This window comes from Bradyrhizobium sp. USDA 336 (genome assembly GCF_044908355.1).
GTDB classification, from domain to species: domain Bacteria; phylum Pseudomonadota; class Alphaproteobacteria; order Rhizobiales; family Xanthobacteraceae; genus Bradyrhizobium; species Bradyrhizobium yuanmingense.
This window is the reverse complement of sequence record NZ_JBIYDC010000002.1, coordinates 2,928,741-2,985,416: the sequence shown is the minus strand read 5'-3', so window position 1 is coordinate 2,985,416 and position 56,676 is coordinate 2,928,741. Positions and strand designations below refer to the sequence as shown.

The following is a 56,676-nucleotide window of genomic DNA, read 5'->3' as shown; positions in this document are numbered from 1 at the left end:
TCGCTCCCTGCTGCTCGCTGGCGAAGGCGCGGCTGGCCACGAAGAGCCCGGCGGCCTTCAGCAGATGTCTGCGGATCGGGTCCATCTCAGCAAATCCAGCCGGTCAGTTCGTGTCAGCAAAAAGCCCCCGGCTCGCGAGAGCCGGGGGCATGTTCCACATTGCGTGCGAAAGGCCGTCAGCCCTTCGTCATCGTGATGTTGACGCCGCGGATCTCGCCCTTGGACGAGATCTGCACCGTCTGCTTGGTGCCGTTGGTGCGCAGCGACAGGTTGGCGGCAAAGCCGTTGGCCTCGACGAAGACCTCGATCTGGCCGCCGCCGGCGGTGCCCTGGAGATTGCCGAAGATGTTGCGGCTGGACTCGCTCCAGTTGCCGGAGATGCGGTCGCCCTGGCTCGTCACGTCGCTGGTGAGGTTGAACTTGTAGCTGTCGGAGGCGCAGCTCAGCGCCTGCTTCAGGTTGAGGCCGCTGCCGGCGACCTTATAGTCCGCCTTGCAGCGAATGCGCTCGGTGGAGCCGTCGGACAGCGACACCGTGCCGGTTCCGGTCCACGCGCCGTCGAAACCGGCAAACGGTCCGGACGACTGAGCGTGGCTTGCCGATGCCGAGAAGAGCAGCGCCGCCCCGATGCCGGCCGCCTTGATTGCCAGTCCAGATCGCCCAAAGAATGTCATCTCGAATATCCCCGTTTTGGAACGACGTTCGCTTCGATCGAGAACGTCTCGCCACATCGAAAGTTTAGTGCTCCGAGCAAGTCGCAGGTTCAAAGCCCGGCGACCAGAGACGGCGGTTCACGCGACCCCGCCGTGCTTCCAGGGCCGCGATTTGCCGCGTTTCGTCATGTTTCCGGCAGCCGACGACGGGCGAAGAGATGCAGCGCGGCAACAGGTCTGCATTAAAACGCGATGCTCCAGAATTATGACGTAGTATCAAGCCCTTACATCTGCCAATGAAGGCGCGGGGAAGACCTGATTCGGCGAGGGCGGCGCCAATTTGGCCGCATTTGCCAGTGCTTGTGCCTTCTCTGAGGCCGCTACAAGCGGCGACTTGCCATCAGAACCAATCCGTTCCGGCCATCCGCCCTGCGCAGTCCGGGATCGGTGCGATTCTGCCGTCAGAATGAAGGAATACAATGCGCAATCTTCTCGTCGCTCTCACCCTGCTGTCGGCCTCCCTTTCGACGGCGGCGTTCGCCCAACAAGGGCGTGGCACGGACGCCGAGCAGAAGGCCTGCACCCGCGATGTGCAGAAGTTCTGCCGCCCGGTCATCGACCAGGGCGATTTCACCATCCTGGCCTGCCTCAAGGAGAACCGGGCCAAGATCTCGCAGGCCTGCGACCAGGTGCTGAAGAACCACAATCAATAAACTCGGCCATTGGCCTAGAAAGGCGGCCCTTGGCCGCTTTTCCGGGCCCAATCTGAAGGGGCAGCCATCGACGGACAGGATTGGTTTTGCGGGCGTATTCCCCTATATGGGGGCCGCGGCGGCGTCGCCGGCGTGAGCCCGCCCGAGCGAAAAAGTCCTTCCTCTCCAAACGATTGTAAACCAGCCCTCGATGACCTCTGCGAGCGAATTGCGATCCGGCAAAGGTGACCGCGACGAGAATTTTCCCGTCGCGTCCTGGATCATTCATCCGCGTCATCGCGCCCTGATCCTGGCCTATTACAATTTCGTCCGCACCGCCGACGACATCGCCGATCACGCCACGCTCCCCCCCGACCAGAAGCTCGCTTATCTCGATCTGCTCGAGGCGGAACTGCTCGGCAAGGGTGACACCCAGCCCGAGGCCGTCAGCTTGCGCCGCGCGCTGGCCGAGCGCGGCATGGCGCCGCGTCATGCGCTCGACGTGCTGATCGCCTTCCGCATGGACGTGACCAAGCTGCGCTATGAGACCTGGGACGAGGTCATCCATTATTGCCGCTACTCGGCGATGCCGGTCGGCCGCTTCATGCTCGACGTTCACGGCGAGAGCACCTCGACATGGGCCGCCTCGGACGCGCTCTGCGCGGGCCTTCAGATCAACAATCACCTGCAGGATTGCGGCAAGGATTATCGCGAGCTCAATCGCGTCTATCTGCCACGCGATGCGCTGGCAGCACACGGCGCCTCCGTCGAGCAGCTCGGTCTCGCGCAGTCGCCGCCGGCGATGCTGGCCTGCCTGCAGTCGCTCGCCGCACGCAACGAGGAGCTGCTCGGGGAGGGCAGGTCGCTCGCAGCCGAGATCCGGGATTTCCGTCTCGGCGTCGACGTCTCCGTCATCCAGGCCTATGCCGACCGCATCGTGCGCCTGCTCAAGGTACGCGATCCCTTGCGGGAGCGCGTGCATCTGAACAAATTCGAGCTGCTCGCCTTCAGCCTCGCCGGAATCATCGGCGAAGTGGGCCGCCGTGCGATCCGTCGCAAGGCCATTTCCAGACCGGGGACTGCCCATGACGCTTGAGGCGACCACGCCCGGCGCCAATTACGGCTCGACCGCATCCGGCAGCTCGTTCTATGCCGCGATGCGCATCCTGCCGCGTGATCAGCGCGAAGCCATGTTTCAGATCTACAGCTTCTGCCGCCAGGTCGACGACATCGCCGATTCCGACGGCCCGCGCGACGAGCGACTCGCCGCACTTCAGGAATGGCGCAACGATATCGACGCGCTCTATCAGGGCCATCCGCCGCCGCGGCTGAAGGACTATGTCGCCTCGGTGAAGACCTTCGGGCTCAAGCGGGAGGATTTCCTCGCCATCGTCGACGGCATGGAGATGGACGTGCCGCAGGACATCCGTGCGCCCGACATGGCGACGCTGGATCTGTATTGCGACCGTGTCGCCAGCGCCGTGGGGCGGCTGTCGGTGCGCGTGTTCGGCATGCCCGAGGAAGACGGCATCCTGCTCGCGCACCACCTTGGCCGCGCGCTGCAGCTCACCAACATCCTGCGCGACATCGACGAGGACGCCGGCCTTGGCCGGCTCTATCTGCCGCGCGAGGCGCTGCTGCATGCCGGCATCACCTCTGATGATCCGAACCGCGTGATCGCCGAGCGCGCGCTGCCGAAGGTCTGCATGCCGCTGGCGCAGCGCGCCAAGGTGCATTTCGAGAAGTCGGACGAGATCATGAACCGCAACAGGCGCCGCGCCGTGCGCGCGCCGCGGATCATGTCGAAATATTACCATTCCATTCTGGACCTCCTGATCGCGCGCGGCTTCACCGCGCCGCGCGAGCCGGTGCGTGTGTCGAAGATCACGCGCATCCTGATCCTGCTCCGTTACGCTTTCATCTGATGCAAAACACAGCTCACATCATCGGCGCTGGAATTTCCGGCCTCTCCGCCGCCGTGCGGCTCGCCAATTCCGGCTTCAAGGTCGCCGTGCACGAGGCGACGCACCAGGCCGGCGGCCGCTGCCGGTCCTATTTCGACGGCGCCACCAATCTCACCATCGACAACGGCAATCATCTGCTGCTGTCGGGCAACAGCCATGCGCGCGCCTATGCGCGCGCGATCGGCACCGAGGCGGGCCTGGTCGGCCCCGAGCGGGCGCAATTTCCGTTCGTCGATATCAAGACCGGGCAGCGCTGGCAGATCGATCTCGGCGATGGCCGGTGGCCGACCTGGGTGCTCGACGAAAGCCGCCGCGTGCCCGACACCGGCCTTTCCGATTATCTCAAGCTGGCGCCGCTGATCTGGGCGTCGGAGGAGACGCTGGTCGGCAAGTCGATTCCGACCGAGGGCATCCTCTATCAGCGCCTGGTGCAGCCGCTGCTGCTGGCAGCTCTCAACGTCGATCCGCCCGAGGGCTCGGCCGGGCTCGCCGGCGCGATCGTGCGCGAGACGCTGCTTGCGGGCGGGCAGGCCTGCCGTCCGCTGATTGCGCGCGACGGTCTCAGCGCGGTTCTGATTGAGCCCGCCGTGAAGTTTCTGCAGGAGCGTGGTCACACCGTTCAGCTCGGCCATGAGCTGCGCTCGTTCGTCAGCACGGACGGCAAGGTGACCGCGCTGAATTTCGGCGGCGAGGATTTGATCCAGCTCGGCGCGGGCGATGTCGTCGTGATGGCGGTGCCGCCGCGCGCGGCAGCCAACCTGCTGCCGGGGCTGAAGACGCCGACCGAATTCCGCGCCATTGTGAACGCGCATTTCCGCTTTGAGCCGCCGCCTGGCTCGGCGCCCATCCTCGGCGTGATCGGCGGCGTGGTGGAATGGCTGTTCGCGTTCCCGAACCGTCTGTCGGTGACCATCAGCAATGGCGACCGCCTGGTCGACATGCCGCGCGAGGAACTGGCGCAGACGATCTGGAACGAGGTCTGCCAGGCGGGAGGTGTCTCCGGCGAGCTGCCTCCTTGGCAGATCGTGCGCGAGCGCCGCGCCACATTTGCGGCGACGCCGGCCCAGAATGCCCTGCGTCCCGGGCCGGTCACTGCGCTGAAAAACCTGTTCCTCGCCGGCGACTGGACTGCTACGGGATTGCCAGCAACCATCGAGGGATCGGTCCGGTCGGGTGACCGCGCCGCCGATCTGGTTCTGGCCGCCAAAGAATCCTGAAAGGCGGCCCGACGGGCAATTGTCCCGGTCAACTTTCAATCGAGTATCGGAGCAATCGAGCGACATGGATTCCGTGACCGCGACCAGCCGCGAAGCTTTGGAATCGAGCATTGCGTCGGCCACCCAGGGCATCCTCGGCTTCCAGCAATCCGACGGCCATTGGGTGTTCGAGCTCGAGGCCGACTGCACGATTCCGGCCGAGTACATCCTGCTGCGCCATTACCTCGCCGAGCCGGTCGACACCGTGCTCGAGGCCAAGATCGGCAACTATCTGCGCCGCATCCAGGGCCCCCATGGCGGCTGGCCGCTGGTGCATGACGGCGAGTTCGACATGAGCGCCAGCGTGAAGGCGTACTTCGCGCTGAAGATGATCGGCGACTCCGTCGACGCGCCGCACATGGTGCGCGCGCGCGAGGCGATCCACGCTCGCGGCGGCGCGATCAACAGCAACGTCTTCACCCGCTTCCTGCTCGCGACCTTCGGTGTCGTGACCTGGCGCGCGGTGCCGGTGCTGCCGATCGAGATCGTGCTGTTGCCGTTCTGGTCGCCGTTCCACCTCAACAAGATCTCCTATTGGGCGCGCACCACTATGGTGCCGCTGATGGTGATCGCCGCGCTGAAGCCGCGCGCAAGGAATCCGAAAGGCGTCGGCATCGACGAATTGTTCCTGCAGGACCCGCGCTCGATCGGCATGACCGCCAAGGCGCCGCACCAGAGCATGGCCTGGTTTCTGTTGTTTCGTTCGCTCGATGCGATCCTGCGCGTGATCGAGCCGCTGTTTCCGAAGAGTCTGCGCAAGCGCGCGATCGACGCCGCGCTCGCCTTCACCGAGGAACGGCTCAACGGCGAGGACGGCATGGGCGCGATCTACCCGCCCATGGCCAACATCGTCATGATGTACGACGCCCTCGGCAAGGACGAGAACTTCCCGCCACGCGCGATCACGCGCCGGGGCATCGACAAGTTGCTCGTCATCAAGGACGACGAAGCCTATTGCCAGCCCTGCGTCTCTCCGGTGTGGGACACGACGCTCACCGCGCATGCGCTGCTGGAGGCCGGCGGTGACAAGGCGGTGCCGGCCGCCAAGCAGGGCCTCGACTGGCTGATCCCGAGGCAGGAGCTCGAGGTGAAGGGCGACTGGGCAGTGAAGCGGCCCGACGTGCGCCCGGGCGGCTGGGCCTTCCAATACAACAATGCCCATTATCCCGATCTCGACGACACCGCCGTCGTGGTGATGTCGATGGACCGCATGCGCCGGGAGCACGGTGCGGCCGGCTATGACGACGCGATCGCCCGCGGCCGGGAGTGGATCGAGGGCATGCAGAGCGACGACGGTGGCTGGGCCGCCTTCGACGTCAACAACCTCGAATATTACCTCAACAACATCCCGTTCTCGGACCATGGCGCGCTGCTCGATCCGCCGACCGAGGACGTCACGGCGCGATGCATCTCGATGCTGGCCCAGCTCGGTGAGACCGCCAAGACCAGCAAGCAGGTGGCCGCCGGGGTCGCCTATTTGCGGAAGACCCAGCACCCGGAAGGGTCCTGGTACGGCCGCTGGGGTATGAACTTCATCTATGGAACCTGGTCGGTGCTGTGCGCCCTCAACATGGCCGGCGTCGACCACAAGGACCCCATGATCCGCAAGGCGGCGGCCTGGCTGACCTCTATCCAGAACGACGACGGCGGCTGGGGCGAGGACGCCGTCAGCTACCGGCTCGACTACAAGGGTTGGGAGGCCGCCCCCTCGACCGCCTCGCAAACGGCATGGGCCTTGCTTGCCCTGATGGCGGCAGGCGAGGTTGATCACCCGGCCGTCGCCCGCGGGGTGGAGTACCTGATTGCAACACAAGACAAAAAAGGACTGTGGGACGAGCAGCGGTACACCGCCACAGGCTTCCCCCGCGTGTTCTATCTACGTTATCATGGTTACCCAAAGTTCTTTCCGCTGTGGGCGTTGGCGCGGTATCGGAACTTGCGGAACACCAACAGCAGGGTGGTAGGGGTCGGAATGTGACTTTGGGGACGGGGGACTATTTTACCGTGGGTCAGGCCATCGACCCGCGGCCGATACTGATCGTGACCGGATTGGTGCAGGAGGCCCGCATCGCGGCCGGGCCCGGAATGGCGGTCATCTGTTCATCCAGCAGCCCGACCCAGTTGCGGGCGCTTCTGACGGTGGTGGATCCTGAGACGATTCGCGGCGTGATCTCATTCGGCGTGGCCGGCGGGCTCGACCCGAGCTTGCGCTCCGGCGACGTCGTGCTGGCGACTGAAGTGCTCTCCGGCGACACCCGCTGGGCCGCCGGCCTGTCGCTCGGCGACGAGCTGATCGAGCGCCTGACCTCCGGCCGCCGCCGCGTCGTGCGCGGCAGCCTCGCCGGTGCCGAGGAAGTGGTCACGAAGCGCTCCTGCAAGGCGGCCCTGCACTCCGAGACGGGGGCCGCCGCGGTCGACATGGAAAGCCACATCGCCGCGGCCTACGCCGCCGAGGCCGGGCTGCCCTTCGCCGCGGTCCGCGTCATCAGCGACCCCGCCCACCGCGCGCTGCCGGCGCTGGCCCGCGCCGCGATCAAGCCGAACGGCCAGATCGACCTCGGAGCCGTGCTGCGCGGCATCGTGCGCAATCCGGCAACGTTGCATGCCCTGGTCTCGACCGGCATCGACTTCAACCGCGCCCTGCGGTCGTTGCGCGGCTGCCGCGATTATCTGATCGGGACGGAGTTCGTCGAGAGCGAGGCCTTGGTGTCGAAGGCGGCGTGAGCGGGGTCTTCGATCTGAGAATAAAGAAAAGGCCCGGTCGCGCGACCGGGCCTTTTTCGTTCGGTGTCTGTAGCCCGGATGGAGCGAAGCGTAATCCGGGGCCTTGCTACATGGAGAGACCATCCCGGATTTCGCTTGCGCTCCATCCGGGCTACGGGCTCTGCGTTTTACGCTGCCGTCGACGCCTTCTGCGCTGCTTTCGCCTGCGCAGCCGCAGCTTCGTCCTTGCGGATCTCCGAGAGCTTCTTCTGGACCTGCTCGGAGAAGATGTACTGCGCCGGGCGCTGCTTGGAGAGGTCGATTTCCGGCGCCATCGGGCCGCTCGTCCGCACGCCGCGCAGCGCCACCCACATCGCCTTCAGCGGGTTGTTGAGCGCTGCGGTCGCAGCCGTGGGCTCGTAGCCGCAATGGGCCATGCAGTCGGCACACTTCTCGTACTTGCCGGTGCCGTAGGAATCCCAGTCGGTGGTCTCCATCAGCTCCTTGAAGGTCTTCGCGTAGCCTTCACCGAGCAGGTAGCAGGGCTTCTGCCAGCCAAAGATGTTGCGCGCGGGCATGCCCCACGGGGTGCATTCGTATTCCTGGTTGCCGGCGAGGAAGTCCAGGAACAGTCCGGAATGCATGAAATTCCACTTCTTGCCCTTGCCCATCGCAAAGACGTCGCGGAACAGCTTTTTGGTCTTGGTGCGGTTGAGGAAGTGCTCCTGGTCCGGCGCGCGCTCATAGGCGTAGCCCGGGGACATCGAGACGCCGACGCCGAGCTCGGTGGTGAGGTCGAGGAATTTGGCGATCTCCTCGGCCGGGTGGCCGTCGAAGATGGTGGCGTTGACGTTGACGGTGAAGCCGCGCGCCTTGGCCGCCTTGATCGCCGACACCGCGCGGTCGAACACGCCCTTCTGCGACACGGCCTTGTCGTGGTGGTCGCGCAGGCCGTCGAGATGCACCGAGAAGAACAGATAGGGCGAGGGCTCGAACAGATCGAGCTTCTTCTCCAGCAGCAGCGCGTTGGTGCAGAGCGAGACGAACTTCTTGCGCTCAACGAGGCCGCGCACGATCTCGCCGATCTCCTTGTGAATCAGCGGCTCGCCGCCGGGAATGGCGACCATCGGCGCGCCGCACTCGTCGGCGGCGTCCCAGCACTCCTGCGCCGTCATGCGGCGGTTGAGGATCGCATCGGGATAATCGATCTTGCCGCAGCCGACGCAGGCGAGGTTGCAGCGGAACAGCGGCTCCAGCATCAGCACGAGCGGATAGCGCTTGCGGCCAAGCAGTTTCTGCTTGAGCAAATAGCCGCCGATACGCATTTCCTTGAAGAACGGGATGGCCATTACAGGTTTCTTTCTGGGCTTTTTAATTCGGGTGGGTCAGCTCGCGGCCAGTTGGGCCGGAAGCCGGAATTCGATGTTTTCCTCGCGGCCCGGCAACACCGAGACCTTTACCGGTCCGATCCGCCGCATCGCTTCGATCACGTCATCCACGAGTACCTCGGGCGCCGAAGCGCCGGCCGTGACGCCGACGGTCCTGGCATCCTTCAACCACTCCGGATTGAGCTCGCTGCCGTCGGCAATCAAATAACTCGCGACGCCGGCCTCAGTGCCGATTTCGCGGAGCCGGTTCGAGTTCGAGCTGTTGGCAGCGCCCACCACCAAGATCACGTCGACCAGCTTGCTCAAATCCCTTACCGCAGATTGGCGGTTCTGTGTCGCATAGCAGATATCCCGGATATCCGGACCTTGAATGTCTGTAAAGCGGGCCTGAAGGGCCGCGATGATGTCCTTGGTGTCGTCGACCGACAGGGTGGTCTGGGTGATGTAGGCCACTGGCGTATCCGCCGGCAGGGTCAGCGCCTTAACCTCTTCAACGCTCTGGACAAGCTGCACCGGCCCCGGGACCTGGCCCATCGTGCCCTCGACCTCGGGATGGCCGGCATGGCCGATCAGGATCAGGGTGCGGCCCTTGCCGATGTAGCGCTTCCCCTGATTGTGAACTTTCGTGACCAGCGGGCAGGTGGCATTGAGCACCGGAAGGTCGCGCGCGGCGGCCTCTTCCTCGACGCTACGGGCGACGCCATGGGCGCTGAACACCGTCACCGCCTTCGGCGGTACCTCGGAGAGTTCCTCGACGAAGATGGCGCCTTTGGCCTTCAGGCTCTCGACGACGTATTTGTTGTGCACGATCTCATGGCGCACGTAGACGGGCGGGCCGTACTTCTCCAGCGCCCGCTCCACGATTTCGATTGCTCGCACCACCCCCGCGCAGAAGCCGCGCGGTTGCGCCAGATAAACTTCCATTGGACGCCCCTCACGCAAGTTGCACCAATCCGCTCTTTGCAGTCCCCAAGCGGCACTCCGATACTGACCAATGAGTTGCAATATCCGCACCATTGGTTCGCGCCTGCGGTAGCCACCCACCCCTGTGGACGGCTCCGGCGCATGGAGGCGCAATACTTTGTGTCAAAAAATCGGCGGTAGGGGAAGGTGGAACCGCTGAGGGGGGCGTCAGAGGTATTTTAGTAGGGATTGCGGTATGCCTACGTGCGCGACATTCCTGCATAGTCCTTCGTCACGTTCCCGCCTCAACTCCCTGGCTATACCGGCCGCCCCGCATGATTTTGCCACGGTCTCCCGCCGTTTACCTCGAACCTTCTGGCGGCGAGAACCACCCAAAACAGCAATAGGTTTCGGCCGGGAACTCCGATAAACAGCGGGCGTTTCCGGCAAGCTGTTAACCGCAGAAAGAAAAGAAGTGCTGCAAAGCGTCGTCGTTGCCATCGTCAGGGCCTGCACCCGGTTTGCCTCCCTCGTAGTCGTTCTCGGGCTCCTGCTGTCGGTGGGGGCGGGCTATTACGCTGCGCGCCACTTCGCCATCAACACCGATATCAACTCGCTGATTGCCCAGAATCTGGACTGGCGGCAGCGTGACCAGCAATTCGACAAGGCGTTCGATCAGAACGAAATGATCCTCGCTGTGGTCGAGGCCAGGACGCCGGAAATGGCGAGCGCCGCGGCAGACGCGCTCTATGCCAGGCTGAAGGACGACAGGACCAACTTCCACTCGATGCAGCAGCTCGGCAGCGGCGCGTTCTTCGAGCGGAACGGCCTGTTGTTCCTGCCGACCGAGGAGGTCGGCAAGATCACCGGCCAGTTCGAAGCCGCCGCGCCGCTGATCGAGATCATGGCCGGCGATCCCTCGATCCGCGGCCTGACCGGGGCGCTGGAGACCGGCCTTGCCGGCGTCAAGCGGGGCCAGGTCAAGCTCGACAGCACCGAGCGGCCCTTCAACCTGATCGCGCAGACAGTCGAGACCGTGCTCAACAAGGGCAACGCCAGCTTCTCCTGGCGCGAACTCGTCAGCGACGAGCCGCTCAAGGACTCCGACAAGCGCACCTTCATCGAGTTCAAGCCGATTCTCGACTACAACGCGCTGGAGCCCGGCAAGGATGCGACCGACGCGATCCGGAAAGCGGCGGCGGATCTGGATTTTGCTGGCAAATACCAAGCGCGGGTGCGGCTGACCGGCCCGGTGCCGATCGCCAACGAGGAATACGCGACCGTTCAGGAGGGCGCTGTCGTCAACGCCGTCGGCACGATTCTCGTCGTGCTGGTCATCCTATGGCTCGCGCTGCATTCGTCGAAGATCATCTTCGCGGTGTTCGTCAATCTGTTCGTCGGCCTGGCGATCACGACAGCAGCCGGCCTGATGATGGTCGGATCGTTCAACTTGCTGTCGATTGCGTTCGCGGTGCTGTTCGTCGGCCTTGGAGTCGATTTCGGCATCCAGTACAGCGTCCGCTACCGCTCGGAGCGCTACAAGCACGACGATCTCGCCGGCGCGCTGGTGCTGGCAGCCAAGCGCTCGGCGGTGCCGCTGTCGCTGGCGGCGATGGCGACGGCCGCGGGCTTCCTCTGCTTCATGCCGACCGACTACAAGGGCATCGCAGAGCTCGGCCAGATCGCCGGCGTCGGCATGCTAGTGGCGTTCATCTCGTCGATCACCGTGCTGCCGGCGCTGCTCAAGCTTTTGAACCCGCCCGGCGAGCCGGAGCCGGTCGGGTACGCCTTCCTGGCGCCGCTCGACCACTTCCTCGAAAAGCACCGCGTGCTGATCGTCGGCGGCACGCTGCTGCTCGCGCTCGGCGGCCTGCCGCTGCTCTACTTCATGAAGTTCGACTTCAACCCGATGAACCTGCGCAATCCGCACGCCGAGTCGATCGCGACCTTCCTCGATCTGCGCAAGGATCCGAACACCGGGGCCAATGCCGTCAACGTGATGACGACGTCGGAAGAGCAGGCGAAGCAGGTCGAGGCGAAGCTGGAAAAGGTGCCTGAGGTGCTCAGGGTGATGTCGCTCGACAGCTTCGTGCCGCAGGACCAGCCGCCGAAGCTGAAGCTCATCGCGCAGGGCGCCAAGGTGCTGAATCCCGCCCTCAACCCCGATCAGATCGATGCGGCGCCGACGGACCAGGAGAATGTCGAATCGCTGAAATCTTCGGTCGACAATCTGCGCCGGACGGCGGGCGACGCGAAGGGCCCTGGCGCTGTCGCCTCACGCCGTCTCGCCGGCGCGCTCGAAAAGCTCGCCAGTGCCGACGAGGCCACACGCAACAAGGCGCAGGACGTGTTCGTCACGCCATTGAAGATCGTGTTCGATCAGCTCCGCAACGCGATGCAGGCCGGGCCCGTCACACTGAACTCATTGCCGCCCGAGCTCGTCAGCGCCTGGAAGAGCAAGGACGGCATCATCCGTGTCGAGGCGCTGCCCAAGGGCGATCCCAACGACAACGATACGCTGCGCAGATTTGCGGCAGCGGTGCTCCAGGCCGAGCCGACTGCGATCGGCGGGCCGGTCTCGATCCTGAAATCCGGCGATACCGTCGTGAAGGCGTTCATCCACGCCGGTATCTATGCGCTGCTGGTGATCGGGCTCCTGTTGTGGATCACGCTCCGTCGCTTCGTCGACGTGCTGATGACGCTGGTGCCGCTTCTGGTTGCCGGCGTGGTGACGCTCGAGATCTGCGTGTTGATCGGACTGCCGCTGAACTTCGCCAACATCGTCGCGCTCCCGCTGCTGCTCGGTGTTGGCGTGGCGTTCAAGATCTACTATGTCGTGGCCTGGCGCTCGGGCAGGACGAACCTGCTCCAGACCAGCCTGACGCGCGCGATCTTCTTCAGCGCGCTGACCACGGCGACCGCGTTCGGCAGCCTGTGGCTGTCGAGCCATCCCGGCACGTCCAGCATGGGCAAGCTGCTGGCGCTCTCGCTGGTGACGACGCTCGCCGCCGTGCTGCTGTTCCAGCCGGCCCTAATGGGCAAACCCCGCAATCTCAGGGAGTAGGCAGATGTCGCCGACCGGGTCGGCGGCGCCCTTCTGACCGGGCTTGGCTGCGCCGGCGGCCTTGGGAGCAGCAGGTGCAGGCGTGGTGGTGCCGCTCCCGGCTTGGGCTGCTTGGGCCCCTTGCCCCGCTTGCCCCCCTTGGGGCTTCGGCGCAGTGCCGCTGGATTTCGCTGCGCCCTTGGCCATGGCGTTGGCAGGGCTCGAAGGGATCGGCGGGCCGACCCGGGTCCAGGTTTCGCCGCCGCAGAGGAAGCCCATGACGCAGCCCTTGATCTCGAGCTGGTCGGGACCGGCCGGCGTGATGGTCGCGCTGTAGAGCTGGCCGTCGTTGGCGTTGTAGACCTGTCCTTCCCACTGATCGACGCCGGGCTTCTTCTTCATGTCGATCAGGGTTGCCATGCCGAGCGTCGGCCTGTTCTTTTTCGAGGCGTCCGGATTGTTCTGGTCGCGTCCGCCGGGCTGTTTTTCCCAGGAAACCGCGCCCCACATGCTGCCATAGCATTGGGCGACGCGAATGTTGGCAACGCCGTCGGCGACCCGCCAGTCGCCGGTCGGATCCGCGGCGAGCGCGGGCGTCAGGCCGGCGTAACCGCCAGCCAGTATTAGTCCGGTGTAAAGGGCCAAACGCATGTGTGTTCCTTGGCAGTGCAACATGGTCTAAAGCTGTGCTTGCGAAGATGGTCCGAAAAAGGGCAAAAGGCCGCACAGACCGTTTTCAGCAACGGTCCGTTTTCAGTTGACGAGACGGCCCTCAACCGAAGTATGTAGCGGATGCACAGCCCAAATCCAGACATGTCTCAGCTATTCGCGGACCGTCAGGCCCAGCGCAGCACCCTGCATAACCGGTATCTGAACGAGCAGTTCGTCCGGGTTCTCAAGACCATCGGCTACGATGTCGGCTTTCAGAAGGGGCATGGGCAGTATCTCTACGACCGCGAGGGCGCGCGCTACCTCGACCTGTTGTCCGGCTTCGGCGTGTTTGCGATCGGGCGCAATCATCCGGTCATGCGCGAGGCGCTCAAGAGCGTGCTCGATGCCGACCTGCCCAACCTCGTCCAATTCGACGTCTCGACGCTCGCAGGTGTGCTGGCCGAGCGCCTCCTGAAATACGTTCCCTATCTCGACAAGGCGTTCTTCGCCAATTCCGGCGCCGAATGCGTCGAGGCCGCGATCAAGTTCGCGCGCGGCGCGACGGGGCGTCCCGGCATCGTCTATTGCGCCCACGGCTACCACGGGCTGACCTACGGCGCGCTGTCGCTGACCGGCGATTCGAATTTCCGTACCGGCTTCGAGCCGCTGCTGCCGGGCTGCACCGCGATCCCGTTCAACGACCTGGCCGCGCTGGAAAAGGCGCTGGCCTCGCGCGAGGTCGCCGCCTTCGTCGTCGAGCCGATCCAGGGCAAGGGCGTCAACATGCCCAGCGACGAGTTCCTGCCCGGCGCGGCCGCACTCTGCAAGAAATACGGCACGCTGTTCGTCGCCGACGAGATCCAGACCGGCATGGGCCGCACTGGCCGCTTCCTGGCGGTCGAGCATTGGAACGTCGAGCCCGACATGGTGCTGCTGTCGAAGTCGCTGTCGGGCGGCCACGTGCCGGTCGGCGCCGTGCTGACGCGCAAGAGCATCTTCGACAAGATCTTCAACCAGATGGACCGCGCGGTGGTGCACGGCTCCACCTTCTCCAAGAACGACCTCGCGATGGCCGCGGGCATCGCCACGCTCGACGTCATGGAATCGGAGAAGCTGATCGATGCAGCCGCCAAGCGCGGTGCCGAGCTGCGCCTCGCGCTGACGCGCATGGTGCCGGGCTACGAGCTGCTCAAGGAAGTCCGCGGCAAGGGCCTGATGATCGGCATCGAATTCGGCCCGCCGAAATCGTTGCGCCTGCGGGCCTCCTGGAACGTGCTGGAGACCGCCAACAAGGGCCTGTTCTGCCAGCTCATCACCGTGCCGCTGTTCAAGGATCACAAGATCCTGACGCAAGTCGCCGGCCACGGCAGCCACACCATCAAGCTGCTGCCGCCGCTCACCATCACCGAGGAAGATTGCAGCTGGATCGAGAAGGCGTTCGACGACGTGATCGCCGGCAGCCATAAGGTCCCCGGTGCGATCTGGTCGCTCGGCAAGACGCTGGTGGACAACGCGGTGCGGCGATCGGCCTAGAGACGATCGCTCAAGCCGCCTCGGTCCGCGGCCGAAACTTATTTGCCAAACTCGAGCACGGCTTCCACCACGTGCTCCGGCATTTCCTGCGCGACGCAGTGGCCGGCATTCTCGAAAACCCACGTGGTCACGCCCGGAATCAGCGACACAGCGCGTCGCGCCATCTCCTTGTAGATTGGACCCGACTTCGCCGCTGTAGTGACGCGCACCGGACAGTCTAGCTTGGTGAGCGAGGCAAACGGATTGCCGCGGGCATCGCCAATGTAAACCTGCTCCATCGCCTCGTAGATGGGAAGCAAGATCGCTGCTTCGATTTTGGGCGTGCAGCAGAGCCGGATACGGCCGTCATCCAGGGGCGCGAAGCCGTGGCGCACATACGCCCGTAGCGAGGTTTCGGTCCAATCGGCAAACGCCGGTGCTGCGCGGTAACGTTCGAACACTACGTCGGGACTGTCGAACTCGGCGCGTCGGCGCAGCGTGCCCTGCACGCGGGCGAGCGATTCTTCGCTCAATCCTCCGGAGCGCGACGCGCGCGGGTCCATGATGGTCGGCTCCATCACGAACAGGCGTGCGAAACGACCAGGCAGGAGTTTCGCAGCGAGAAGGAGATCGGTCGCACCCGCGCTGTGACCGATTCCATAGATGTCGCGGAGATCGAGCGTATCGACCACTCGGCAGATGTCGTCAGCGTAATCAAGGAAGTGATAGGCGCCGGGTTTGTGGCTTGCGCCATGACCGCGTCGGTCGAGTGCATAGACGGTATAGGTCGAGGCAAGCTCGCGCGCGACCTCATCCCAGACGGCGGCGACGAAGCCGGTGCCGTGTGCGAGCAGGGCAGGCGGCTTGCCGCTCTCGCCCCATTGCAGGATGGCGATGTTGGCCTCAGCCGGGCCGATCGAGAAGCGGTGCGGGTCGATCATGGTGGCAAGATGCTACTTCGCATCCTCCAGGATCATGGTCGCACCCTTCTCCGCGATCATCGCGGTCGGCGTGTTGGTGTTGCCCGAGGTGATCGTCGGCATGATCGAGGCATCGACGATGCGCAGGCCGTCGAGGCCGTAGAATCGCAACCGCTCGTCCACCACTGCCATTGGATCGTTCGCCGTGCCCATCTTCGCGGTGCCGACGGGATGGAAGATGGTGGTGCCGATGTCGCCGGCGGCTTTCGCGAGGGAGGCATCGTCGTCGCCGACGGAAGGGCCGGGCAGATATTCGCTGGGGCGATATTTGGCCAGCGCTTTCTGCTGCATCAGGCGTCGCGTGGTGCGGATGGCGTCGGCGGCGACCTGGCGGTCGTCGTCGGTCGACAGGTAATTTGGCGCGATGATCGGCTTCTCGTCCGGGCTCGCCGAACGAAGGCGCACGTTGCCGCGCGAGGTCGGCTGCAGATTGCACGCGCTCACCGTGATCGCAGGGAAACGGTGCAGGGGATCGCCGAACTTGTCGAGCGAGAGCGGCTGCACGTGGAATTGGATGTTGGCGCGGGCGCGCGTCGCATCCGAGCGGGTGAAGATGCCGAGTTGCGACGGTGCCATGGTCAGCGGGCCGCGGCGGCGGAAAGCGTAGTCGAGCCCCATCAGGCCGCGGCGCAACAGATTGTAATAGGTCTCGTTCAGCGTGCGCACGCCCTCGACCTTGTAGATCGCGCGCTGCTGCAGGTGATCCTGCAGATTGCGCCCGACGCCGGGCTTGTCCATGACGATGTCGATGCCGAGCGGCGACAGCCAGTCGGCCGGTCCAATGCCGGAGCGATGCAGCACCTGCACCGAGCCGATGGAGCCTGCCGAGAGCACCACCTCGCGCTTTGCGCGCGCCTCGATGATCTCGCCGTTCTGGATGAAGCGCACGCCGACGGCGCGGCCCTGCTCGATGATGAGGCGGTCGACCAGCACGTGCTTCTCGAGCCGCAGATTGGGGCGCCTCAAGGCCGGCTTGAGGAAGCCGCGCGCCGAGGACCAGCGCCGGCCGCGCTTCTGGTTGACGTGGAAATAGCTGGTGCCTTCGTTGTCGCCGGTGTTGAAATCCGGGATGCGCTTGATGCCCATCTCCTCGGCGGCGTCACCGACCGCGTCGAGAATGGCCCATGACAGCCGCGGTGCCTCGATGCGCCAGCCGCCCCCGGCGCCGTGATGCTCGCTGGCGCCGAGGAAGTGATCCTCGAGGCGTTTGAACAGCGGCAGCACGTCGTCGTAGCCCCAGCCGGTCAGCCCAAGCTGGCGCCAATGATCGTAGTCGGCAGCCTGTCCGCGCATCGAGATCATGGCGTTGATCGCCGAGCAGCCGCCGATCACCTTGCCGCGCGGATAGGCCAGCGAGCGGCCGTTCAGGCCGGGCTCGGCCTCGGTCTTGAACATCCAGTCCGAACGTGGATTGCCGATGGCGAAGAGATAGCCGACCGGAATGTGGAACCAGATCCAGTTGTCATCGCCACCAGCTTCAAGGATGAGAACGCGGTTGCCTGGGACAGCCGACAGCCGATTGGCGACGATGCAGCCCGCGGTGCCGGCTCCGACGACGATGTAGTCAAACTCACCTTCAAGCCGCCTCGGCATTCTGCGTCCACCCGGATTCTCTTTGCTTTCCGTTTAATAGGCAGACGCAGCCGACCGGGACAAGCCCGGCCATGCCAAGTGAACAGGGCTAGACCCCGATTGCCGGCGGTTGGGTGGACCGACGCTTGCATGGTAGACAATCCTGTATTTCCAACAGCTCGAGACCTTCCATGCCCATCGTGAACCGCGTCGCCGACCTTCAACCCGATATCCAGGCCTGGCGGCGGGACATCCATCAGCACCCCGAGCTGCTGTACGATGTCCACCGCACCGCAGCATTCGTTGCTGACCGGTTGCGGGAGTTCGGCTGCGACGAAGTCGTGACCGGTCTCGGCCAGACCGGCGTCGTCGGCGTGATCAAGGGCAACAAGCCCACCGGCGAGGGGCTCAAGGTGATCGGCATGCGTGCCGACATGGACGCGCTGCCGGTCGAGGAGCAGACCAATCTGCCTTACGCCTCCAAGATCCCCGGCAAGATGCACGCCTGCGGCCATGACGGCCACACCGCGATGCTGCTCGGGGCGGCCCGCTATCTCGCCGAGACGCGCAATTTCGCCGGCGATGCCGTGGTGATCTTCCAGCCCGCCGAGGAGGGTGGCGCCGGCGGCGCGGCCATGGTCAAGGATGGCCTGATGGAGCGGTTCGGCATCGAGCAGGTCTATGGCATGCACAACGGCCCGGGCATCCCGGTCGGCTCGTTCGCGATCAGGCCAGGCCCCATCATGGCGGCGACCGACGAGGTCGACATCGTGATCGAGGGCGTTGGCGGCCATGCCGCGCGTCCGCACAAATGCGTCGATTCCGTGCTGGTCGGCGCGCAGGTGATCACCGCACTGCAGTCGATCGTCTCGCGCAGCGTCGATCCCCTGGAATCGGCGGTCGTATCGATTTGCGAATTCCACGCCGGCAATGCCCGCAACGTCATTCCGCAGACCGCGACCCTGAGAGGCACCATCCGCACACTGTCGCCTGAGGTGCGCAAGCTGGTCGAGAAGCGCGTGCATGAAGTCGTGGCGGGCATGGCGCAGATCACCGGCGCCAAGATCGACCTGCACTACAAGCGCAATTATCCGGTCGTGAACAATCATGCGGCGGAAACCGAAGTGGCACGGCGCATCGCCACGCAGGTCGCGGGCGAGGCCCATGTCCACGAGATGGCGCCGCTGATGGGCGGCGAGGATTTCGCCTACATGCTGGAAGCGCGGCCCGGGGCCTTCATCTTCTGCGGCAACGGCGACAGCGCCGGCCTGCATCACCCCGCCTACAATTTCAACGACGAGGCGATCGTCTACGGCACGTCCTATTGGGTGAAGCTGGTCGAGGAGCAGCTCGCGGCGTCGTAGGACCGGGTCCGAAGCACAGATGAAAGGGCCCGTGCATTCCACGGGCCCTTGTCTATTTGAGAGATCGGATCGTCAACAACGGCGTGAAGCCATTTCCCGCTGTATTCACGCAGCCCGTGCGGCCTTCTTCTGCAGGCCGGCGGCGATCTTCAGATCTTCGACGAAGCGCCGATATTCCAGAACCTTGGCTTCGGGATCAGGCAGTCGCAGCAGATAGGACGGGTGCACGGTCACCAGCGCCTTGCGGCCTTCGGGAAGCTCGATCAACCGGCCGCGGTTCTTCCCGATAGGGGTGATCTTGCCGAACACGCTTTGCGCGGCGGTGGCGCCCATCGCCACGATGAGATCCGGTTGGATTGTCGAAACTTCCCGCTCATACCATTGCCGGCACGCCCGGATCTCGGGTGTGTTCGGCTTCTGGTGCAGGCGAATCTTTCCGCGCGGCACGAATTTGAAGTGTTTCACCGCGTTGGTGACATAGACCTTCTTGCGGTCGACGCCGGCCTCCTCCAGCGCGCGATCGAGCATTTGCCCGGCCGGGCCGACGAAGGGATGGCCGGCGAGGTCTTCCTTGTCGCCGGGCTGCTCGCCGACCAGCATGATGTTGGCATTCTTCGGCCCTTCGCCGAACACGGTCTGTGTCGCGTCCTTGTAGAGATGGCAGGCGCGGCAATGCGCGGCCTCCTCGCGGAGCGTTTCGAGATCGTCGGCAGCTGGCTTGCGTCTCATCGGAGCCTCCGGCCGCTTCTGAGGCTTGTGCGGATCGGTTGCGGCATTGGCGATCATGGCGCCGGTCATGCGCTCGGCGTCTTCGATCAAGGGCTTAATGATCGAGGCCTCGGGCAGGTTCCTCCAATATTTCTTCGGCATCTCGGCCTGCATCGCCTTCACCTTGAGCCGGGCCGGATTGAAGATGCTGGCATAGTAGCGCCGCCAGGTTTCCTCCAGCCGGTCTTCGCCCGGCGCCTCGCTCTTGCTGACGCCCGGCGTGAAGGAGAGCGCATGGCCGTCCCAATGCGCGCAGAGGTCCGGCGTCAGGATCGACCAGGGCATGTCGGCAAAGCGCTTGGCGAAGAACGGCGCGGCGAGCTCGACGACGTGATGCTCCGGCTCGAACCAGGCGACGTAGTGCGCCTGGCGTTCCCTGCCGATCTCGCGGAAGCGCACGAAGGCATGCATCTTGTGCTCGTCGCGATAGACCGCTTTCGCCATGGCCGTGACAAGCGCGACATCGGGGTCGGTCGCGACCTCGATGAGATCGTGATTGTCCTTCAGCCGGAACAGCAGGCGATACAGGATCGCAAAGCGCTCGTTGTCGCGATGCAGGATCGCCGCCTTGGCAAGCTCGACGAATTTTGCCGAGACGGTGAACGTGCCGTCGTTCACCTCGAGGATCGGAGACGGCGCTTGCGGCGCGAACAGCTCGGCTTCACGGCCCTGCACGGTCCAGGTGGCCTCGCCGGGCGGCACGTGATGGAGCACGAGGCTACGCGCGGCTTTGCGCCAGCCGTCGAAATCGGTTTCGGTGTCGAGCATGATGTACTGCATCAGAAGCCAAATCCCAGTTGCGTTGCTTTCGGCTTGAACCGTTCGATCAGCCCGGCAGCATCGAGACGATGCGGTGCGGGACGGTGATCGCTGAGGACGATGAACGGCAGTGCCTTGTTGCGGGGCACATGCAGCCGCGCGAGGTCGGCGAGGCGGATCGTGGTGGTGCGCCGCGTCGCGAGGATGCGTTCGACCGTCCTGGTGCCGAAGCCCGGCACCCGCAGCAGCTCCTCGCGGCTGGCGCGGTTGACGTCGAGCGGGAAGCGGTCGCGGTGGCGCAGCGCCCAGGCGAGCTTGGGATCGATGTCGAGCGGCAGCATCGCGCTGTCGTCGACGATCTCACCGACGTCGAAGCCGTAGAACCGCATCAGCCAGTCGGCCTGGTAGAGCCGGTGCTCGCGCAGCAGCGGCGGCTGTATCAGAGGCAAAGCATGGCTCGCGTCGGGGATCGGGCTGAAGGCGGAGTAATAGACGCGCCGCAGCCGGTAGGCGCCGTAGAGATTGGCGCTGGTGTGGAGAATGGTGTGATCGGAGGCGCTATCTGCGCCGACGATCATCTGCGTACTTTGTCCGGCGGGCGCGAAGCGCTGCGGTTTGGCCTTTGTCTTCGCGCTGCGGCTGTCCTCGGCCTCGTCCAGCTTCAGCCGCAGCCGGCCCATGGTGCGGCGGATCGCGCGCACGTCCTTCTCCGGCGCGAATTGCTGCAGGCTCGTCTCTTCAGGCATCTCGATGTTGATCGAAAGGCGGTCGGCATACTTGCCGGCCTCGGCGATCAGCGCGTCGTCGGCCTCGGGAATGGTCTTCAGGTGGATGTAGCCGCGGAAGTGATGCTCCTCGCGCAGTTTTCGCGCGACGTTCACCACTTGCTCCATCGTGTAATCAGGGCTGCGGATGATGCCGGAGGAGAGGAATAGGCCCTCGATGTAATTGCGCCGGTAGAAGTCGAGCGTGAGCCTGACCAATTCGTCGATGGTGAAGCGGGCGCGTGGGACGTTCGAGGACGCGCGGTTGACGCAATAGAGGCAATCGTAATTGCAGGCGTTGGTCAGCAGCACCTTGAGCAGGGAGATGCAGCGTCCGTCCGGCGCGTAGGAATGGCAGATGCCCATGCTTGGGGCGGTCGAGCCCATGCCCTTGCCGTCGCTGGAATCCCGCTTCTCGGTGCCGCTGGAGGCGCAGGATGCGTCGTATTTGGCGGCGTCCGCCAGAATCTCCAGCTTGCGTTGTACGTCCATGTTTGAATCTCTTTGATTCCGCTCATGAATCTTTGGATGCGCCAATTCGATTGACTCTGCCGGCGCCGTTAGCTTTATATTAGAACATATCATGAACAAATGAGCCAGCCGCTGGTTCTCTTTTTGAGAGCCATCGGCAATCACCTCTGAGGAGCGGCGAGCATGAGCGGCGCACGTATGAGCGCGCTTGCAATCCTGCGCGGCCAGATCGAGCGCATCGAGACGGCCGAGGTCGTGCATTCGCGCGATCGCGTCGCGCTCGGCCATGGCGCGGCCGACGCCGCGCTGAAGGGCGGGCTCGCGCGCGCGGCGATCCATGAGGTGTTTTGCGAGGGGCGTCAGGGCGCGGCCGCGACGGGGTTTGTCATGGGCCTTGCGGGACGCGTGAGCGCACGCCGGCCGCTATTGTGGGTGCGGCAGGATTTTTCGGAAGTGGAAACCGGCGCGCTGTCGATGAGAGGGCTCGCCGAGCTCGGCCTCGATCCGCGCCGTGTGGTGGTGGTGCGCGCCGCCGATGTCGAGAGCGCGCTGCGCACCTCGGCCGACGCGCTCGCCTGCGATGCGCTGGGCGCCGTCGTACTCGAGCTCTGGGGTGAGACCAGGCAGTTCGATCTGGTGGCGAGCCGCAAGCTGACGCTGGCGGCGCAATCGTCCGGCGTCACCGGCCTCTTGCTGCGGATGGCCGCGCAGCCGCTGCCTTCGACCGCGGAGACACGGTGGATGCTGCGTGCGGCGCATTCGCCTCCGGGCTCGGTGTGGAGTGCCTGGGGCGCGCCGGTGTTCGATGCCGAGCTCTTGCGCAATCGTCATGGCCCGTGCGGCCGGTGGATCATGGAATGGAATTGTGATGAGTGCCAGTTCAGTGAACCGTCGACGTATTCTCAGCCTGTGGCTGCCGCGCCTGCCGATCGACAGGATCCAGCGGTTCGTTGGCAGCGCCGGGCTGGGTAAAACCAATCATGCGCCTGATATCGTCGTCATCAAGGACAGCAATGCGCTGGTGATCCATGCGCTGGACGAGGCCGCCGAGCGCCTCGGCCTGTATATCGGCCAGCCGCTCGCCAATGCGCGGGCGATGTGCCCGGACTTGCGTGTGTTCGACGCCGATACCGTGGCCGATGCGAAGACGCTCAGCGATATCGCCGATTGGTGCGACCGCTTCACGCCGCTGGTGGCGCTCGATCCGCCGCACGGGCTGTTCCTGGACATCACCGGCTGCGCGCATCTGTTCGGCGGCGAGGCCGCGCTGCTCAAGACGCTGGTCCGTGCGCTCGGCCGGCAAGGCTTTGCCGTCAGCGCGGCGATCGCGGGCACCTCGGTCTGCGCACGCACGCTGACGCGGCAGGTATCCGGCACTATCGTTGTCGATGGCGGCGAGGCGGAGGCGATCAGGTCATTTCCGGTCTCCGCGCTCGGTGCGGGCGAGGCCATCACCACAGGCCTGCGCCGTGCCGGGCTGAAGACCATCGGCGACGTCGCCTCGCGCAGCGCCTCCGAGATCACGGCGCGGTTCGGCGCCCGGTTCTCCACGCTGCTCGCCCATGCGCTGGGGCAGGGCGATGCGCCGATCAGCCCGCGCAAACCGCTGCCCGACTACATCGTGGAAAAACGCTTTGCCGAGCCGATCGCAACCGACACCATGATCGCGATGACGCTGTCGCGGCTCGCCGACACGTTGATCGCGTCCATGGAGAAGCAGGGCAAAGGCGCGCGGCGGCTTGAAGCGGCGTTCTTCCGCACCGACGGCGTGGTGCGTACGATCACGGTCGAGACCGGACGTCCGGTGACGCGAAGCGCCGTGATCGACCGCTTGTTCCGCGAGCGGCTCGATGCACTCGCCGATCCCCTCGATCCCGGCTTCGGCTTCGACATGGTGCGGTTGTCGGCGAGCCGCACCGAAATCGTGGTGCAGGAGCAGCGCGATCTCGATGCCCATGTCCACGACAATGACGAGCTCGCCGCGCTGATCGACCGCATCGCTGCGCGCATCGGCGGCAAGCGTGTCGTCGTGCACCTGCCGCAGGATACCCATATCCCAGAAAGCGCGGTGCTGGCCGCATCGGCGCAGCATCATCTCACCGCCGCCATGCAGGCCGAATGGCCGGCGCGCGTCGCGAGCGAGCCGCCGCTGCGTCCCTTGCGGCTGTTCGACAAGCCGGAGCCGATCAAGGTGCCGTTCGCGACCGTGCCCGATGGCCCGCCGCATCAATTCACCTGGCGGCGCGCCCTGCATGCGGTGGTGCGGGTCGAGGGGCCCGAGCGCATCGCGATGGAATGGTGGCGGCAGGACGGTAAGCAGCTGACACGGGATTATTTCCGCATCGAAGATGCCGAGGGCCTGCGCTTCTGGATCTTTCGCGACGGTCTCTATGAAGGCGAGGTGTTCGATGGTGACGGCAAGCCGGCGTCTCCCGGCTGGTATGTGCACGGTCTCTTCGCATGAATACGCTTAGCTATGCCGAGATCGGCATCACCACAAACTTCTCCTTCCTGCGCGGCGGCTCGGATCCGCGCGCCTATGTGCATCAGGCGAGCGCTTTAGGAATTCCGGTGATCGGCATTGCCGATCACAACACGCTCGCGGGTGTGGTGCGGGCCTACAAGGAGCTCGACAATGACAAGGTGCTGCACAAGCCGAAACTGTTGATCGGCGCTCGCATCGTCTTCATCGACGGCACGCCCGACATCCTGGTCTATCCACGCGATCGCGCGGCCTATGGCCGGCTGTGCCAGCTCCTGACCCGGGGCAAGCGCGGCGACGACATCACGCGGATCGAAAAGGGCGAGTGTCATCTCAGGCTTGACGATCTCCTGGAATTCTCGGAAGGCCAGCTCCTGGTGTTGACGCTGCCGCATCGTTTCGAGCCGGCGCGGGCGCTGGATGTCCTCGCAAAGCTGAAGGCGAGCCGTGCCGAGGGCGTGTGGCTGGCGGCGAGCCTGCTCTATCGCGGCGACGACAAGCGTCGCCTCTTGCGGCTCGATGATCTCGCCGCAAAGGCAAAGGTGCCGCTGCTCGCGACCAATGAGGTGCTGTATCACGATCCCGGCCGCCGTCCGCTTCAGGACGTGCTGACCTGCATCCGGGAAAAGACCACGATCGAGGCGATTGGGCGGAAGTTAGAGGTCAATGCCGAGCGCTTCCTGAAGACGCCGCGCGAAATGGTGCGGTTGTTCCGCGATGTCCCCGAGGCGATCGCGGAAACCATGCGCTTTGCAAACGCAATCGACTTCTCGCTCGACCAGCTCAAATACCAGTATCCGGACGAGCCGGTACCGCCGGGCAAGACCGCGCAGGGGCATCTGGAGGACCTGACCTGGGCGGGCGTCGACAAATATTTCGGCGGCAAGATCGACGACAAGCTGCGCGCGACCTTGAACAAGGAGCTCGCGCTGATCGCCGAGCTGAAATACGCGCATTATTTCCTCACCGTGCACGACATCGTCCACTACGCGCGCAGCCAGAACATTCTGTGCCAGGGCCGCGGCTCGGCGGCGAACTCGGCCGTGTGCTACGTGCTCGGCATCACCTCGGTCGATCCGACCAAGGTGGACCTCTTGTTCGAGCGCTTCATCTCCAAGGAGCGGCTGGAGCCGCCCGATATCGACGTCGATTTCGAGCATTCGCGGCGGGAGGAGGTGATGCAATATGTCTATCGCCGCTACGGCCGCCACCGCGCCGCGATCATCGCCACCGTCATCCATTACCGCCCGCGCAGCGCCATCCGCGACGTCGGCAAGGCGCTGGGCCTCACCGAGGACGTCACCGCCGCGCTCGCCGACACCGTCTGGGGTAGCTGGGGCAAGGGTCTCAACGACATGCAGGTCCGGCAGGCCGGGCTCGATCCCGGCAATCCCATGATCAACCTCGCGGTCGAGCTTGCGACCGAGCTGATCGAATTCCCGCGCCATCTGTCCCAGCATGTCGGCGGCTATGTGCTGACGCAGGACCGGCTCGACACCTATGTGCCGATCGGCAACGCCGCGATGGACGACCGCACCTTCATCGAATGGGACAAGGACGACGTCGATGCGCTTAGCATGATGAAAGTCGACGTGCTGGCGCTCGGCATGCTGACCTGCATCCGCAAGTGCTTTGACTTGATCGACCAGCACAAGGGCGAGCGTTTTGTGCTGGCGAGCGTCCCGCAGGACGATCCCAACGTCTACGACATGCTGTGCCGCGGGGAATCGCTCGGCGTGTTCCAGGTCGAGAGCCGCGCCCAGATGAACATGCTGCCGCGGCTGAAGCCGCGCACCTTCTACGATCTCGTCATCGAAGTCGCGATCGTGCGCCCCGGGCCGATCCAGGGCGACATGGTGCATCCCTACTTGCGGCGGCGGAACGGACTCGAGAAGGTGAGCTATCCCTCGCCGTCACCGGAGCATGGCGACAAGGACGAACTCTACAAGGTGCTGCACAAGACGCTCGGTGTCCCGCTGTTTCAGGAGCAGGCGATGCGCATTGCGATCGAGGCCGCGCATTTCACTTCCGAGGAAGCCAACGGCCTGCGTCGCTCGATGGCGACCTTCCGCAATGTCGGCACCATCGGCCAATATGAGGAGAAGCTGATCGGCAACATGGTGGCGCGCGGCTACGATCCCAACTTCGCCAAAAGCTGCTTTGACCAGATCAAGGGATTTGGCTCCTACGGCTTTCCGGAGAGCCATGCCGCGAGCTTTGCACAGCTGGTCTACATTTCGTCGTGGCTGAAGCACTATCATCCCGACGCCTTCTGCTGCGGTCTGTTGAATTCGCAGCCGATGGGCTTTTATGCGCCGGCGCAGATCGTCAGCGACGCCCGCAAGAACGGCGTCGAGGTGCGCGACATCGACGTGTCCTACAGCTTTGCGCAGAACACGCTGGAGGAGGGGAGCGGTCAGTATTGCGCCGTGCGCCTCGGCTTTCGCCAGATCGATGGATTCCACTGGCTGGACGAGGATGAGGAGCGCCTGAAGCGCTCTCAGTCGTCATTCCGGGGCGCGCGTAGCGCGAACCCGGAATCCATCGCGCCGCATACGCCTGGCGGAGGAATGGATTCCGGGCTCGACGCTGACGCGTCGCCCCGGAATGACGGTGTCGAGAAAGCTCAGGATTGGGCCGACCGCATCGTCGCCGCGCGCAACCGTCGTCCCTTCACGTCGCTGGAGGATTTCGCCCGCGACACCGGCCTGCCCAAGCGCGCGCTGATCCTCTTGGCGGATGCCGATGCGTTCCGCTCGCTCGGGCTCGACCGCCGCGAAGCGCTGTGGCAGGTGCGGCGGCTGCCCGACGACGTGCCGCTGCCGCTGTTCGAGGCGGCGACCGCGCGCGAGCAGCCGGACGAAGGCGCAAAACCGCTGCCGGTGATGCCGCGCGCCGAGCAGGTGGTCGCGGACTACCAGACCATCCGCCTGTCGCTGAAGGGCCATCCGATGGAATTCCTGCGCGAGATGTTTACGCGCGAGCGTATCGTCGCCTGCAAGGAGATCAATCATGAGAACGAGCGGCGCCGCGTCCGCTGCGCCGGCGTGGTCCTCGTCCGGCAACGGCCGGGCAGCGCCAGCGGCGTCGTGTTCATGACGCTGGAGGACGAAACCGGCATCGCCAATGTCGTGGTCTGGCCCAAGATCATGGAGCAGTACCGAAAAGAGGTGATGGGCGCGCGCCTCATCCTGGTCGAAGGCTACATCCAGAGCAGCCCGGAGAAGGTGACGCATCTCATCGCCCAGCGCATGGTCGATCGCTCGCACGATCTGGTCGGATTGGCCAACGATGCGCTCGGCCGCAAGCATCCGCTGCCCGCAGGCGCCACCGTGGTCGAACCGCTCAACGAAGACCCTCGCGCGCTTACGGACATGCCAGCGCAAAAAATCCGCCACCCCCGCAACGTCCGCATCCTGCCGCCGTCGCGGGATTTTCATTGAGCGAGCGCGGGCTACTGCCGACGTTTATTGCGATGATTGCGCCTCATTCTCAGTCGTCATGCCCGGGCTTGACCCGGGCATCCACGTCTTTCGAAGTGTGCAGCAGTGCGTGGATGGCCGGGTCAAGCCCGGCCATGACGGAGGAGAGAGAGCTCGGCAAGCTTCCCTCAAAAATTCACCCGGTTCGAGATCGCGCCGTCCACGACCAGATTCGAACCCGTCGTGAATCCCGACACCGGGCTCGCCAGAAACACCGCCGCGCTCGCGATGTCCTGCGGTGTCGCCATACGGCCGGTCGGGTTGCGCTTCATCGCGTCGTTGTAACGCTCCGGCATGTTCTTCTCGATCATCTCCCAGACGCCGCCCTTGAAATAGACGGTGCCGGGCGACACGACATTCACGCGGATCTTCTTCTTCGCGTATTGCCGCGCCAGTCCCTTGGCCATGTGGATCAGCGCGGCCTTGATCGGGCCGTAGGAGCTCGCCGTGTCCGCCTGCGCCGCGGAGATCGACGAGATGATCACGAAGGCCGCATCGCCGCTGTTAGCGCCGCTTGTCTCGAGGAACGGCCGGGCGGCGTCGAAGGCGTGCACGGCGCCGAGCACGTCGAGCCGGAAATTCTGTTCCCAGGATGCAGGATCGTGCCCTTGCGCCATTGCGCCGGCATTGGAGAACAGCAAATCGATGCCGCCAAGCTCTTTTGCAGCAGCCTCGATCCAGCCTTTCAACGCCGCGCCGTCGGTGACGTCGACCGGGCCGCCGGTGGCATCGATGCCGCTCGCCTTCAGCTCAGTGACGGTTGCCGCAACCTGATCGGCATTGCGCGCGCACACCGCGACATTGGCGCCTTCGCCCGCCAGCGTCGCCGCAATCGCCCGCCCGATGCCGCGCGTGCCGCCGAGCACCACAGCGTTCTTGCCTTTGAGACCGAGATCCATTGTTGGCTCCTTTTTGTTGGTGCTGCGAGTGTAGCTGTTTCGCGAGGCGCCCAGAAGCCTCCACGTCGTCATTGCGAGCCACCGGGTCCGCGCAAAGCGCGGCCCGATGACAGGCTCCGCGAAGCAATCCAGAAATGCATCCGCGGAAGGATCCTGGATTGCTTCGTCGCATCAGCGCAAAATTGCTGCGCAATTTTGTCGCGAGCTCCTCGCAATGACGCGGAGAGACTTCACTCCGGCGCCGCTCCCACCGGCGGGCCGCCGGGCGGGCGGTGCAGGAAGGTCAACGAGGCATAGGCGCCGGCCCAGGAGCCGATTGCGGCAAAGGCAACGTAGAAGACGTTCTCGGTGTAGCTGATCACGGCGTAAGAGGAGAGCAGGTACCAGACCGCGCTCCAGTTCGCCGCCGGGATGCGCTTGCGCGCGATCACGGCCGAAGTGAACATGACATAGACGGCGTCGGTGGCCGCAGTCGCGATGAAAACGGCACCTGCGATGAGGGGATCGATGGCGGCCATTGCAATCCTTTCTGCGATCATGACACGGTCGCGAAAAGTACAGCAAATGAGCAGAGAGAGAAGCAGCCATGCAGGGCCCCGCCGACATTCTGGCTGTGGAATCTCAGCCGGCTCGAGGGCGATTGAATACCCCAGATGTTACGGGAGAGGCCGTACATGCTGCGTTCATAGAACGCATGCAATCCGGCTTCGGCACGTTGAAGGCGGTGCAGCATTCCGTTCGGCTGTCGAAGACGCCGGCGCAATGGAGCCGTCCGGCGATGCCGCTCGGCAGTCATCCGGCACAATGGCCGGGCCGAAGCTGACATGAAGCTGACATGTCGCAAAATTTTAACGCAGACGGAAAGGGCCGACGCGTTTTTTAGGTTGTTTGAAATCCCAATTCGGCACTATTAGCGCGAGCGATGAGGCAATCATTTGCCGAGATCGTCGCAGACACGACCGGGCCCCATGGCAGTTGAGATTACCAAGCGATTGCACGTGATTGCAAAACAACGGGTGATCGCATCCGTAGTTTTACTAGCCCTCGCCGGCGCCGGTGTCGGAGCGTACGGCTTGTTCTCTTCGGGCCCGAAGGCAAAGAAGCACTCCGAGATCTCCAGCCAGTCGCGCAGGAACGCGCAGACCTTCACGCCGACACCGTCCGAATGGGCGACGCTGACGATTGAACCGGTCGCCGCCAGGAGCTTCCGGGCCGAGTATGTCACCGAGGGCAAGGTCGCGGTCGACGAGGATCGTTCGACGCCGGTGTTCTCGCCCTATGCAGGCCGTGTCACCAAGCTGCTCGCCAAGCCCGGCGAGACGCTGAAGCAAGGTCAACCGCTGTTTACGATCGAGGCCGCCGACACCGTGCAGGCCCAGAACGATTTCATCGCGGCGATGACCTCGCAGAACAAGGCGAAGTCGGCGCTCGAGCTTTCCGACATCCAGTTCAAGCGCGCCAAGGACCTCTACGAGGGCCATGCCATTCCGCTCAAGGATTACCAGCAGGCGGAAGCGGCCCAGGTGCAGGCGCGCAATGACCTGCGCTCCTCTGTGGCGGCGCTGGAAGCCGCGCGCAACAAGCTGCGCATCCTCGGCTTCACCGACGAAGCCATCAAGACGTTCCAGGAAAAGGGCGTCATCGATCGGGAGATCACGATCTACTCGCCGATCTCCGGCACGGTCGTGCAACGCAAGATCGGCCCGGGCCAATACGTCAATTCCGGCGCCAGCGATCCGGTCTTCGTGGTCGGCGACCTCTCCACGGTCTGGCTCACCGCCTTCGTGCGCGAGAGCGATGCGGCCGCGGTGTGCATCGGGCAGGACATCACCGTCAATGTGATGGCGCTGCCGGGCCGTCCGTTCAGCGCCAAGATCAACTACGTTGCCGCCGCGATCGACCCCGCCACGCGCCGCCTGCTGGTCCGCGCCACGATCGACAACAGGGACGGGCTGCTCAAGCCGGAAATGTTCGCGAACGTCACGATCTATTCGGCCGGCGACCGCGCCGCGCCGGCGGTGCCGAAGCAGGCGCTGATCTACGAGGCCGACAAGGTCCGCCTCTGGGTCGCGCGCGAGGACAAGTCGGTCGAGCTGCGCCAGATCAAGATCGGTCTCATCAACGGCAACCTCGTCGAGGTCACCAGCAATCTGAAACCCGGCGAGCAGATCGTCACCAAAGGCAGTCTGTTCATCGACCGCGCGGCGTCCGGCAGCTGATCGACGACCCAAGAAAATTGAAGACCTGAATGGATCGTCTCGTTGCCCTTGCCGTCAACCGGCGTTTCCTGATGGTCGGCATGTTCGTCGCCGTGCTGATCGGCGGCCTGATCGCGTTCAACCGACTCAACATCGAGGCCTATCCCGACCCGACCCCGCCGATGGTCGATATCGTGACGCAGAGCCCGGGCCTGTCGGCGGAGGAGATCGAGCGCTACATCACGATCCCGATCGAAACCCAGGTCGCCGGCCTGAAGAACATCACGACCATCCGCACCATCTCGCTGTACGGTCTGTCCGACGTCAAAATCCAGTTTTCCTTCGCCTACACCTATGACGAGGCGCTGCAGCAGGTGCTGAATCGCCTGGCGCAGCTCGCGCCGTTGCCGGGCAACGTCCAGCCGCAGATCTCCCCGCTCAGCCCGATCGGCGAGATCTTCCGCTATCGTCTCGTCGGCCCGCCGAACTACAGCGTGCTCGACCTCAAGACCATCCAGGACTGGATACTGCAGCGCCGCTTCCGCGCAGTGCCCGGTGTAATCGACGTCACCGGCTGGGGCGGCAGGAGCAAGACCTACGAGATCCAGGTCGACTTCAACAAGCTGGTCGCCAACGGCCTGACGCTGCCGCAACTGCTCCAGGCGGTCGGTAATTCGAACGTCAATGTCGGCGGCAACACCGTCGATATCGGCCAGCAATCCGCCGTGGTCCGCGGCGTTGGCCTGATCCGCTCGATCGACGATCTCGCCAACACCATGGTGGCGCAGACGGGTGGCAATCCGGTGCTGGTGAAGGACGTCGCCACCGTCACCGTCGGTCAGAAGCCACGTCTCGGCATTGCCGGCCTCGACGATTCCGACGACATCGTGCAGGGCATCGTGCTGATGCGGCGCGGTGAGCAGAGCTCGCCGACCATCAAGCGCGTCCACGAGCTCGTTCAATCCATCAACAATTCCAGCATTCTGCCGCCTGGCGTGCGCATCGAGCGCATCTACGACCGCGGCGACCTGATCGAGCTCACCACCCACACCGTGCTGCACAACATGGTGGTGGGCATCCTGCTGATCGTGCTGTTGCAGTGGATCTTCCTTGGCGATCTCCGCAGCGCGCTGATCGTCGGCGCCACCATCCCGTTCGCGCTGTTCTTCGCCGTCATCATCCTGGTGCTGCGCGGGGAATCGGCCAACCTCCTGTCGGTCGGCGCGATCGATTTCGGCCTCATTGTCGATGCCACCGTGATCATGGTGGAGGCGATCTTCCGCCGCCTCACGCAAACGACGCCGATGTCGGGATCCGAGCATATGTCGCCCGAGACGCTGTTCGGCATGAAGAGCCATGCCATCCTGAGCGCGGCCGCCGACGTCTCTCGATCCATCTTCTTCGCCGCGGCGATCATTATCGCGGCGTTCCTGCCGCTGTTCACGCTCTCTGGCGTCGAGGGCAACATCTTCGGGCCGATGGCGCGGACCTATGCCTATGCGCTGGCCGGCGGCCTGCTTGCCACCTTCACCGTGACTCCCGCGCTGTCCGCCATCATCCTGCCCGCGCATGTCGAGGAGACCGAGACGAAGGTGATGCTGATCCTGCACCGGCTCTACATGCCTGTGCTGAACTGGGCGGTCGCCAACCGCAACATCGTCCTCGGCGCCGCGGTCGGCCTGGTGTTGATGACGGTGGCGCTCGCCCGGCTGCTCGGTCTTGAATTCCTGCCGAAGCTGGAGGAGGGCAACCTCTGGATCCGTGCCACGCTGCCGCCGACCATCTCGCTGCAGGAAGGCAACAGCTACGTCAATGAGATGCGCAAGGTGATCCGCGCCCGGCCCGAGGTCGAATCCGTCGTGTCGCAACACGGCCGTCCCGACGACGGTACCGACGCCGCCGGCTTCTTCAACGCCGAGTTCTTCGCGCCGCTCAAGCCCGTGAGCCAGTGGCCCGGTACCCGCGACAAGGAAGAGCTGACCGCCCAGCTGCTCAAGCAGCTCGACGATCGCTTTCCCGGCGTCGAGTTCAACTTCTCGCAATATCTCCAGGACAACGTCTCCGAAGCCGTCTCCGGCGTGAAGGGCGAGAACTCGATCAAGCTGTTCGGCAGCGACCTTCAGGCGCTGACCGACACCGCCAACAAGATCAAGTCCGTGCTCGCCACCGTGCAGGGCGTCACCGACCTTGCGGTGTTCACCTCGCTGGGCCAGCCGACCGTTCAGATCGACATCGACCGCGCCAAGGCGGCGCGCTACGGCCTCGCGCCGGGCGACATCAACGCCACCATCAAGGTCGCGATCGGCGGCGACACCGCCGGCGACCTCTATGAGCCCGGGAGCGACCGCCACTTCCCGATCATCGTCCGCCTCGCGCCGGAATACCGCCGCAGCGCCGAGGCGATCCAGAATTTGCGGATCGGCGCGCCCGGGCCGAACGGCACCGTCACGCAGATCCCGCTGAGCGAGGTCGCCACCATCAGCCTCGTCTCCGGTGCCGCCTATATCTATCGCGAGCAGCAGGAGCGTTATCTGCCGATCAAGTTCTCGGTGCGCGAACGCGATCTCGGCAGCGCGATCAGCGAGGCGCAGCAGAAGATCGCCGCGCAGGTGCAGCTGCCGCCGGGCTCGCACATGGAATGGGTCGGCGAGTTCGGGAATCTTCAGGACGCGATCCGGCGGCTCTCGATCGTGGTGCCGATCTCGCTGGCGCTGATCGGCGTGCTGCTCTGGTTCAATTTCGGCTCGATGACCGACACGCTGCTCGCGATGAGCGTGATTCCGATGGCGATCTTCGGCGGCGTGCTCGGCCTCTTGATCTCGGGCACCGCGTTCAGCGTCTCCGCGGCGATCGGCTTCATCGCGCTGTTCGGCATCGCGGTGATGGACGGCATCATCATCCTGTCGCAGTTCAACCAGCTGATCGAGGAGGGCATGGACCGCATGAGCGCGGTGGTACGCACCGGCGAGCTGCAGCTCCGGCCGGTGCTGATGACCTGCGTCGTCGCAGGCGTCGGCCTCCTGCCGGCAGCGTTGTCTGAAGGCATCGGCTCGCAGGTGCAGAAGCCGCTCGCGGTCGTCGTCGTCACCGGCATGATGCTGGCGCCGGTCGTGATCCTGGTGACCTTGCCGGTGCTGATCTCCTTCTTCTCCCGCCGCGCGCGCTGACCGTCAGAACCCGTAGAGCCGCGCCGGATTGTCGACCAGGATCTTCTTGCGCACCTCGGCATCCGGCGCCCACACCGGAAGCTGGTTGAGCAGGCGGCCGTCGTCGATCTGATAGAGCGGCGCGATGTCGGTCGGCTTGCGGCCCTCGACGCGGCTCGAATCCGGATGCGGCCAGTCGGTGCCCCAGACGATGCGGTCAGCATTGGCCGCGATCAGCGCGCGGGCATAGGGCACCATGTCCTGATAGTCGGGCGCCAGCTTCGACGAGCGATAGGCGCCCGAGATCTTCACATAGGCCTTGCCGGACTTCACCAGCGCGACGAGGTCGGAGAAGCCCGGCTGCTCCAGGCCGAGCGAAGCGTGAAGGCCGCCGAAATGGTCGAACGCGACCGGCACCGGCGCCGTCTCGACGAGGTCCTTGATCGCTGAGATCATGGCCAGCGTGGTGTAGAGCTGCACGTGCCAGCCGCGCGCCTTCATGCGCTCGACGGCGGCGGTGAAGCGCGGCCGGCCGACATTGGGGTCGTTGACGCCGCCGGTCGCCAGATTGAGGCGGATGCCGCGGAAGCCGTCCTGGTGCATCGTATCGAGCGCGCTCTCCGGCGTCTTGTCGTCGATCACGGCAACGCCGCGCGCGGTCGCGCCGCGCGCCTTCATGCCGAACAGCGTGGAGGAATTGTCGGTGCCGTAGACGCTCGGCGTCACGATCACCACGCGCTCGATATGCAGCGCCTTGTGCAGCGCCGCCATTTCTTCCGGCGAAGCCGGCTCCGGCGTATAGACGCGCCCGGCGAAGAACGGAAACTTTTCGACATCGCCATGAATGTGGGTGTGGCAGTCGCAGGCATGCGCCGGCACGTCGAAACTGATCGGCGTCGAAGGCTGCGCCGCGCGGGCATGGGCTTTGCTGGTCATGGCTACTCCGGCCGCAAGGGAGGCAAGCAGGACGCTGCGTCGGCTGAGCACGGTTTCTCTCCCGGTTTGTTTTTTTATCGTGAGTGGGAGGAGAATATCACATCAGCCGGGTAACCGCTCCGCTTCGCTGCATAGCTGCTCGACAAGCTCCGCAAGCGGACGTGAGCCGTCCACGCGTACGACCGGGCAGGGCAGGCCGGCGAGCCAGGCTTCGTGCTTGGCGAGACTGCGGCCTTCGCGATCGCCGGCTTCGTAATGGGAAGCCCATTCGACGAAGTCTTCGGTTTCGCCATGGCGCCAGCCGCCCGGCGCGACGGCATCAGCGCCGAAATGGGCGGCCTCGCGGGCGCGCAATCGTTGCGTCCGGATCTCGCGCGGCGCGGTCACGAAGACGACCAGGTCGAAGTACGAAACGAGCTCTTCGCCCCAGCCGGTGACGGACCCGCTCAGCACCCAGTCGAGACGCGGCAAGAACATCTCGCGCATCAGGCGCAGGCGGTCGGCGGCCGGGCGGGTCGTCTGATAGGGCGGCACGGTGGGCAGCCAGAAATAGTCGTCGCTGTCGTGATGCGGCAGCGCAAGCTGCCCCGCGAGCGCGCGACCGATCGTGGTCACGCCGGAGCCCGAGGCTCCCGTCAGATGGATGCGGCGGCTTTTCATGTGCATCCACCAGAGAGATTTGAGGCTACTGCCCCGACGGCGTGCGCAGGCCGTGCCAGGCGTCGCGGACCTGGTGGTAGTGCACCTCGGGCAGATAATCCGGCGTGTTCAGGTTCAGCGTCTTGACGTCGAGATGGCCGATGGCGCTGAGCAGCGTGTAGGAGGCGATCACGCGATCGCGTTGCGCGCCGATCAGGCGGGCCTTGGCCTGGATCAGGTCGGCCTGCGAGTTCAAGACGTCCACCGTCGTGCGCTGGCCTCCGGCGGCCTCGCGCTGCACGCCCTGCAGCGCGACGGTGGCCGCCTTCACCTCGGATTCCGAGGCCGAGACCGTGATCTTGGCGCCTTCGTTGGCAACCCAGGCGCTGACCGCCGCCGTACGCGCTTGATTGCGCACCTGGTCGAGCACGAGGCGGCTCTGCGCCGTGATCTCCTTGGCCTGCCGGGTCTGCGCCGCGGCCTGGCCGCCGTCGTAGATCGGCGCGGTGACATTGGCGACGATCGAAGCCTGGTCCTCGGCGAGGGTGCTGAGCGCCGGGTCGTTGTTGCGGCTTTTGCTGGCGCTGCCCTGGATCGTCGCGCTCGGCAGCAGCGTGCCTTCGGCGATGCGGATGTTGGTGGAGGCGACATCGACGTCGAAGCTGGCGGCCATCACCGCCGGATGCTGGCGGATCGCCATCGTCATGGCTTCCTCGCGGCTCTTCGGCAGATAGCGGTCGACGGCCTCGGCAGGCCTGAGCTGCGAGGGCGCATTGCCGATCACCTGCGCATAGGTGGCCTGGCTGACCGCAAGCGCGACCTCGGCCGCGTTGAGATCGGCAAGGCCACGATTGAGGCGGGCCTCGGCCTGCGCGGTGTCGGTCGGCGTGACGTCGCCGGCATTGAGCCGGCGCTGGGTGACGGAGAGCGTCTCGCGCAGGAACGCGACGTTGGAGCGCTGCGCCTCGACCAGCGACTGGTTGGCGAGAACATTGGTGTAGGCGGTGACCGCATCGAGCAGCACGCCCTGGCCGACATTGCGGAGTGCTTCGCGGCCCGACTGCACCTGGAGCTCGGCGGCCCGCACGCCGTTGGCGGTGCGGAAGCCGTTGAACAGGCTCTGCGTCACGGTGACGCCGATGATCCAGGGCTTCAGATTGCCGGTCTGGATGGTGTTATCCGGCAACAGATTGCGCACCGATTGCAGGCCGGCGCTGAGGCTCGCCACGATCTGCGGCCGGTAGCCGGCCAGCGCCTGCGGCACGTTCTCGTCGGTGGCGCGCTGGCGCGCACGCTCGGCATTGAGCTGCGGATTGGTCTGATAGGCTTTTGCCAAGGCGTCCGGCAGGGCTTCGGCCGATGCCACGGAGGGAAGGGCGCAAGAGAGCGCCAGCGTGGTCCATGTCGCAAGCACATGACCCGCGCCCGATCGACGTCGCGTCACCCCGCGACCAGCTCTGGCGGTACGCCCAATCATGTAATCCCGCTTAACCCCGGCTGTCCGCCCCCGCCGACGATGGCCTCTTAACTGTTTAGCCAGCCGAGGTCCCGCAGGCAAACTGCCGCGGGCAAAACTCCCATGTATTCCGTGCTTGTTGCAGGCGCGTCACAGGCTGTGCGCGGGAAAGCGCCAGAGCCTTACACTGGCCTGACCGGCTCGTGCGCTACCGGTTCTTGTTCACAGGCTTGCGCTTCTCGATGAACGCCGCCATGCCCTCCGAACGGTCCTCGAGCGCGAAGGTCGAATGGAACAGGTTGCGTTCGACGCTCATGCCTTCGGAAAGCGTGGTCTCGAAGGCGCGGTTCACCGCTTCCTTGGCCATCGCGGCCGCAGGGCGCGACATCGCGGCGATCTTCTCGGCGGCCGCCATGACCTCGTCCATCAGCTTGTCGGCGGGTACGATACGGCTGACCAGGCCGGAGCGCTCGGCTTCGGCGGCGTCCATCATCCGGCCGGTGAGGCAGAGGTCCATGGCCTTGGACTTGCCGATCGCGCGCGTCAGCCGCTGGGTACCGCCGATGCCGGGAATGGTGCCGAGCGTGATCTCGGGCTGGCCGAACTTCGCGGTGTCGGCGGCAATGATGAAATCGCACATCATGGCAAGCTCGCAGCCGCCGCCGAGCGCGTAGCCGGCGACCGCGGCGATGGTCGGCTTGCGGCAGCGCGCGATGCGGTCGCCGCCGATCGCGGCGAAATCCTCGGAGAACATGTCGATGAAGCCCTTGGGCTGCATCTCCTTGATGTCGGCGCCGGCGGCAAAGGCCTTCTCGTTACCGGTCACGACGATGCAGCCGATGGCGTCATCGGCCTCGAGATCGTCGACCGCAGCTGCGATCTCGCGGAAGACGCCGAACGAGAGCGCGTTGAGCATCTTCGGCCGGTTCAGCTTGACGATGCCGACCGCGCCGACGCTCTCGACGATGATGTGTTCGAACGTGCTCATGCTCCACCCACGCTTTCGATTGAGCGGGCAATGTGCCCGCTGGCGCGGATGCCTTCAAGAGGCCGGACGCGGGACGCGCGCGGGTCGCGCCCCGGCGGAACCGGCCATCAGGCCATGAACATGCGCGCGGCGGAGGCCAGGGTCAGCAATGTGCCGACGCCGATGAAGATCTTGCCGATCAGGGAGCTCTGGTCCCAGGCCGAGCTCTGCTGGCTGCTGGCCATCACCGGCGCCGGCCGCGGCTGCGCCTCGGTTGCGGCGATCACCGTCTTCTGCGGCGGCGGGGTCTCCTGCACGGCGCGATCGATGTCGTTGAGCTGATCTGGCGCGACGACCTGGCTTTCGGGGTTCTCGGCGCTGGCATTAGCGGCGGCTGCCTGGACGTTGTCGTTGGCGCGGTTCGTCATCGCGGCCGCGGCGCTCGACGTATCGGCGAGCTGCGCATTGGCGTTGGCGATCTCCGGGGCCATCTGGCTCGAGGCCGGGACCTGACTGTCGGTCTTGTCGTTCTTGGCCTCGTCGGGCTTGGCCACTGTCTCCTTCTTGCCGGCCTTGTCCTCGGATTTCTGCACCGCCTTCTTGCTGTCGGTGCGGCGCGAGTCATGGCGCCGTTGCTTGTCCGTATCGGCCCCTTTGTCGGCACTCTCCGATTTGTTACCTGCAGCCGCGTTCGGCGCCGCCTGTGCGAGGCCCCCGGACAGCAAGACAAGCCCGGCCAAAACGATCAGGGCCGCGCGCGCGCTGGTTTTCATCATGTCGACGATCTCCCCAATTCCGCCCGTCCCGGCAGCAAACAGAGACCCCGGGGCGTGACGACAGCGGGGCAGAAAATGGGAATCTTCGGGCCACACCCGGCAAAAACGCGGCAGACGGCCTCCCCAAGCCGCCCGCCCGATGCAGGACGCACCGATCGGTGTTAAGAGCCGTCGCAGATGTTTGCGGCCGCATCGGTCGCGCGGCCCGGACCTTGATCACGAATTCGTGATAATTTTGGCGCCCGCGTAACAAATTGAAAGAGCGGCCGAATTGCATGGTGAGGGGCGCGCGTGCGCGGACGTGAGGACGAATGGACCGGCCTGATGCGGTCGGCCATGGCTGGCGATGATGCGGCGTATCATCGTCTGTTGAAGGCAGTCACGCCGGTGCTGCGGGCCGCCGCGAGGCGTGGCTTGGCGCGGGCGGGTCAGCCGCCCGACCAGGCCGAGGATATCGTGCAGGAGATTCTGTTGGCGGTACATCTGAAGCGGCATACCTGGGACAGCGAAGCCCCCTTCGCGCCCTGGCTGTTTGCGATCGGCCGCAACAAGCTGATCGATGCGCTCCGGCGGCGCGGCAGGCGCGTGTTCGTCAACATCGACGATTTCGCCGAGACGCTGCCGGGCGAGGCGCCGCAGGACACCGCTTCGGCCGGCGAGGTCGCCGCCCAGCTCGGAACCCTGCCGCAGCGTCAGCGCGACGTGCTGCAATCGATCGCGGTCGAGGCTGCCTCGATCAAGGATACGGCGGCAAGGTTGTCGATGAGTGAGGGTGCGGTCCGGGTCGCGCTGCATCGCGGACTTGCGGCGCTGACCGCCAAATTGCGGGACCATTGATCATGGACACCGATCAACTCATTCGCTCGCTCGCCGCCGACAATCCGCATCGCGCGCCCCGCGTCGGCGCGGTGCTGAGCATGGCGCTGCTGGTCGCTGCGCCGCTGTCGATCCTGATCTTTGTGACGTTCTTCGGCGTGCGCGCCGACGTCATGAGCGCCATGCGCAACCCGTTCTTCGACATGAAGTTCGCGGTGACGTTGTCGCTCGCAATCCCCGCCATCATCGTCAGCCTTCATTTGTCGCGTCCCGAAGCCCTGCTGCGCGGCTGGGGCTGGCTGCTGCTGCTTCCCGTCGGGTTGCTCGCCGTGGCGATTGGCAGCGAGGCGATGATGGCGCCGGCGATGCCGATGACGATGCGCCTGGTGGGTAAGAACTCCAGGGTCTGCATGGTCGCGATCCCCGCAATGGCGCTGCCGCTGCTTGCGGGGGCGCTGTTCGGCCTGCGCCACGGCGCGCCGTCTCGTCCCGCGCTCGCCGGAGCGCTCGCAGGGCTGGTGTCGGCCGGATTTGCGGCGACCCTCTATGCCTCGCACTGCACCGACGATTCCCCGCTGTTCGTCGCGACCTGGTACACGCTCGCGACCGCGCTGGTGACGGCGATCGGCGCGGCGGTCGGATCGAGGGTGTTGCGGTATTAGAGCATGATCAGGAAAAGTGTGTAGCGGTTTTCCGAAAAGATCATGCTCAAGCAACAACCTGAAGCGCGATGACGATTCATTCTAATCGCATCGCGCTTTAGGCCGGCTTCACGCCGCCGGCGTCGCGTGCAACTGCATGCGGTGGAAGCGCAGCACCTGTAGCGCGGTCGATGAGCGCAGCGCCTCATAGGTGTCGCGCAGCTTCAGCATGTCGGTCTGCGACCCGCCGGAGAGCTTCTCGCGCAAGGCGATGATGGCGCGCACGCTCGACCATTGCATGCCCGCGGCCTTGGCGAGGATCATCACGCCTTCGGTGCGGCTCTCGATCATCATGGTCTCGGCGGTCTCGACCGCGATCCCCGCGAGTGCGGCCAGCGCCGCGTTGGTCTCGTCGAACTTGCCCTGCTCGGCGAAGGTGGCGACCTGGAGCTCGTTGAGGCGGCCGTCCTCGTGCAGCGACTTCACCAGCGCGCGAGCCATCTCCGTCTGTTTCGTCCTGGCGACGGCGCGAACCCGTTGGGCCGCTTCCTCGACGGCCCTCGACACCTCGTCCGCGAGCTCGGGATGCGCAGCCGCGAGCTTCCTGCGCACGCTCGAGGATGCCTTGGCGACCAGCCTCAGATAGTGATGCCGCGGCAGGTCGGGTCGCAGGCCGATGCAGCCGGCGAGGTCGTCGTCGCGCTCGGCGCGGACGACGAGGTCGGCGAGACTCTCCTCCGAGAACCGCGCGCCCGGATTGCCGACCGTCGATTGCACCACGTCCTCATTGCCCCGCGCCACCAGCACGTCGGTCAGCGCTTCCGACAGCGTCCGCCGCAGCGAGATCGCCTTGAGATGCGCCTGGCCCCTGGTGCGCGCAATCTCGACCAATGTTGCCTCATCCAGCCGCTCCGACTTCGACAGCACGGGGCCGGAGACTTCGATCACCTCGTCGAGCGCGAGCGTGCGGATGATCTGCGGCGGCGCAGCCGCGATCGGCGCGAGCCGCTCGGCGAGCAGCGCCTTGGCCGACGTCTCGATCTGCTCGATCAGGCACTGGAACACGTCGTCGAATACGCGGATATGGTCGTCGGAATAGTCGACCGCGTTGCCCACGAAGAGATCGGTGACGCGGCGGAGCGTCTCCACCCGGCGCGCGACGGTGCCGTGCGAGAGGGCAGCCTGCAATTCCTCGAGCAGGCTTTCGGATAGTCTTGCGGAATTGGATCTCATTGCTCTGTCCTGGAGCGGTCGGTCCGGCAGCGGCTTCTGTCGCGCCGGAGCAAAAAGGATCGGTCAGCTCGCTGCAATGCAGTTGCGCCCTTGCGCCTTGGCGGAATAGAGCGCGCTGTCGGCGCGCGCGAGAAACGTGTCGGCAGTATCGACGTCGCGCAGCGTCGCGACGCCCGCGGAAATGGTCACCCGCATGCTGGGGGAGAACGCGCCCCAGTCGAGATCGGCGACGATGCCGCGCAGGCGCTCGAGCGTGCGGAGCGCGACTTCGCCCGACGTATCCGGCAGCAGCAGCAGGAATTCCTCGCCGCCATAGCGGCCGAAACTGTCGGCCGGGCGGATGTTGGCGAAAATGGTGATCGCGAAGGTGCGCAGCACCTCGTCGCCAATGGGATGGCCGTAAGCGTCGTTGATGCGCTTGAACCAGTCGAGATCGATCAGCGCGATCGCGAAGGGCGTGGATGCCCGCCGCGACTTTTCGATCTCGGTGTCGAGAAGCCGCATGATGCAGCGGCGGTTGTAGGAGCCGGTGAGCTCGTCGAGCTCGGCCAGTTCCTCGATGCGTCGATAGGCGGCCTTCAATTCGATGCTGCGCTTGTACAGGATCTTGCGTAACGTGGCGCCGAACAGGCCGAGGAAGGCGCACTGCCCGATCACCAGCACGAAGCAGAGCATCGAGGCGGTCCGCTGCAGCCGGGTCGCGACCGGCAGTCCGATCGGCAGGTCCGATCCCAGGAAAACCACGGTGAGCCCGCAGGTGGCGAGGCCCCAGGTGAGCATGGCCTGGCTCGACGTCATCCGCAGCGTGCCGAACGCGAAGATCAGAAACAACACGGCAAGGAACGCGACCCCGATGGTCGGCACCGCGAGCAGGAACACCAATTGCAGCGCCATATGCGCCGAGATCTGATAGACGGTGAGGTAGTGATCGTCGAAACGGTCGCCGAAACCGGCCTCCGACAGCACCGTGAAAGTCCCGATGATCAGAAGGCCGCCGAGCCAGAACAGCGTCGGTACGGCCATGGAGACCGCGCCGTCATAGGCGTAGAGCAGCAGGACCGCGCCGCCCAGCGAGTAGCTCGCGACCTGGCCGATATACATCTGGCGGCGCTGCCAGACGCGGCGCGCCCTGACCTCGGGAGCCGTCGTCTCGGGCGCGAGGACGAGATCCGCGACCTCTGCGGCATTCCTCTCCGGAAAGGACGTCGCGGCCGTACCCATGGTCCCGCCAATGGTGGATGTCAGCGTAAAAACCTACGTGGCAAGCCTTTAGGTTTGGTATCCTTTGAAATCGAATCCGAACCCTGCAGCAGGGAACAAGGCGATCATCTAGCGTGAGAATTTTACCGATGATCACGCATCGTGTGCGCTGCGGTCGAGCCGAAGCAAGGCTTGGCGCGACAAAGGTGGTACGGGGCTGCTATGGAACCGGATGAGGCCGGGCTGCCTATGTCCGGGCAGGCATTCCGCAGGGAATATCGCAGTATTATGGTACCGATTCGGATTAGCGACGCTGACCATCACGGGTGGGACAAGAAAAATGCCCGTATGTGGGGTAGCTCACACAAGCCCCCGTATGACTGCGGTAGGTTGAACAATTTTGCCCCCCACATCGAACCGTCCACCGCATCGACCCGACCAACCTTGCGAGACGGCCATTGAGCGCGACACAGGCGGCTTCAGACGAGATCCTGATCGCCAGGATCGCTCAAGGTGACCGGCTCGCCATGCAGGTGCTGTACGGGCGGCACCATGTCAGGGTTTACAGGTTCGGGCTGAGGCTCGTGCGGGACGAGCAGGCGGCGGAAGACCTCATCAGCGAGGTGTTTCTCGACGTCTGGCGTCAAGCCGGCAAATTCGAGGGCCGATCTGCCGTTTCCACCTGGCTGCTGGCAATCACCCGATTCAAGGCCCTGTCTGCGCTCCGGCGCAGGAAGGATTTCGAGCTGGACGAAGACGCCGCCAACGCGATCGAGGATACGTCCGACGATCCGGAAACGGTGGTGCAGAAGAAGGATACCAGTGAGGCGTTGCGGGAGTGTCTGACGGGCCTCTCGCCGGATCATCGGGAAATCGTCGATCTCGTCTACTACCACGAGAAGTCCGTGGAAGAGGTGGCCGAAATCGTCGGGATACCGGAGAACACTGTGAAGACGCGCTTGTTCTATGCGCGCAAGAAACTGGCCGAACTGCTGAAGGCAGCCGGCGTCGAGCGAGGCTGGCCATGATGGCTTTGAGCAAGAAGATGCTGGAGCAAGAGCCCAGTGAAATTGAACTGCTGCTGCCCTGGCACGCTGCCGGCACGCTGAACGCGCGCGATGCGCGCCGTGTCGAGGAAGCGCTGGCGCGCGATCCGGACCTGGCGAAGCAATATGCGGCGATCCGGGGCGAGTACGAAGAGACCATTCATCTGAACGAGAGCCTTGGCGCTCCGTCGGCGCGCGCGATGCAGAAGCTGTTCGCCGCGATCGATGCCGAGCCGGCGAGGGCCAGCGGCTCGCTGCCGCTGTCGGCGCGTATCTCGACCTTCTTCGCGAGCTTGTCGCCGCGCACGCTGGCGTGGTCGGCGAGCCTCGGTGCCGTCGCGCTCGTGCTGCAGGCCGGCATCATCGGCGCCGTGCTGATGAAGAACCAGCCGGCGACCTTCCAGACCGCTTCGCTCTCGACCAGCGCACCGATCACGCGCGAGCTTGGTAGCGCCGCCGCGCCGGCGCGCGCGCTGGTGCGCTTCACCCCTGAGGCGCGCGTCGCCGACATCACCGCGCTGCTCGACAGCTACCAGGCTTCGATCATCGGCGATGCCAAGGGCGGCATGTTCCGCCTCCAGTTCGACAAGGCGATGAACCAGGACGAGCTCGCTTCGCTGCTCGGCAGGATGCAGCGCGAGAAGTTCGTCAACCTCGCCGTCGCGGCGCCCTAGGCGCGCCGCCGAGCCGATGACGGGCAAATCCGAGAGCAGGGTGCGCACTGGGGCCCGCGCTTCATCCGTCGGCGTTGCGCTTCTGGTCGCCTTCTGTTTTGGCGTGGAAGTTGCGCAGGCGCAGGCGATCATGCGCACGCCGACGATCAGCGTTCCCTCGCGCACGCCGACCGTCTCTCCAAACATCACCCCGCGGGTCAGCCCGAACATCGCTGCGCGCGCGGTGAGCGTTGGCCGCGGCCCGCGGACGATGGCGACTATTCCCACGACGTCGCGCATCCGGCCGACGACGCCGGTGCTGCCCTATGCACGTTACTCGCCGAACCTCTATCCGGCCTGCACCGCGCCCTATCGCAGCGGCGACGGCGAATGTCTGGCGCAGCCGAACGCGGGCGGCGAGGGCACTGGAAAATTCGGCAAGAAGAGCGCCGGCAAAGGGCGCGGGAACAACACGCCGGTGGCGCTGATCGCGCGCAGCTTCGCAGGCGAATTCGTCGCCGAGATCGACGGCGCGCTGTCGACGGCCGAGGCCGACGAGCTGGCGCGTCGCCACGGCCTGACCCGCCTCGCTTCCGAGAATTTCCCGCTGATCGGAGCCACGTTCGGCCTGTTCCGCATCGCCGACGGCCGGCCTTATGAGACCGTGCGGCGCGAATTCGCGGCCGACGGCAGCGTGCGCTCGCTGCAGCCGAACTTCCGCTACGTGCTCCAGGACCAGAAATCGTCGGCCGCCACCGAGGGCGATCCTGCGCAATACGCGCTGGCAAAGCTGCGCCTGCCGCAGGCGCATACGTTGGCGCACGGGGCCAACGTCACGATCGCCGTGATCGATTCCGGCATCGACGCCCGGCATCCCGAGCTCGCCAATTCCGTCGCCGACAATTTCGACGCGCTCGGCAGTGCCGAAGGGCCGCACGTCCATGGCACCGGCATCGCCGGGGCGATCGCGGCCCATGCCCGTCTGATGGGCAGCGCGCCCGAGGCCCGCATCATCGCCATCCGCGCCTTCGGCGGTGCCAATGGCGGTGCGGAGAGCTCGTCCTATATCATCCTGCGTTCCCTGAATTACGCCGCCGAGCACGGCGCGCAGATCGTCAACATGAGCTTTGCCGGTCCGAAGGACGCGGTGATCGAGCGCGCGATCGCGGCGACGGCCGCGCGTGGTCTCATCCTGATCGCCGCCGCCGGCAATGCCGGGGCGAAATCGCCGCCGCTCTATCCGGCGGCCAACCCCAACGTGATTGCGGTCAGCGCGACGGATCGGCAGGACAGGCTGTTCTCCGCCTCCAACCGCGGCAACTACATCGCCGTCGCGGCCCCCGGCGTCGACATCTTCCTGCCGGCACCGGACGGCAAATACCAGGTGACGTCGGGAACCTCGTTCTCGGCCGCCTATGTCTCAGGCGTCGCGGCGCTGCTGCTCGAGCGCAACCACGCACTCAAGCCGGAAGCGCTGCGCCTGACGCTGGCGAAGACCGCACGCGACCTCGGCTCGCCCGGGCGTGACGACCTCTTCGGCGACGGCCAGGCCGACGCGTTTGCCGCCGTCATGGCTGTTCCCGCCGATAGCACGACGCCGGTCGCTGCTGCCCCCGGTACAACAAAACGTGAAGATGCTCCGAAGCGTCGCGAGGAGCCCGGCGCACGCGCGATCGAGCAAACCTCGCTGTCGAGCGCGGAGGATAAACCCGCGGTTTCTCAGGCAGATAGGCCGCCGGCGCGATAGTCGCTGCGACAACTTTACGCTCACGCCAAAGGTTAAAAAATCAAACCGCGCATTTGAACGTTCAGTCCGCTGCCACGACCAACTGATGTGGGAGCGGTCATCCCTCCCCATCAGTCATATCAGGCGCGAGCGCCCATCCACCCCAAGCGCCCATATGGCTCGACCCGTCCGGTTGTCCCCCCGGACGGGTCTCTTCTTTTCAGAGCGTTTTCGAGCGAAGTGGGTGCCGGTTCGCGTGAAGAAAACGCGTCAAGACAAGAATCTGGCGTCCGATTTTTCGAAGCTTCACATCCGTTCATCTTGCAGTTGAAGATCGCCGTGGCTTCGGTCGCCGCCACGAGGGCGTCCCGCCGCAACTCCGTCATGCTTGTGCGAAGCTTGACTCGAAAACACGGAAAATCACCGCACGACTACGGTATTTGACGACGAGCGTTGCGTCGTTGCTGGACAAGTCAAAACTTTTCCACAAAATATTCTTGTCGCGTCTAAATTGATTCGTGTGCGTTGCGTCCCCCGCGTCCGTGTTTTCTCCTGACGGGCTGGTTCATGACACATCGCCAAGAGTCAATTCATGCCGTGGCCGTCGGCCGCGACATCGCAGCGCGCTGGTGCGCTCTCGCCGAGCAGCGCCTGCAACATCTCTCCGAGATGTTCGAGACCGGCCGCTGGCGCCGGTATCATTCCGAGATCGCCTTCCTTGAAAACATCCAGGAAGCCAAGCGCGCCGTCCAGACCTGGCGCGCGCTTGCGACGGGCGGCGATGTCGCCGAGGCGGCTGCGAGCGTGACGCCGGCATTCGGTTGGTCGCCGGCGACGATGCCTCGCATGGCGCCGCGCGAGCAGCAGGCGCAAACGATGCAGCCCAAGACCTTGCAGCCAAAGGCCGTTCACATCGCCCCCGAGACCACCACGCCGGTCAGGCTCGATCCGAAGCCCGACGTGCTCGCGGAGATCACCGATGCCCCGATCGCGCCGCTTGCTATGCCCGTAGCTTGGCCGTCGTTCACCGCGCCTGCCGAGATGCCGCCGCTCAGGGCACCCGCTGCGAAGGCACCGTTCACTGCGCCTGCCGTGAGATCGCCGCTCGCGGAGCCGGCCGCAACACGGCCATTCGCCGCGCCGGAAGTGAGGCCGCCCGTGCCCGCCGCGAAGCCGCCGAAGACCGCGCCCGCAGCGATGGCGGCGCTCCTGCCGCAGTTCGCCCCGCCCGCCGAGGAAATCGTCGCCGCCCCCGAGCGCGTCGTCGAATTCACTTTCAGCCTCGACGGCCTGGAAGCGAAGTACCCGCTGCTGCGGAACGCGTTCTAGCGCCGCACCGCATTGCCGCCGACCACCAGCTGCGCGAAGCGTTGCGCGCCGTCGGCCGACAGATCCGACGTCACCGCGCGGGCGTGATCGAGGCCGACCACGGCGCCGCGCGGCGTCTCGGAGATCATGTTGTTGTTGACCAGCGCGGTGCCGGCGCCCGGCACGACGGAGACGCCGACGCCGGCCAGCGCCTTGCGGATCACGTTGCCCGTGATCGCGACGTCGCGCAGATATCTGCCCCAGCCGGCGACGATGCCGTAGGACGGCGCGTTCTCGATCACGTTGCCGGTCACCGAAGAATCCGCCTCGATGTAGATGCCGACGCCGGCATCGTCGTCGGGCGCGGTCCCGATCGGCCGCTTCGGGATTAGGTTGCGGATGATGTTGCCCTGGACCACTGCGATGCGGCCGCCCTCGTTGAAATTGCAGACCGAGACGCCGACAGCCGCGCCGTCCACGATGTTGTTGGCGATCACCGCGGCCTCGAACGCGAACTCGGAATAGAGCGCGACCTCGCGCACGTCGCTGACGCTGTTGCCACTGATGTGGATGTTCGAGGCCGAGTTGCCGCGCACTGCCGAATAGTCGCAATTCCTGATGCGGTTGCCGCGCACGATCACGTTGCCGGCGCGAAAGGCGTTGATGGCATTGCCGAACTGGCCCGAGCCGCCGGGGCCGGCCTTGATGTTCTCGATGCGGTTGTCGGCGACCAGCGTGCCGTCATCCCCGATCGCGGTGCGCAGGATCTCGATCCCGTTGTCGTTGGTGCCGAGAATCGTGTTGCGGCAGACGCTGAGGCCCCTGGCGTCGAACGACACGACCGCCGTCACCGCGATGTCGTTGAAGATGTTTCCGGAGATGTCGCCCGCGACCTGCTCGAGCCAGATGCCGCTGCCGCCCGAGCTCGCGATAGCGCATTCGCTGATGCGCACGTCGCGCCCCCCGAGGACGTGGATCAGGCCGCGCCGTGGCGGCAGCGGGATGCCGCCGCCCTCGAAGGTGATGCCGGCGAGGCCGATCGCATCGGAGCCGTCGCTCTGGATCGCCGAGGCGCCGCCGGTGAAGACGAGCTTGGTCGCGCCGCGCACGCCGATCAGCTGCGCGCCGTTCGGCAGCCGCAACAGACCGGTCCGGTACACGCCGGGTGGCAAGGCGAGCGGCAATTGCGCCCGCGCGGCCTCGTCGATGGCACGCTGCAGCGCGCGGGTCTGGTCCTCGCTGCTGCCGGGCCGGACACCATATTGCGTGGCATCGCGGCCGAGCAGCGACGTCAGCGGCGCGGCGCGTGCGGCATCGGCCGGCTTGGCCAGCGCACCGGCAATGCCTGCGGTCGAAGCCCCGATGAGATGACGGCGATTGAGGTTCATGACGCGTCCTCCGGCGGACGCGGGAGGTGTCCGCAGCGGTTTCGTAGCGCAGCAGGGCGAGGACCGTGAGGATTGTTCGCGGTAGGGTTAAATGTTTACGCAAAAGACGGTGCCGTAGGGTGGGCAAAGGCGCGCTTGCGCCGTGCCCACGACCTGTCCGAGGCAGTAACAGAAGACGTGGGCACGCTTCGCTTTGCCCACCCTACGAGGCCGGCGTGTTCCGCGCCTTGCGCGCCAACTGCACCATCTCCATCAGCATCGCTTCGCCCGCATCCACCAGCTGCTCCAGCGTGATGCGGGCTGCGCCCTTCCGGCGCGCACCGCCGCTGCGCGCGAGCAGGGGAATGTGGATGAACGCAGCAAGCCTGGGTCCGCCCGCCTTCACGCGCTCGATCGCGCGCCAGCTCAAGTAGTTGCAGAGATAGGCGCCGGCGTCGCGCGAGGGACGCGCGTCGATGCCGGTGAGGCGCGCGGCGCGCAGCAGCCTTGCGGTGTGCGGGCCGAACATCATCGCGTCGGCATGGCCGGCGATGCCGCGCTTGGTCGAGCGGGTGTTGGCGGCGTCGGGCCAGAGCATGGTGACGGCGTTGCGCGCCCGCGTCTCGATACGCAGGTAAGGCGTGCGTGCGGCGAGGCCGAACATCAGCAGCGCGTCGGGCTTTTGCGCAGCGAGCACGTCGGGTAATTGCCGGTCGACCGCGGCATAGGTGACCGGAAAAATGTGGCTCGAGAGCGCGACATCGTCGAGCGCGGGCCGGCGCAATTGCGCCAGCCGCGCCACCAGCGGCTGGGTCGGATTGTAGGGCGCGCCGGGAAACGGACCGAAGCCGGTGAGAAGAATGCGGAGCTTGTCGCTCATTGCAGCAACTCCAGCATCTGCTCGGCGGCGAGCGCCGGCGTGAGGTGGCCATCGGCGACCTCGGCCTCGATCTTGCGAACCTTGGTCCGCACCGAGGCCTCGCTGCGCAGCCGTGCCAGCATGCGCTGCTCCAGCATCGACCACATCCACTTCACCTGCTGCTCGCGCCGCCGCGCGGCGAAATCGCCGGACGCGTTCATCGCCTTGCGGTGATCCAGAACCTTCTGCCAGATCTTTGCGATGCCGTCGCCGGTCAGCGCCGAATAGGTCTCGACCGGCGGATGCCAATGCTCGGACCGTGGCGCCAAGATATGCAGCGCGCCGCGATAATCGGCCGCGGTGATCTTGGCGCGCTTCAAATTGTCGCCATCGGCCTTGTTGATCGCGATCATGTCGGCGAGCTCGACCAGGCCCTTCTTGATGCCCTGCAGCTCGTCGCCGCCGCCCGGCAGCATGAGGGCGAGGAAGAAGTCGGTCATGTCGCAGACGGCGGTCTCCGACTGGCCGATGCCGACGGTTTCCACCAGCACGACGCCGAAGCCGGCGGCCTCGCATAGCAACATCGCTTCGCGCGTCTTCGCCGCGACGCCGCCGAGCGTGCCCGAGGAGGGCGAGGGGCGGATGAAGGCGTCTCCAGACGCCGACAGCCGCGCCATCCGGGTCTTGTCGCCGAGAACCGAGCCGCCGCTGCGCGCCGAGGACGGATCGACCGCGAGCACCGCGACCTTGTGGCCCTGCTCGATCAGATGTGTACCCAGCGCATCGATCGTGGTGGATTTGCCGACGCCCGGCGATCCCGTGATGCCGACGCGATATGCCTTGCCGGTGTCCGGCAGCAGCATCTGCACCAGCTCCCGGGCCAGTGCCTGATGGTCGCTGCGCCGGCTCTCCACCAGCGTGATGGCCCGGGCGAGGGCCGCACGACTGCCGGCGCGTACGTCGCGGGCGAGGGTCTTGATGTCGAGCGAGGCCTTCTTCTCAGTCATGCCTCTGCTTTACAACGGCAAGGCGGGGCAGGCGAGGCCCGCCCGCCCGATATCACCGGGTCGTTGCCGCGGCGGTCTGCGGCTGTTTCACCTTGCGCCAGATCCACACCATGACCGGCCAGAGCAGCGCGCCGATCGCCATCGCGGCGAGGATGGCCGCGACCGGACGCTCGAAGAACGGCAAGATGCTGCCGTCGGACTTGATCAGCGAGGTGACGAAAGCCTGCTCCACCATGGTGCCCATGACGATGCCGAGCACCATGGCGGCGACGGGATAGCCGTTGGCCTCCATGACATAGCCGATCACGCCGAACGCGGCGACGGTGACGACGCCGAACATGTTGTTGCCGATCGCGAACGAGCCGACCGCGCAGCACAGCATGATGATCGGCATGATGGCCGAGCGCGGTGCCAGCAGGATGTAGGTGGCGACGCGGATCATGGCGATGCCGAGCGGGATCATCATGATGTTCGCGATGATGAACATCAGATAGATCGCGTACATGCTCGACGCCTTCTCGGTGAACAGCGTCGGGCCGGGATTGAGCCCCTTCATGTAGAGCACGCCGATCGCAATCGCGGCGATGGTATCGCCGGGGATGCCGAACAACAGCGAAGGCACCCAGCCCGAGGCGATGCTGGCATTGTTGCTGGCGCCGGCCTCGACCAGGCCCTCGACATGGCCGGTGCCGAACTTTTCCGGCTCCTTGGAGAAGCGCTTCGACATCGCATAGGAGACCCAGGCGGCCATGTCGGCGCCGGCGCCGGGCAGCACGCCTATGATGATGCCGACGATGTTCCCGCGCGTCATCTGCCAGCGATAGAGCTTGGTCAGCTTCCACTGGCCGGCCATGATGCTTCCGAATTTGCGCCGCGGCAGCGGCGGCGGCTCGGGCGTCAGCATCGCGCGCATCACCTGCGCCACCGCGAACACGCCGACGAGGGCCGGGATCGGCTCGATGCCGCCGAACAGGTCCGTAAGCCCAAAGGTGAAGCGCGGGACGCCGCCGGGATTCTCGATGCCGATGCAGGCGACGAGCAGGCCGATGAACATGCCGGCGATCGCCTTGACGGGCGAGGAACGCGCCACCAAGGTGGCGCACATCAGGCCGAGCAGCGCCAACCAGAAATATTCGAAGGTCGAGAACGACAACGCGATCTCGGCCAGCGGCGGCGCCAGGATCATCAGCGACAGCACGCCGGCGATGCCGCCGACCGCGGAGAACCAGACGCCGGCCCCTAGCGCGAGCTCGGCCTGGCCCTTGCGCGTCATGGCGTAGGCTTCATCCGCGTAAGCCGCGGAGGCGGGCGTGCCCGGGATGCGCAGCAGCGCGCCGGGAATGTCGCCGGAGAAGATCGCCATCGAGGACGCCGCGACGATGGTCGCGATGGCCGCTATCGGTGACAGATAGAAGGTGACCGGGACGAGCAGGGCGGTCGCCATCGTCGCCGACAGGCCCGGCAGCGAGCCGATCACCAGCCCATACACGGAGGCTGCGAACATGGAGATGATGACCTCCCAGGTGGAGATCAGCGCGAACGCATCAATCAGGGTCTTCAACATCGATCACCAGGGCGTCGGCAGCAGGCCAACCGGCAGCGGCACGCGGAGCAGCTTGCCGAAGATGAGATGAATGGCGAACGGCGAGAGCATCGCGAGCGGCAGCGCCAGCTTCAACTTCGCCCCGAGCGCGGTCGAGGTCACGTAGACCATGATCGCCGCGGTGATGATGAATCCGAGCCGGTCGGCGGCAAGAACGTAGAACAGCAGCAGCGCCGGCGGCAGCAGCGCGCGCAGGCCGTAGAGCTTGCCCTGCGGTGGCGGGGCAGCCGCCTGGCCGTCCTCGAACGGGACCAGCTCTTCCTCCTCCTCGAAGGAACGGCCGATCCCGAACACGATCGCGAGTCCGCACAGTGCAAGGCCGCAGCCGATCACCAGCGGAAATACATTGGGGCCGACCGGCTGCCCCGGCACCGGCGGCAGAATGTAGCCGCCATAGGCGGCAGCCGCGCCGAGCGCGACGAGAAACGATCCCGTGACGGAGTCGGGAAGACGCATAGGGGTCCTGTATGCTTTCTTCTCCCTCTCCCCGTTCTTACGGGGAGAGGGTTGGGGTGAGGGGACTTTCCGCGCGAACGGTGAGAGCTGGACTCGCGGAGACTCCCCCTCACCCGAATTCGAGCAAAGCTCGAATTCGACCTCTCCCCGCAGTCGGGGAGAGGTGAAAACATCACGCCTTGCTCAGGCCCGCGGCCTTCATCGCCTCGCCCATCTGGGCGTCGCCCTTGTCCATGAAGCCCGCGAAATGGGCCGCATCGCCCCACACGGTGCCGAAGCCGCGATTGCTCATGAAGTCCTTGAACTCGGCGGAGTCGTAGACCTTCTTCAGCGCGGCGGTGAGCTTGGTTGCGATCTCCGGCGGCAGATTTTTCGGCCCCGCAATGCCGCGCCAGGCGCCGGTTGCGTAGTCGATGCCCATGGCCTCCTTCAGCGTCGGCACGTCCTTGAACACCGGATTGCGCGCGGGCGCCATGATGGCAAGGCTCCTGGCCTTGCCGGCCTCGATGATGGCGCGCGCTTCCGGCACCGAGCAGGTGGTGAGATCGACACCGCCGGCCGCGAGATCCTGCATTGCGGGTGCTGCGCCGTTCGACGGCACCCAGGCGACCTGGTTGGCGGGCAGGCCCATCGCCTGCATCCAGCCGACGAGCGCGAGATGCCAGATGCCGCCCTGGCCGGTGCCGGAGGCCTTGAACTTCCCCGGAGGCGCCGCCTTGATCGCGTCGGCGAGCTCCTTGACCGTCTTGTAGGGCGAGGAGGAGGAGACCTGGATGCCGGGCGGATCCTCGTTCATCAGCGCCAGCGGCGTGTAGCTCTTCGGCGTCAGGTCGGTGAGGCCCTGCCAGTGCATCATCGAGATTTCGACGGTCAGCATGCCGATGGTGTAGCCGTCGGGCTGCGCGGTCGCGATCGCGGTATGGCCGACCACGCCGGAGCCGCCGGTGCGGTTGACCACGTTGAAGGGCTGGCCGAGGTCTTTCTCCAGCAGCGCTGCGACGATGCGCGCGGTGGCATCGGTGCCGCCGCCGGCGCCCCAGGGCACGATCACGGTGACGGGCCGCGCCGGATAGGCTTGTCCGAACGCGGGCTTGAAGCCGAAAGCGGCGGAGGCCGCGATAGCGGCGGTGGAAGCCGCAAAGGTGCGGCGTGAAATCTTGGACATTGAATCCCTCCCAGCGGCGCCCGTGATGCCGGGCGCTCTTGTCAACTCGGGCATTCTAGTCGGCTTTGCGTCGCCGCCGCAAGGTAGCGCTACCAACCGGAAGGCCATGTTGTGTGAAAGCAGACGCCTCCTCGAACGGGCGGTCGGAAATCGGGTGGGTTTTGTCCGCGCGCCTGGCCAACCTCTGCGCGCAACGAAACCAAAGGCAAGCCACCGATGACCCAAGCCTATTACAGCGCCGTGCTGGACCACCCGCTCGACGACGTCTGGTCCCTGATCCGCGATTTCAACAACTACCCCGCTTATATCGACGGCGTGAGCGAGAGCGAGATCGAAGACAACAGGCGCGGCGATGAAGTCGGCGCCGTCAAGCGCTTCTGCTATCTCGGAAACTGGATCCGCCAGCGCCTGGTCGATCACTCGGACGACCAGCACAGCCTGACCTATGCCGGTCTCGAAGCGATACCCTATCCGCAAGACGACGGCGGCCCGAGTCCGGCGCCGACGCGCTACCAAGGCACCATGCATCTGCGTCCGATCATCGAGGGCAACCGAACCTTCATCGAATGGTCGGTTGCGCTCGAAACTGAACCTGCGGACGCCGAGCGCTGGAAAGCGTTGTTTGCCTCCTGGATTCCCGATTGGACGGATTCCCTCGCGCGGACGCTGGCCCGAACCCGTCCGCGATCCCGTTAGCCTGAGCTCACGGCTCGTCCGCGTCGCCCTTGGGCCGCGCGCCGCCGAAGATGCGGGCGCCCTCGGCCGTGAGGTAAGGCCTCAGCGTCTCCCACGGCACGAAGGCGACATACTCGCCCTCGGCGTAGGGACCGACGGCATAGGGCGGATAGTGGAAAGTGAGGCCGGAGCTCTTGCCGGCCGCGGTGGAGGGCGCGAGCGTCACCGCGCCGATCTTGAGGAGGCGCGGCTCCACGGACTTGAACCACTCGTCGGTCGCGGTCTCTCCGGCGCCGCGCTTCTTCTTCTCGTCCTTCAGCGCGGCGATGATGGCCTTCACCATCGCCTTCATAGTGGGGCCGCCATCGGCGGTCTCGGTGAAGAACGGACGGATCGAGATGCGCTTGTTCGCGGCCTTGTCCCACAGGATCGTGTTCACGTCCGAGTTGGGATGCGCGCCGCCTGTGTTCATGTAGTCGTTGCGCAGGACGCTGACATACCGGTCGGCAACCACGGAGCGGATTTCATATTTGCGCTCGAACTCCCAGCCGCCCTCCTTGAAGAACTGCGGGTCCGCTTTGTGCGCGGCAGCGGCTTCCGCGCCATTCTTGTCGAGCCACTTCTTGCCCTCCGCGAGGCAGTCCGCCGCCAGCGCCGCATCCGCCTTGATCCTGTCGCCGAGGAAGACGCGCGCTTCGATGCTCTTGGTCTTGACGATCGCATCGGGTTTGGGATCGGCGGCGTGGGCGGAAAACGCACATGTTGCGCTCAGCGCCAGGGCGACGCTCAAACCGGCGATGAACTTCAAGGTTAGTGCTCCTGCGTGAGCGTCAGAATATTTCGACAATATCGTCCGCGATCCGCTCCGCAAAGCGGGGAGAGATGGAGCGGCGAACAGTTGCCTGTGCTTGCAAGCCAGTCGCATCCTCGATGATGTGCTCGACATCGATCAAGTTGAGCAGGGAAAACGAGGTGTCCGGCTCGATCTCGACGAGCACGTCGATATCGCTATCAGGCCGATAATCGTTGCCGGCTCGCGAGCCGAAGATGGCAAGCTTTGCTACGCCCTTGCCTCTGATGGCATCCGCGTTCTTGCGTATCGCAGCGACGATTTCGTCACGCGTCATGGACACACCTGGCCGTCACACGGCCAGTCTACCATCTACTCCGCCGCCTCGCTATGCCCCAGCCGGGCGTTCAGCTTGCGGATCAGCTCCTCGGCGGCGTCCGCGATCACCGTGCCGGGCGGGAAGATCGCCTCGGCGCCGGCGGCATAGAGCGCATCGTAATCCTGCGGCGGCACCACGCCGCCGACGATGATCATGATGTCGTCGCGGCCCTGCTTCTTCAGTGCGGCTTTCAGCTCCGGCACAGCGGTCAGATGGGCGGCGGCCAGCGAGGAGACGCCGAGAATGTGCACGTCATTCTCGACCGCCTGCCGCGCGGCTTCGTCGGCGGTGGCAAACAGCGGCCCGATGTCGACGTCGAAGCCGATATCGGCGAACGCCGAGGCGATCACCTTCTGGCCGCGGTCATGGCCGTCCTGGCCGATCTTGGCGACCAGGATGCGCGGGCGGCGGCCCTCGGCCTCCTCGAAGGCGTCGATCAGCGCCTGAACCTTCTCGACCTGGGTGCCCATGCTGGACGCCTCCCGCTTGTAGACGCCGGTGATGGATTTGATCTCGGCGCGGTGCCGGCCGAACACCTTCTCCATCGCGTCCGAGATTTCGCCGACGGTCGCCTTGGCGCGTGCCGCATCGATCGCGAGCGCCAGCAGATTGCCGTTGCCTTCGCCGGCCGAGCGCGTCAGCGCGGCGAGGGCGGCATCGACCTCCTGCTGGTTGCGCTCGGCCTTCAGCCGCTTGAGCTTGTCGATCTGAAGCCGGCGCACATTGGTGTTGTCGACCTTCAGGATCTCGATTTTGTCCTCGTCGGTCGGCTTGTACTTATTGACGCCGATCACCGCCTGCTTGCCGGCGTCGATCCGCGCTTGCGTCTTGGCCGAGGCCTCCTCGATGCGCAGCTTCGGCACGCCGGCTTCGATCGCCTTCGCCATGCCGCCGAGCTCCTCGACCTCCTGGATGTGGCCCCAGGCCTTGGCGGCGAGGTCGCGCGTGAGCCGCTCGACATAATACGAGCCGCCCCAGGGATCGATGATGCGGGTGGTGCCGCTCTCCTGCTGCAGGAACAGCTGGGTGTTGCGGGCGATGCGGGCCGAGAAATCGGTCGGCAACGCCAAGGCCTCGTCGAGCGCGTTGGTGTGCAGCGATTGGGTGTGGCCTTGCGTGGCCGCCATCGCTTCCACCGTAGTACGCATCACGTTGTTGAAGACGTCCTGCGCGGTCAGCGACCAGCCCGAGGTCTGGCTGTGCGTGCGCAGCGACAGCGAGCGCGGGTCTTTCGGATTGAACGGCTTGAGCAGCTTCGCCCAAAGCAGGCGCGCCGCGCGCAGCTTGGCAACCTCCATGAAGAAGTTCATGCCGATCGCCCAGAAGAA

The 56,676-nt window shown here is 65.4% G+C and carries 48 protein-coding genes and 1 pseudogene (2 of these 49 running past the window's edge); 22 read left to right on the top strand and 27 right to left on the bottom strand.

The features are described 5' to 3' along the window. Positions 1 to 85 carry the 5' portion of a hypothetical protein gene (locus ABIA45_RS14915; RefSeq protein ID WP_404652587.1) on the bottom strand. Its footprint begins 749 nt before the window's first position, so only the first 85 of its 834 coding nucleotides appear in the window; its start codon is at positions 83 to 85; the stop codon falls past the left edge of the window. A gap of 91 nt (positions 86 to 176) precedes the next feature. Then, positions 177 to 674 carry a hypothetical protein gene (locus ABIA45_RS14910; protein ID WP_157281367.1) on the bottom strand — a complete coding sequence of 166 codons (498 nt, stop codon included), beginning with the start codon at positions 672 to 674 and terminating at the stop codon, positions 177 to 179. A gap of 458 nt (positions 675 to 1,132) precedes the next feature. On the opposite strand from ABIA45_RS14910, the gene ABIA45_RS14905 reads away from it, so the two are divergent. From ABIA45_RS14905 to ABIA45_RS14880, 6 genes are all read left to right on the top strand, one after another. Next, on the top strand, positions 1,133 to 1,366 hold the full coding sequence (locus tag ABIA45_RS14905) for a hypothetical protein (RefSeq protein ID WP_025035011.1): 234 nt from the start codon (positions 1,133 to 1,135) through the stop codon (positions 1,364 to 1,366). Between the two features lie 190 nt (positions 1,367 to 1,556). Next, the gene (gene hpnC / locus ABIA45_RS14900) at positions 1,557 to 2,441 is read left to right on the top strand and encodes a squalene synthase HpnC (RefSeq protein WP_404652586.1); all 885 of its coding nucleotides are present in this window, start codon (positions 1,557 to 1,559) and stop codon (positions 2,439 to 2,441) included. Then, positions 2,431 to 3,270, top strand: a complete 840-nt coding sequence (gene hpnD / locus ABIA45_RS14895; RefSeq protein ID WP_057027142.1) for a presqualene diphosphate synthase HpnD — start codon at positions 2,431 to 2,433, stop codon at positions 3,268 to 3,270. The genes hpnC and hpnD overlap by 11 nt, the downstream gene beginning before the upstream one ends. Continuing rightward, complete coding sequence (gene hpnE / locus ABIA45_RS14890; protein WP_404652584.1) at positions 3,270 to 4,526, top strand: hydroxysqualene dehydroxylase HpnE; 1,257 nt, start codon at positions 3,270 to 3,272, stop codon at positions 4,524 to 4,526. Before hpnD ends, hpnE begins: the two co-directional genes overlap by 1 nt. A gap of 64 nt (positions 4,527 to 4,590) precedes the next feature. Continuing rightward, positions 4,591 to 6,543 (top strand): squalene--hopene cyclase, encoded by a 1,953-nt coding sequence (gene shc, locus ABIA45_RS14885; protein ID WP_404542451.1) that lies wholly within the window; start codon positions 4,591 to 4,593, stop codon positions 6,541 to 6,543. Continuing rightward, positions 6,477 to 7,289 (top strand): phosphorylase, encoded by an 813-nt coding sequence (locus ABIA45_RS14880; protein WP_404652583.1) that lies wholly within the window; start codon positions 6,477 to 6,479, stop codon positions 7,287 to 7,289. Before shc ends, ABIA45_RS14880 begins: the two co-directional genes overlap by 67 nt. Before the next feature lie 167 nt (positions 7,290 to 7,456). Here the strand turns inward: ABIA45_RS14880 and hpnH are convergent, their stop codons facing one another. Together hpnH and ispH are read right to left on the bottom strand one after the other, a co-directional pair. Continuing rightward, positions 7,457 to 8,617, bottom strand: a complete 1,161-nt coding sequence (gene hpnH, locus ABIA45_RS14875) for an adenosyl-hopene transferase HpnH (protein WP_128262668.1) — start codon at positions 8,615 to 8,617, stop codon at positions 7,457 to 7,459. A 36-nt stretch (positions 8,618 to 8,653) separates the two neighbouring features. Next, positions 8,654 to 9,580 carry a 4-hydroxy-3-methylbut-2-enyl diphosphate reductase gene (gene ispH / locus ABIA45_RS14870; protein WP_157281381.1) on the bottom strand — a complete coding sequence of 309 codons (927 nt, stop codon included), beginning with the start codon at positions 9,578 to 9,580 and terminating at the stop codon, positions 8,654 to 8,656. Positions 9,581 to 10,034: 454 nt separating this feature from the next. Between ispH and ABIA45_RS14865 the strand changes: the two genes are divergently transcribed. Then, entirely contained in the window at positions 10,035 to 12,623 is a 2,589-nt protein-coding gene (locus ABIA45_RS14865) for an MMPL family transporter (protein WP_271545274.1), read from the top strand. On the opposite strand, the gene ABIA45_RS14860 is transcribed toward ABIA45_RS14865, so the two are convergent. Further along, positions 12,591 to 13,253 carry a DUF2147 domain-containing protein gene (locus ABIA45_RS14860; protein WP_198399633.1) on the bottom strand — a complete coding sequence of 221 codons (663 nt, stop codon included), beginning with the start codon at positions 13,251 to 13,253 and terminating at the stop codon, positions 12,591 to 12,593. The genes ABIA45_RS14865 and ABIA45_RS14860 overlap by 33 nt on opposite strands. A gap of 141 nt (positions 13,254 to 13,394) precedes the next feature. Here ABIA45_RS14860 and hpnO point away from each other — a divergent pair, with 141 nt between their 5' ends. Next, positions 13,395 to 14,786, top strand: coding sequence for an aminobacteriohopanetriol synthase HpnO (gene hpnO, locus ABIA45_RS14855; protein WP_404652582.1), 1,392 nt, complete (start codon positions 13,395 to 13,397; stop codon positions 14,784 to 14,786). 38 nt (positions 14,787 to 14,824) lie between these two features. On the opposite strand, the gene ABIA45_RS14850 is transcribed toward hpnO, so the two are convergent. Then, on the bottom strand, positions 14,825 to 15,706 hold the full coding sequence (locus tag ABIA45_RS14850; protein ID WP_404652580.1) for an alpha/beta fold hydrolase: 882 nt from the start codon (positions 15,704 to 15,706) through the stop codon (positions 14,825 to 14,827). 12 nt (positions 15,707 to 15,718) lie between these two features. After that, positions 15,719 to 17,338 carry a GMC family oxidoreductase gene (locus ABIA45_RS14845; RefSeq protein ID WP_271545271.1) on the bottom strand — a complete coding sequence of 540 codons (1,620 nt, stop codon included), beginning with the start codon at positions 17,336 to 17,338 and terminating at the stop codon, positions 15,719 to 15,721. A gap of 170 nt (positions 17,339 to 17,508) precedes the next feature. Here ABIA45_RS14845 and ABIA45_RS14840 point away from each other — a divergent pair, with 170 nt between their 5' ends. After that, on the top strand, positions 17,509 to 18,681 hold the full coding sequence (locus ABIA45_RS14840; protein ID WP_404652578.1) for a M20 aminoacylase family protein: 1,173 nt from the start codon (positions 17,509 to 17,511) through the stop codon (positions 18,679 to 18,681). Between the two features lie 105 nt (positions 18,682 to 18,786). Here ABIA45_RS14840 and ABIA45_RS14835 read toward each other — a convergent pair whose 3' ends face one another. Together ABIA45_RS14835 and ABIA45_RS14830 are read right to left on the bottom strand one after the other, a co-directional pair. Next, the gene (locus tag ABIA45_RS14835) at positions 18,787 to 20,229 is read right to left on the bottom strand and encodes a UdgX family uracil-DNA binding protein (RefSeq protein ID WP_404542433.1); all 1,443 of its coding nucleotides are present in this window, start codon (positions 20,227 to 20,229) and stop codon (positions 18,787 to 18,789) included. Further along, positions 20,229 to 21,464 (bottom strand): putative DNA modification/repair radical SAM protein, encoded by a 1,236-nt coding sequence (locus ABIA45_RS14830; RefSeq protein WP_404652577.1) that lies wholly within the window; start codon positions 21,462 to 21,464, stop codon positions 20,229 to 20,231. The genes ABIA45_RS14835 and ABIA45_RS14830 overlap by 1 nt, the downstream gene beginning before the upstream one ends. Before the next feature lie 162 nt (positions 21,465 to 21,626). On the opposite strand from ABIA45_RS14830, the gene ABIA45_RS14825 reads away from it, so the two are divergent. The 3 genes from ABIA45_RS14825 to ABIA45_RS14815 are packed head-to-tail and all read left to right on the top strand — an operon-like array spanning position 21,627 to position 27,368. Further along, on the top strand, positions 21,627 to 22,415 hold the full coding sequence (locus ABIA45_RS14825; protein ID WP_404652575.1) for an ImuA family protein: 789 nt from the start codon (positions 21,627 to 21,629) through the stop codon (positions 22,413 to 22,415). Next, complete coding sequence (locus ABIA45_RS14820; RefSeq protein WP_404652573.1) at positions 22,312 to 23,907, top strand: Y-family DNA polymerase; 1,596 nt, start codon at positions 22,312 to 22,314, stop codon at positions 23,905 to 23,907. The genes ABIA45_RS14825 and ABIA45_RS14820 overlap by 104 nt, the downstream gene beginning before the upstream one ends. After that, positions 23,904 to 27,368, top strand: a complete 3,465-nt coding sequence (locus tag ABIA45_RS14815; RefSeq protein WP_404652572.1) for an error-prone DNA polymerase — start codon at positions 23,904 to 23,906, stop codon at positions 27,366 to 27,368. The genes ABIA45_RS14820 and ABIA45_RS14815 overlap by 4 nt, the downstream gene beginning before the upstream one ends. Positions 27,369 to 27,535: 167 nt before the next feature. On the opposite strand, the gene ABIA45_RS14810 is transcribed toward ABIA45_RS14815, so the two are convergent. Together ABIA45_RS14810 and ABIA45_RS14805 are read right to left on the bottom strand one after the other, a co-directional pair. Further along, positions 27,536 to 28,306 (bottom strand): SDR family NAD(P)-dependent oxidoreductase, encoded by a 771-nt coding sequence (locus ABIA45_RS14810; RefSeq protein ID WP_404652570.1) that lies wholly within the window; start codon positions 28,304 to 28,306, stop codon positions 27,536 to 27,538. 230 nt (positions 28,307 to 28,536) lie between these two features. Next, complete coding sequence (locus ABIA45_RS14805; RefSeq protein ID WP_036006055.1) at positions 28,537 to 28,824, bottom strand: hypothetical protein; 288 nt, start codon at positions 28,822 to 28,824, stop codon at positions 28,537 to 28,539. 90 nt (positions 28,825 to 28,914) lie between these two features. On the opposite strand from ABIA45_RS14805, the pseudogene ABIA45_RS14800 reads away from it, so the two are divergent. The 3 genes and pseudogenes from ABIA45_RS14800 to ABIA45_RS14790 all read left to right on the top strand — a co-directional run. Beyond that, positions 28,915 to 29,129 (top strand): annotated as a pseudogene (locus ABIA45_RS14800) (CoA transferase); the annotation flags it as partial. 145 nt (positions 29,130 to 29,274) lie between these two features. After that, on the top strand, positions 29,275 to 30,525 hold the full coding sequence (locus tag ABIA45_RS14795) for an efflux RND transporter periplasmic adaptor subunit (protein ID WP_404652569.1): 1,251 nt from the start codon (positions 29,275 to 29,277) through the stop codon (positions 30,523 to 30,525). A gap of 29 nt (positions 30,526 to 30,554) precedes the next feature. Further along, positions 30,555 to 33,671, top strand: a complete 3,117-nt coding sequence (locus ABIA45_RS14790) for an efflux RND transporter permease subunit (RefSeq protein WP_404652567.1) — start codon at positions 30,555 to 30,557, stop codon at positions 33,669 to 33,671. A 3-nt stretch (positions 33,672 to 33,674) separates the two neighbouring features. Here ABIA45_RS14790 and ABIA45_RS14785 read toward each other — a convergent pair whose 3' ends face one another. The 5 genes from ABIA45_RS14785 to ABIA45_RS14765 all read right to left on the bottom strand — a co-directional run bounded on the left by ABIA45_RS14785 (position 33,675) and on the right by ABIA45_RS14765 (position 38,424). Then, positions 33,675 to 34,637 carry an amidohydrolase family protein gene (locus ABIA45_RS14785; protein ID WP_404652566.1) on the bottom strand — a complete coding sequence of 321 codons (963 nt, stop codon included), beginning with the start codon at positions 34,635 to 34,637 and terminating at the stop codon, positions 33,675 to 33,677. 51 nt (positions 34,638 to 34,688) lie between these two features. After that, positions 34,689 to 35,246, bottom strand: a complete 558-nt coding sequence (locus ABIA45_RS14780; RefSeq protein WP_404652565.1) for a hypothetical protein — start codon at positions 35,244 to 35,246, stop codon at positions 34,689 to 34,691. 25 nt (positions 35,247 to 35,271) lie between these two features. Then, positions 35,272 to 36,702 (bottom strand): TolC family outer membrane protein, encoded by a 1,431-nt coding sequence (locus tag ABIA45_RS14775; protein WP_404652563.1) that lies wholly within the window; start codon positions 36,700 to 36,702, stop codon positions 35,272 to 35,274. 187 nt (positions 36,703 to 36,889) lie between these two features. Next, complete coding sequence (locus ABIA45_RS14770) at positions 36,890 to 37,669, bottom strand: enoyl-CoA hydratase (RefSeq protein ID WP_036006037.1); 780 nt, start codon at positions 37,667 to 37,669, stop codon at positions 36,890 to 36,892. A gap of 107 nt (positions 37,670 to 37,776) precedes the next feature. After that, a complete protein-coding gene (locus ABIA45_RS14765; protein WP_404652562.1) occupies positions 37,777 to 38,424 on the bottom strand; it encodes a hypothetical protein in 648 nt (215 codons plus the stop codon). A gap of 291 nt (positions 38,425 to 38,715) precedes the next feature. Between ABIA45_RS14765 and ABIA45_RS14760 the strand changes: the two genes are divergently transcribed. Further along, positions 38,716 to 39,261 carry a sigma-70 family RNA polymerase sigma factor gene (locus ABIA45_RS14760; protein ID WP_036042899.1) on the top strand — a complete coding sequence of 182 codons (546 nt, stop codon included), beginning with the start codon at positions 38,716 to 38,718 and terminating at the stop codon, positions 39,259 to 39,261. Between the two features lie 2 nt (positions 39,262 to 39,263). Further along, the gene (locus ABIA45_RS14755) at positions 39,264 to 39,902 is read left to right on the top strand and encodes an NrsF family protein (protein ID WP_157281427.1); all 639 of its coding nucleotides are present in this window, start codon (positions 39,264 to 39,266) and stop codon (positions 39,900 to 39,902) included. A 108-nt stretch (positions 39,903 to 40,010) separates the two neighbouring features. Here ABIA45_RS14755 and ABIA45_RS14750 read toward each other — a convergent pair whose 3' ends face one another. Together ABIA45_RS14750 and ABIA45_RS14745 are read right to left on the bottom strand one after the other, a co-directional pair. Beyond that, positions 40,011 to 41,114, bottom strand: coding sequence for a DUF2336 domain-containing protein (locus tag ABIA45_RS14750; RefSeq protein ID WP_404652560.1), 1,104 nt, complete (start codon positions 41,112 to 41,114; stop codon positions 40,011 to 40,013). A 63-nt stretch (positions 41,115 to 41,177) separates the two neighbouring features. Next, positions 41,178 to 42,335, bottom strand: coding sequence for a GGDEF domain-containing protein (locus tag ABIA45_RS14745; RefSeq protein WP_404652559.1), 1,158 nt, complete (start codon positions 42,333 to 42,335; stop codon positions 41,178 to 41,180). 437 nt (positions 42,336 to 42,772) lie between these two features. Between ABIA45_RS14745 and ABIA45_RS14740 the strand changes: the two genes are divergently transcribed. The 4 genes from ABIA45_RS14740 to ABIA45_RS14725 all read left to right on the top strand — a co-directional run bounded on the left by ABIA45_RS14740 (position 42,773) and on the right by ABIA45_RS14725 (position 47,068). Then, the gene (locus ABIA45_RS14740) at positions 42,773 to 43,342 is read left to right on the top strand and encodes a sigma-70 family RNA polymerase sigma factor (RefSeq protein ID WP_036006024.1); all 570 of its coding nucleotides are present in this window, start codon (positions 42,773 to 42,775) and stop codon (positions 43,340 to 43,342) included. Then, the gene (locus tag ABIA45_RS14735) at positions 43,339 to 44,034 is read left to right on the top strand and encodes a hypothetical protein (RefSeq protein ID WP_271545252.1); all 696 of its coding nucleotides are present in this window, start codon (positions 43,339 to 43,341) and stop codon (positions 44,032 to 44,034) included. Before ABIA45_RS14740 ends, ABIA45_RS14735 begins: the two co-directional genes overlap by 4 nt. A 16-nt stretch (positions 44,035 to 44,050) precedes the next feature. Beyond that, positions 44,051 to 45,760, top strand: a complete 1,710-nt coding sequence (locus ABIA45_RS14730; protein ID WP_404652556.1) for a S8 family serine peptidase — start codon at positions 44,051 to 44,053, stop codon at positions 45,758 to 45,760. 576 nt (positions 45,761 to 46,336) lie between these two features. Further along, positions 46,337 to 47,068: a TIGR03809 family protein gene (locus tag ABIA45_RS14725; protein WP_404655678.1), complete on the top strand. Its 732-nt coding sequence runs from the start codon at positions 46,337 to 46,339 to the stop codon at positions 47,066 to 47,068. Here ABIA45_RS14725 and ABIA45_RS14720 read toward each other — a convergent pair. The 6 genes from ABIA45_RS14720 to ABIA45_RS14695 form a co-directional block, all read right to left on the bottom strand. Continuing rightward, complete coding sequence (locus ABIA45_RS14720) at positions 47,065 to 48,435, bottom strand: TIGR03808 family TAT-translocated repetitive protein (protein ID WP_404652554.1); 1,371 nt, start codon at positions 48,433 to 48,435, stop codon at positions 47,065 to 47,067. The genes ABIA45_RS14725 and ABIA45_RS14720 overlap by 4 nt on opposite strands. Positions 48,436 to 48,637: 202 nt before the next feature. Continuing rightward, entirely contained in the window at positions 48,638 to 49,294 is a 657-nt protein-coding gene (locus ABIA45_RS14715) for a pyroglutamyl-peptidase I (protein ID WP_404652553.1), read from the bottom strand. Further along, entirely contained in the window at positions 49,291 to 50,280 is a 990-nt protein-coding gene (meaB, locus tag ABIA45_RS14710) for a methylmalonyl Co-A mutase-associated GTPase MeaB (protein ID WP_404652551.1), read from the bottom strand. Before meaB ends, ABIA45_RS14715 begins: the two co-directional genes overlap by 4 nt. A 52-nt stretch (positions 50,281 to 50,332) precedes the next feature. Beyond that, positions 50,333 to 51,844 (bottom strand): tripartite tricarboxylate transporter permease, encoded by a 1,512-nt coding sequence (locus ABIA45_RS14705; protein WP_404652549.1) that lies wholly within the window; start codon positions 51,842 to 51,844, stop codon positions 50,333 to 50,335. A 3-nt stretch (positions 51,845 to 51,847) separates the two neighbouring features. After that, a complete protein-coding gene (locus ABIA45_RS14700) occupies positions 51,848 to 52,339 on the bottom strand; it encodes a tripartite tricarboxylate transporter TctB family protein (protein ID WP_157281456.1) in 492 nt (163 codons plus the stop codon). 172 nt (positions 52,340 to 52,511) lie between these two features. Next, positions 52,512 to 53,504, bottom strand: a complete 993-nt coding sequence (locus ABIA45_RS14695) for a tripartite tricarboxylate transporter substrate binding protein (protein ID WP_404652547.1) — start codon at positions 53,502 to 53,504, stop codon at positions 52,512 to 52,514. A 216-nt stretch (positions 53,505 to 53,720) separates the two neighbouring features. Between ABIA45_RS14695 and ABIA45_RS14690 the strand changes: the two genes are divergently transcribed. Continuing rightward, the gene (locus ABIA45_RS14690) at positions 53,721 to 54,200 is read left to right on the top strand and encodes an SRPBCC family protein (protein ID WP_404652546.1); all 480 of its coding nucleotides are present in this window, start codon (positions 53,721 to 53,723) and stop codon (positions 54,198 to 54,200) included. A gap of 7 nt (positions 54,201 to 54,207) precedes the next feature. On the opposite strand, the gene ABIA45_RS14685 is transcribed toward ABIA45_RS14690, so the two are convergent. The 3 genes in view from ABIA45_RS14685 to scpA are tightly spaced (at most 35 nt apart) and all read right to left on the bottom strand, a layout consistent with a single transcriptional unit that may run on beyond the window. After that, a complete protein-coding gene (locus ABIA45_RS14685) occupies positions 54,208 to 54,987 on the bottom strand; it encodes a DUF3298 domain-containing protein (RefSeq protein WP_404652545.1) in 780 nt (259 codons plus the stop codon). A gap of 22 nt (positions 54,988 to 55,009) precedes the next feature. After that, on the bottom strand, positions 55,010 to 55,306 hold the full coding sequence (locus ABIA45_RS14680; RefSeq protein WP_109144401.1) for a nucleotidyltransferase family protein: 297 nt from the start codon (positions 55,304 to 55,306) through the stop codon (positions 55,010 to 55,012). 35 nt (positions 55,307 to 55,341) lie between these two features. Then, on the bottom strand, positions 55,342 to 56,676 hold the 3' portion of the coding sequence (gene scpA, locus ABIA45_RS14675; RefSeq protein ID WP_157281465.1) for a methylmalonyl-CoA mutase. Its footprint extends 822 nt past the window's final position; only the last 1,335 of its 2,157 coding nucleotides appear in the window; its start codon lies off the right edge, out of view — the gene reads right to left on this strand; it ends in the stop codon at positions 55,342 to 55,344.

Bases quoted from the DNA above. Each gene is read 5' to 3' on its own strand.
- ABIA45_RS14850 (WP_404652580.1), bottom strand. From the start codon at position 15,706: ATGATCGACCCGCACCGCTTCTCGATCGGCCCGGCTGAGGCCAACATC.
- ABIA45_RS14745 (WP_404652559.1), bottom strand. From the start codon at position 42,335: ATGGGTACGGCCGCGACGTCCTTTCCGGAGAGGAATGCCGCAGAGGTC.
- ABIA45_RS14815 (WP_404652572.1), top strand. From the start codon at position 23,904: ATGAATACGCTTAGCTATGCCGAGATCGGCATCACCACAAACTTCTCC.
- ABIA45_RS14860 (WP_198399633.1), bottom strand. From the start codon at position 13,253: ATGCGTTTGGCCCTTTACACCGGACTAATACTGGCTGGCGGTTACGCC.
- ispH (WP_157281381.1), bottom strand. From the start codon at position 9,580: ATGGAAGTTTATCTGGCGCAACCGCGCGGCTTCTGCGCGGGGGTGGTG.
- hpnE (WP_404652584.1), top strand. From the start codon at position 3,270: ATGCAAAACACAGCTCACATCATCGGCGCTGGAATTTCCGGCCTCTCC.
- ABIA45_RS14770 (WP_036006037.1), bottom strand. From the start codon at position 37,669: ATGAGCACGTTCGAACACATCATCGTCGAGAGCGTCGGCGCGGTCGGC.
- ABIA45_RS14825 (WP_404652575.1), top strand. From the start codon at position 21,627: ATGAGCGGCGCACGTATGAGCGCGCTTGCAATCCTGCGCGGCCAGATC.
- ABIA45_RS14820 (WP_404652573.1), top strand. From the start codon at position 22,312: ATGAGTGCCAGTTCAGTGAACCGTCGACGTATTCTCAGCCTGTGGCTG.
- ABIA45_RS14750 (WP_404652560.1), bottom strand. From the start codon at position 41,114: ATGAGATCCAATTCCGCAAGACTATCCGAAAGCCTGCTCGAGGAATTG.
- ABIA45_RS14905 (WP_025035011.1), top strand. From the start codon at position 1,133: ATGCGCAATCTTCTCGTCGCTCTCACCCTGCTGTCGGCCTCCCTTTCG.
- ABIA45_RS14780 (WP_404652565.1), bottom strand. From the start codon at position 35,246: ATGAAAAGCCGCCGCATCCATCTGACGGGAGCCTCGGGCTCCGGCGTG.
- ABIA45_RS14700 (WP_157281456.1), bottom strand. From the start codon at position 52,339: ATGCGTCTTCCCGACTCCGTCACGGGATCGTTTCTCGTCGCGCTCGGC.
- ABIA45_RS14810 (WP_404652570.1), bottom strand. From the start codon at position 28,306: ATGGATCTCGGTCTCAAAGGCAAGAACGCTGTGGTGCTCGGCGGCACG.
- hpnC (WP_404652586.1), top strand. From the start codon at position 1,557: ATGACCTCTGCGAGCGAATTGCGATCCGGCAAAGGTGACCGCGACGAG.
- ABIA45_RS14730 (WP_404652556.1), top strand. From the start codon at position 44,051: ATGACGGGCAAATCCGAGAGCAGGGTGCGCACTGGGGCCCGCGCTTCA.
- ABIA45_RS14765 (WP_404652562.1), bottom strand. From the start codon at position 38,424: ATGATGAAAACCAGCGCGCGCGCGGCCCTGATCGTTTTGGCCGGGCTT.
- ABIA45_RS14790 (WP_404652567.1), top strand. From the start codon at position 30,555: ATGGATCGTCTCGTTGCCCTTGCCGTCAACCGGCGTTTCCTGATGGTC.
- ABIA45_RS14830 (WP_404652577.1), bottom strand. From the start codon at position 21,464: ATGGACGTACAACGCAAGCTGGAGATTCTGGCGGACGCCGCCAAATAC.
- ABIA45_RS14835 (WP_404542433.1), bottom strand. From the start codon at position 20,229: ATGCAGTACATCATGCTCGACACCGAAACCGATTTCGACGGCTGGCGC.
- hpnH (WP_128262668.1), bottom strand. From the start codon at position 8,617: ATGGCCATCCCGTTCTTCAAGGAAATGCGTATCGGCGGCTATTTGCTC.
- meaB (WP_404652551.1), bottom strand. From the start codon at position 50,280: ATGACTGAGAAGAAGGCCTCGCTCGACATCAAGACCCTCGCCCGCGAC.
- ABIA45_RS14840 (WP_404652578.1), top strand. From the start codon at position 17,509: ATGCCCATCGTGAACCGCGTCGCCGACCTTCAACCCGATATCCAGGCC.
- ABIA45_RS14720 (WP_404652554.1), bottom strand. From the start codon at position 48,435: ATGAACCTCAATCGCCGTCATCTCATCGGGGCTTCGACCGCAGGCATT.
- hpnD (WP_057027142.1), top strand. From the start codon at position 2,431: ATGACGCTTGAGGCGACCACGCCCGGCGCCAATTACGGCTCGACCGCA.
- ABIA45_RS14680 (WP_109144401.1), bottom strand. From the start codon at position 55,306: ATGACGCGTGACGAAATCGTCGCTGCGATACGCAAGAACGCGGATGCC.
- ABIA45_RS14775 (WP_404652563.1), bottom strand. From the start codon at position 36,702: ATGATTGGGCGTACCGCCAGAGCTGGTCGCGGGGTGACGCGACGTCGA.
- ABIA45_RS14695 (WP_404652547.1), bottom strand. From the start codon at position 53,504: ATGTCCAAGATTTCACGCCGCACCTTTGCGGCTTCCACCGCCGCTATC.
- hpnO (WP_404652582.1), top strand. From the start codon at position 13,395: ATGCACAGCCCAAATCCAGACATGTCTCAGCTATTCGCGGACCGTCAG.
- ABIA45_RS14845 (WP_271545271.1), bottom strand. From the start codon at position 17,338: ATGCCGAGGCGGCTTGAAGGTGAGTTTGACTACATCGTCGTCGGAGCC.
- shc (WP_404542451.1), top strand. From the start codon at position 4,591: ATGGATTCCGTGACCGCGACCAGCCGCGAAGCTTTGGAATCGAGCATT.
- ABIA45_RS14795 (WP_404652569.1), top strand. From the start codon at position 29,275: ATGGCAGTTGAGATTACCAAGCGATTGCACGTGATTGCAAAACAACGG.
- ABIA45_RS14735 (WP_271545252.1), top strand. From the start codon at position 43,339: ATGATGGCTTTGAGCAAGAAGATGCTGGAGCAAGAGCCCAGTGAAATT.
- ABIA45_RS14705 (WP_404652549.1), bottom strand. From the start codon at position 51,844: ATGTTGAAGACCCTGATTGATGCGTTCGCGCTGATCTCCACCTGGGAG.
- ABIA45_RS14805 (WP_036006055.1), bottom strand. From the start codon at position 28,824: ATGGCCGCCATCGATCCCCTCATCGCAGGTGCCGTTTTCATCGCGACT.
- ABIA45_RS14715 (WP_404652553.1), bottom strand. From the start codon at position 49,294: ATGAGCGACAAGCTCCGCATTCTTCTCACCGGCTTCGGTCCGTTTCCC.
- ABIA45_RS14755 (WP_157281427.1), top strand. From the start codon at position 39,264: ATGGACACCGATCAACTCATTCGCTCGCTCGCCGCCGACAATCCGCAT.
- ABIA45_RS14910 (WP_157281367.1), bottom strand. From the start codon at position 674: ATGACATTCTTTGGGCGATCTGGACTGGCAATCAAGGCGGCCGGCATC.
- ABIA45_RS14690 (WP_404652546.1), top strand. From the start codon at position 53,721: ATGACCCAAGCCTATTACAGCGCCGTGCTGGACCACCCGCTCGACGAC.